Source organism: Modicisalibacter xianhensis (assembly GCF_900113605.1).
Lineage (GTDB): Bacteria > Pseudomonadota > Gammaproteobacteria > Pseudomonadales > Halomonadaceae > Modicisalibacter > Modicisalibacter xianhensis.
On the sequence record NZ_FOPY01000004.1, the window covers coordinates 170,453 to 228,123 of the forward strand.

Sequence of the window (57,671 nt, forward strand, 5' to 3'; positions counted from 1 at the left end):
TCGCCTTGGCTATCGGCGGTGGTCTCATCGTCTGAGTAGTCAGCCGCCAATTCCGCAAAGCTTTCCCCTGCCGCCAACTTGTCCTTTACCTCCTGCAACCGTGCTCGGGCCTCCTCACGGGACCGCTCGTCGCCAAAGGTCACCATGATATGGGATACCCGCCGACTGGCCTCGCGGGCACGCTCCTCGTAAGCGCTTCGTAGCGCGTCGTCATCTACCTGAATGTCATCGGCCAGGTTCGCCTGATCGAGGATCACATAGGCGAGGCGGACCTGCTCAGGCCGGCGGAACTGATCCTGGTTGGCATCGTAATAGGACTGCAACGCGTCCTGAGACACAGCAATGTCCTGCTGCAGGTCAGCTTGCGTCAGCACATGATAACGAAAACTGCGCGTCTGCCGTTGCAACTCGACGAAGCGCTCACGCTCGCTGTCCAGCATGAACTCACTAGTAGCCAGCCCTTGTTGAACTTGTTGCCGAATCAGATCCTCGCGCAACTGCTGACGGAAAGACAGCGGGGTGTAACCGGCACTGGCCAGGCGGTTGCGAAAGATTTCCTTCGAGAAGTCACCGTTTTGATCCTGGAACTCCTCGAGGTTGACGATCAATTGATCGATCTGGGTCTCGGAAGCATACAGGCCGCCTTCCTCGGCATACTGATCGAGCACCTCACGCGACACCAATTGCTCAATTACCTGATTCCGCAACTCCCGCTCCTGCTCGGGGGGCACCTGACCGGAGCGAATGGCGCGCTGAACCTCGATCTCGACCTGCTGGCGAGTGATCGGCTCGCCATTGACCTCGGCAACATTATCACTGCTCGAGGTAAACAGGCCGACCAACGACTCGATACCGAACAGCGCGAGAGCGACGATGACCGCACCAACGATGACCTTGGCGATCATGCTTTGGGAGCGGTCCCGGATTTGTTGCAGCATGCTGGCCTCAAATGCTGTTTGTTGAAATAAAAAAGCGCATCGCTTACGCGATGCGCCTGGCAGCAGGGACATGGTTGGCAGCTAACCGGCAAGGTGGGGTGACCAATCACATGGGTTGATCATCAGCGCCCTGATGTCACTGCCAGGCCCCGCGTCTATACCCGGGACGTCAGGAAATCAGTTGACCGAATCCTTGAGCGCCTTGCCAGCCTTGAAGCTGGGCACCTTGGCTGCGCTGATGTTGATCGGCTCACCAGTCTGGGGGTTGCGGCCAGTGCGTGCAGCGCGCTCCTTGACGGTAAAGGTACCGAAGCCGACCAAGGCAACGGAGTCGCCCTTCTTCAGGCTATCGGTAACGGACTCGATCATCGCATCCAACGCGCGGCTTGCAGCTGCCTTGGGAATGTCGGCAGATGCAGCGATGGCTTCGATCAGCTCGGATTTATTCACACTTCACCCCTTGACTGTTTCGGAAATTACTGAAAATCGGCGCTTCTTTAGGGCGGCTTACGCGATCACAGCAAAGCGCAATTTATAGCAATGCGACAAAACTTCTGTCAAGCAACCTTCGGCGCCAAGCCCCGCCATAACGGGGTTTACACCCCATTATGGCGCATTAAAACCCGTTAGTGCGTGCTGACCATCGTATGCGAAGAAGCCGCTTCATCGGGACGATTATCATCACTGGACACGTCGGAAGGATCAACCAACGCTATATCGAGAACTTCATCAATCCAACGCACGGGACGAATGTCCAAGGCACTGGTGATGTTGTCGGGAACTTCCTTGAGATCGCGGCGGTTCTCTTCAGGAATAAGTACGATCTTTATACCACCCCGCCTTGCCGCCAGCAATTTCTCCTTTAGCCCACCGATCGGCAACACTTCACCGCGCAGGTTGACTTCACCGGTCATGGCGACATCGCAACGCACCGGACGTTCGGTGTAGGCAGAGACCATGGCAGTGACCATGGCAATGCCTGCACTGGGGCCATCCTTGGGGGTGGCGCCCTCGGGGACGTGAATGTGCAGATCCTCCTTTTCGAAGCGTTCGGGATCGATGCCCATGGGAACCGCACGTGCACGCACCACGGTGTGCGCTGCATCAACCGATTCCTTCATCACGTTGCCCAGAGACCCCGTCTTGTTCAGGCGTCCCTTGCCCGGCGTGACTACCGATTCGATATTGAGCAATTCGCCGCCGACCGATGTCCAGGCCAGGCCGGTCACCCGCCCCACTTGATGCTCCTGGTCGGCCAGGCCATAGCTATAGCGTCTGACACCTGCATAGGACTCGATATCGTCGGCCGCCAGCGTCTGCGCGGCCTGGGCGCCTTGCTTGCTCTCCGCCTCGACACGCTCGCGGAGCACCTTGCGGCACACCTTGGCGATCTGTCGCTCGAGCTCGCGTACCCCCGCCTCGCGGGTATAGTAGCGGATGAGCTCAAGTATCGCCTCATCGGACATCGCCAGCTCATCGTCCTTGAGACCATTGGCCTTGAGCTGCTTGGGCAGCAGGTAGCGCTTGGCGATGGCGAGCTTCTCGTCCTCGGTATAGCCGGGCAGGCGGATGATCTCCATGCGATCGAGCAGCGGACCGGGAATGTTCATCGAGTTGGCGGTACAGATGAACATCACATCGGAAAGGTCGTAGTCGAGCTCAAGATAATGATCGCTGAACTTGTCGTTCTGCTCGGGGTCGAGCACTTCGAGCAGCGCCGATGCCGGGTCGCCACGATGATCCATGCCGATCTTGTCGACTTCGTCGAGCAGGAACAATGGGTTTTTCACGCCGGCCTTGCTCATGCGCTGGATCAGCTTGCCCGGTAGTGAACCGATGTAGGTACGACGATGACCGCGGATTTCCGACTCGTCCCTGACACCGCCCAAGGCCAGACGCACATACTTGCGATTGGTCGCGCGCGCGATCGACTGCCCCAGTGACGTCTTGCCGACCCCCGGGGGGCCGACAAGGCAAAGCACCGGCCCCTTGAGCTTCTTGACACGTTTCTGCACGGCCAGGTACTCGAGAATGCGCTCCTTGACCTCTTCAAGGCCATAGTGATCCTCGTCGAGTACCGACACGGCATGCGGCAGGTCGTGCTTGACACGCGTGCGCTTCTTCCATGGCACCGACACCAACCAGTCCAGGTAAGAACGTACGACGGTCGCCTCGGCCGAGGTCGGTGCCATCATCTTGAGCTTGCTCAGCTCCTGATTGGCTTTTTCGGCCGCCTCGGCAGGCATGCCGGATTCCTTGATCAGCTTCTCGTACTTGTCGGCCTCGTTGGGAACATTCTCGAGCTCCCCCATCTCCTTCTGGATGGCCTTCATCTGCTCGTTCAGGTAGTACTCGCGCTGCGACTTTTCCATCTGGTCCTTGACGCGCGAGCGGATCCGCTTTTCCACCTGAAGCAGGTCGATTTCGGATTCGATCAATGCCATCAGATGCTCGATGCGGTCACGCACGCGATCCATCTCGAGCAGTTCCTGCTTGTCGCCGATCTTGAGCGACAGATGGGCACAGATGGTATCGACGAGCCGACTGGGATCCTCGATACCCTGCAAGGAGCTGAGCACCTCGTTGGGGACTTTCTTGGACAGCTTGACGTACTGCTCGAACTGGTTGAGCAATACACGCACCAGCGATTCCTGCTCGCGCTCGGAAAGCGGCTGGCTCTCGCGCATGACGATATCGGCGACGCTATATCCCGACTCGGCAAGGCCCACATGACGCACGTCGGCACGCGACGTCCCTTCGATGAGTACCTTGACAGTACCGTCAGGCAACTTGAGCAGTTGCACGATTTCCGCCACGGTGCCGACCGAGAACAGATCTTCCGTGCCAGGATCGTCCTGCCCGGCCTCACGCTGGGCTACCAGCAGCACACGCTTGTCGGCATCCATGGCCGCTTCGAGGGCCTGGATGGACTTTTCACGCCCTACGAAGAGGGGAATGACCATCTGCGGGTAGACGACAACATCCCGCAATGGGAGAAGGGGCAGACTCAGTGTCTGTTCGGCGTTCTGCTGCATCGCAGACAGTTCCTCACGATTCGAATGTTTGGACACCAGGGCAACCTGGCTTGGCGGTTCGCAGCCGGCGAGAACGAAGGGACAGGACACTGATCGGTCCTGACCGGGTATACCGACCCAGATGCGTATCAGCCGGAACCGAGTAAAACGATCTCCTCAGTCAGCCAGGTCAGGATCTCCTAGCGCAGCAATCAACTATTGAGACAAGATGTGGGGGCGAAAGTGTCACTTTACAACCGCCGAGTGACGATGGCTTCCCGCTGCCTAACATACGAAAAGGGGGCCATGACGGCCCCCTCCCGAACGGGATGAGCTTCAACCATCCTTGTTCGCGACCTTGCTCTCTTCCTGGGTGGAATAGATGAGCAGCGGATCGCTTTCACCGGAGATCACCGACTCGTCGATGACCACCTTGGTGACGCCTTCCAGCGAAGGCACTTCATACATTGTGTCGAGCAGCACGGACTCGAGAATCGAACGCAGGCCACGAGCCCCGGTCTTGCGAGCCATAGCCTTGCGGGCAACGGCACGCAACGCATCCTCGCGGAAGTCGAGTTCGACGTTCTCCATTTCGAAGAGCTTCGCGTACTGCTTGACCAGCGAATTCTTGGGCTCGGTCAGAATCTGAACGAGCGCTTCCTCGCTGAGTTCTGTCAGGGTGGCAATAACCGGCAGGCGACCAACGAACTCTGGAATCAGGCCGAACTTGACCAGATCCTCGGGTTCGACGTCGGCCAACACATCACCCACACCCTTGTTGGAGTCCTTGCTCTTGACGGTGGCATTGAAGCCGATACCGCCCTTCTCGGCGCGATCGCGAATCACCTTGTCCAGCCCGGCGAAAGCCCCGCCGACGATGAACAGGATATTGCCGGTATCGACCTGCAGGAACTCCTGCTGCGGGTGCTTTCGGCCACCTTGCGGCGGTACCGATGCCGTAGTGCCCTCGATCAGTTTGAGCAGCGCCTGCTGTACACCCTCGCCCGAGACGTCTCGAGTGATCGACGGGTTGTCGGACTTGCGCGAAATCTTGTCGATCTCATCGATGTAGACGATGCCGCGCTGCGCCTTCTCGACATCGTAGTCGCACTTCTGCAGCAGCTTCTGAATGATGTTCTCGACATCCTCGCCGACATAACCCGCTTCCGTCAGGGTCGTTGCATCGGCGATGGTGAAGGGCACATTGAGCAGGCGAGCCAAGGTTTCGGCCAGCAACGTCTTGCCGCTGCCGGTCGGCCCGATCAGCAGGATGTTGGACTTGCCCAACTCGACCTCGTCACCCTTCACACCAGCGCGCAGGCGCTTGTAGTGGTTGTACACCGCTACGGACAACACCATCTTGGCGCGATCCTGCCCGATCACGTAGTCGTCGAGTGTGTCGCGAATCTCGCGCGGGGCCGGCAGGCGATCCTCGTCGCCTTCAGCGTCGGCCTCCAGGACTTCCTCGCGAATGATGTCGTTGCACAAGTCGACACACTCGTCGCAGATATAGACGGAAGGACCTGCGATCAGCTTGCGCACCTCGTTCTGGTTCTTGCCGCAGAACGAGCAGTACAGCAGCTTACCCTCGTCTTTGCCTTTGCCGTCGGCCATTCGCGTACCTCTTTCCAAAGGCGACCTTGACGGCCGCCAGGATATGCATGGTTTACAATTACGCTATCAGGATGCCGGGCGCTTATCCAGCACGGCATCGATGAGGCCATATTCCACTGCCTGATTGCCGTCCATGAAGTTGTCACGGTCGGTATCCTTGGCAATCGTCTCGATGTCCTGTCCAGTATGATCGGCCAGAATCCGATTCAGTTTATGGCGGATATTGAGAATCTCTCGAGTATGGATCTCGATATCCGAGGCCTGCCCCTGGTATCCGCCAAGCGGCTGGTGAATCATCATCCGTGAATTGGGCAGACAGAAGCGCTTGTCCTTCGCACCGCCAGCCAATAGCAGCGCACCCATGCTGGCCGCTTGACCGATGCAAACAGTCGAGACATCGGGCTTGACGAACTGCATGGTGTCATAGATGGACATGCCCGCCGTCACGGAGCCACCGGGCGAGTTGATGTACAGGTGGATGTCCTTGTCCGGATTTTCGGACTCGAGGAACAACAGCTGCGCCACGACCAGGTTGGCCATGTAGTCTTCCACCGGACCCACCAGGAAGATCACACGTTCCTTGAGCAGGCGCGAGTAAATATCGTAGGCCCGCTCACCGCGTGCGCTCTGCTCGACCACCATGGGGACCAGACCGCCGGCGTTTTGAATATCGAACTCGTTGCCCATTGCGTGACTACCTTAATCCGGTGATTTGTAACGTGATGCCTTGCTTACCTAGCCAGGCACATGACTATCGACCCGGCCGGAGCCGGGTCGTTCAGTCAACCTGCAGGACGCTGTATCAGGCTTGCTGTGAAGCCGCCTCATCCTCATCGGCGTCTTCCTCGGCACCCTGCTGCTGAGCTGCCTGCAGCGCCTGCTCGTAGGACATCTCGACGTCTTTAACCTGTGCCTGCTCGAGAAGCTTGTCAACCGCCTTCTCTTCGAGAACGGCAGACTTGACCTGATTCTTCATCTGCTCGTCCTTGAGGTAATACTCGATCACCTGCTCGGGCTGCTGGTACTGCTGAGCGAGTTCTTCGACCTTGGCCTTGATCTCATCGTCGCTGGCGTCCAGTTCGTTCACCTTGATGACCTCGGCCAGCAGCAGTCCGACCTGAACACGACTCTTGGCCTGATCCGCAAAAAGCTCGTCGGGCAGTTGCGACACGTCGAAGTCATCCCCCAGGCCAAACTGCTGGGCAGCCTGACGCTTGAGCGCGTCGGTTTCCTGGCTGATCAGGGAAGCCGGCACCGGAATGTCATTGGCCTGCTTCAGGGCGTCCAGGGCCTGTTGCTTGACGCGGTTGTCGACCGCCTGCTTGACCTCACGCTCCATGTTCTTGCGCACTTCGGCACGGAACTTGTCGAGGTCGCCATCCTCGACACCGAATTGCTTGACGAACTCGGCATCGATTTCCGGCAACTGCTGGGCGTTTACCTGATGCACCTTGACCTTGAACGTCGCTTCCTGACCGGCCAAATGCTCGGCCTGGTAGTCTTCCGGGAAAGTGACCTTGATTTCGCTCTCGTCACCGGCCTTGACGCCGACCAGCTGGTCCTCGAAGCCAGGAATGAAGCTATTGGAGCCGAGGACGAGCTCGTGCCCTTCGGCTTCGCCGCCTTCAAACGGCTCATCGCCCAGGAAGCCCTTGAAATCGATCTTGACCTGATCGCCGGATTCCGCAGCGCGGTCAACTACTTCCCACTTAGCATTCTGCTTGCGCAGGGTCTCGATCATCTGATCGATATCCGCATCGTTGACGCTGGCCACCGGACGCTCGATCTCGCTACCCTCAATGGATGCCAGGTCGAACTCCGGATAGACTTCCAGCGTAGCAACGAACTCGAGATCCTTGCCCGTCTCGTTGACGGTCGGCTCGATCGAGGGGTAACCCGCCGGATTCAGGCTCTGCTCGGTGATTGCCCTGACGTAGTGCTGACGCATCAGTTCGCCCACCACTTCATTACGCACGTCGCGACCGTAGCGCTGCTTCACCACTGCCATCGGCACCCGCCCCTGGCGGAAGCCGTTGAGACGAATGTTCTTGGCGGTGTCCTTGAGACGGGCGGCGACGGCCTCATCGACTTCATTGGACGGCACCTGCACGGTGACGCGGCGCTCGATCTGTGAAGTCGTTTCGACGGAAACTTGCATGAAAGGTCCTCTACCGACTGGGGGCGTTTGAAAATGCGTTCAAAGGGGAGGATTTTAAGAATCCCGGCACGCGCTGGCAAGCACGTCATGCGGCTGTATATGGGGACACCCGAAGGATTTACAAGAGCAACGACAAAAACCACACTGCAGCAACGCTGTTAGCGTCGAAAACGGTTGCACTGCAACAGCGGCAGCAAGCCAAGCGAGCGAGGCAAGACGAGAAAACGACCACCAAATGGCAGCGGTAAGCACAAGAGGGAATAATAGAGGAGAAACAAGATCGAAGAAATGGGGTGGATGATGGGGATCGAACCCACGACCACCGGAGCCACAATCCGGGGCTCTACCACTGAGCTACATCCACCACTTCTTCAAAAAAACAAGGCAGGCGACATGGGGTGGATGATGGGGATCGAACCCACGACCACCGGAGCCACAATCCGGGGCTCTACCACTGAGCTACATCCACCATATCGTACTGCTACTGACGGCATTCGCCTTGCCGACCTGACCAGCATGCACTGGCATGCGGCTTGGCGCGCCCAGCAGGACTCGAACCTGCAACCTACGGCTTAGAAGGCCGTTGCTCTATCCGGTTGAGCTATAGGCGCATACTGTCTCTACGGGAGAGTCATGTTACGGCCCCAAGCTTCTCACCACAACCCTACTGTAGACAAAAACACTTGCCAAACAATAGGTTGGTCGGGGTAGAGGGATTTGAACCCCCGACATCCTGCTCCCAAAGCAGGCGCGCTACCAGACTGCGCTATACCCCGCCGTTCGACGCTACGGCCATGACGTCACCGCTCGGGCCCCGTCAAGCGCTGCGTATTCTACGCAACTTCTTCGCGAGGTCAACCCCTTAGCTGATCTCGCTGCACAGTAGCGCTTTGACAGTCGCCTAGGACATGCGAAAATCTCGCCTCTTCTTCTTCCGCAGCGCTTCTGCTCGACAGTACCAAAGGAATCTTTGATGTCAGCCCAACTAATCGACGGCAAGGCCATTGCCGCGCAAGTCCGCCAACAAGTCGCTCGCCAGGTGAAGACGCGTCATGAGACAGGCAAGCGCATTCCCGGACTTGCCGTGGTACTGGTTGGTGAAGACCCCGCGTCCGAAGTCTACGTACGCAACAAGCACCTTGCCTGCGAACAGGCCGGCATCCTCTCCTTTCGCCATCAACTGACCGAAGATACGAGCCAGGAAGCGCTGGAAGACCTCGTCGACGAACTGAATGCTGACCCGACCGTCGATGGAATCCTGGTACAGCTTCCCTTACCGGAGCATCTCGATGCCCGCCCGATTCTCGAGCGTATCCATCCCGACAAGGACGTGGACGGCTTTCACCCCTACAATCTGGGCCGCCTTGCCCAGCGCCTGCCGGTGCTTCGTCCCTGCACACCCAAGGGCATCATGACCCTGCTCCAGGAAACCGGCATCCCGGTGCGCGGTCTCGACGCGACCATCGTCGGCGCTTCCAACATCGTGGGACGCCCCATGGCGCTCGAACTATTGCTGGCCGGCTGCACGACGACGATCTGCCACCGCTTCACCCAGGATCTGGAGACTCATGTCCGCGATGCCGACCTGCTGGTCGTCGCGGTGGGCAAGCCGGGCGTGGTCAAGGGCGAATGGGTCAAGGATGGGGCCATTGTGATCGATGTCGGCATTAACCGCCTGAACAGCGGTCAACTGATTGGCGACCTGGAATTCGAACCTGCCGCCGCCCGTGCCAGCTATATCACGCCAGTGCCTGGTGGCGTAGGTCCGATGACGGTCGCTTCGCTATTGGAAAACACGCTATACGCTGCCGAACTGCACGATGCCATGCACAACTGAGTCCTGGCACGTATAATTCTTGCCCTTTTCATGTCCGCAGCCCCGGGCCAACGATCAACGACGTCGGAGAGTGGGATGAACGACCAGAAGCCAATGAACGTCGAGAGCTTCAACCTGGACCACACCAAGGTCAAGGCACCTTACGTACGCCTGGCCGGCATCAAGACCGGCGATAATGGCGACCAGATCCATAAGTACGACATGCGCATCTGCCAGCCCAACCGGGAACACATGGAGATGCCCGCCCTGCACTCGCTGGAACATTTGATGGCTGAGCTGTCGCGCAATCACAGCGACAAGGTCGTCGACATCAGCCCGATGGGCTGCCAGACCGGCTTCTATGTCGCCATGATCAATCATGACGACTATGACGACGTGCTCGAGCTGTTGGCCAAGACCTTGGAAGACGTTCTCGAAGCCAAGGAAGTGCCAGCCTGCAACGAAATGCAGTGCGGCTGGGCCGCCAGCCACAGCCTGGAAGGCGCTCAGGAACTGGCGCGCAACTTCCTGGCCAAGCGCAACGAGTGGAACCAGGTATTCGCCTGATGCAGAGAATCGGAATCATCGGCGCCATGGCAGAGGAAGTCGCCCTGCTCGCATCGCGCCTGGAAAATTGCAAGACCCGCGAGCATGTGGGTTCCACCTTCCATGTTGGCCGATTGCATGGTGTCGATGTGGTTATCCTTCAGTCAGGCATCGGCAAGGTCAATGCCGCTGTCGGCACCACCCTGCTGCTCGACATGTACCAGCCCGAGGCCGTGATTAACACCGGCTCGGCGGGCGGTTTCGGCAGCGACTTACAGGTCGGCGACGTGGTCGTTTCCACGGAGGTGCGCCACCATGACGTGGATGCCGTCGTCTTCGGCTACGAGCATGGTCAGGTACCTCGCATGCCAGCCGCCTACCTGCCAGATGAGCGCCTGGTGAAAGTCGCTCGAGACTGCATCGAAAGCCTCGGCCACCTGCGTGTATATGAGGGCCTGATCGCCACCGGCGATGCCTTCATGGCTTGCCCCGATGCCGTGCAGCGTACCCGCGAGCGCTTCCCGACCATGCTGGCCGCGGAGATGGAGGCGGCTGCCATAGCCCAGACCTGCCACCTGTACGGCTGCCCTTTCGTGGTCATTCGCGCCCTGTCGGATATCGCCGGTAAGGAGTCCAACCTTTCTTTCCAGCAGTTCATCGACCAGGCCGCCACGCATTCGGCCGAGATGGTCGAAGCCATGGTAAAGCGCCTGGGCACGCCCCGCGAGGCCACCGTCGAGGCCTGAGCTGTCAGCCCGCGGCACCGAAACGAAAAAACCCGCGATAGTTGAAATATCGCGGGTTTTCTTCAAGCCAAGACAAGCTATTTTTCGAATACCCAGTTCGTCCCCTCGCGGGAGTCCTTGAGCACGATCCCCATGGCAGCCAGTTCGTCACGAATACGGTCGGCCTCGGCAAAGTCGCGCTGTGCCTTGGCATCGGCCCGCGCGGCAATACGTGCCTCGATTTCGGATTCGGTGATCGGCAGGCTTGCCGCCCCCGCCTTGAGAAAGACAGACGGCTCCTGACCGAACAGCCCCAGGATACCGCCCAGGCGCTTGAGCTCGTACGCCAGGGCGGGTGCCCGCTCGGGTGCCTCCTTGCGCGCCCGGTTCAGGTCGCGAACCAGCTCGAACAAGACAGCGAGCGCCTCGGCGGTATTGAAGTCATCGTCCATCGCCTCGGTGAAGCGTACCCGGTAACCCTCTTCCACTTCGCCCTTGACCGGCTCCAGGCCATCGAGCGCATTGTAGAAGCGCTCCAGGGAACGCCGCGCCTCATCGAGCGCATCGGGTGCGTAGTTGATAGGGCTGCGGTAGTGGCTGGACAGCAACAGGTAGCGCACCACCTCGGGATCATGCACTTCAAGCACTTCCCGGATGGTAAAGAAGTTGCCCAGCGACTTGGACATCTTCTGCTGGTCGACCCGGACCGCGCCGGCATGCATCCAGGTGTTGACATAGGGCTTGCCGGTCGCCGCTTCGCTCTGGGCAATCTCGTTCTCGTGATGCGGAAAGGTCAAATCCGGCCCGCCGCCATGAATATCGAACGTCTCGCCCAGGCAGCAGGTCGACATGGCGGAACACTCGATGTGCCAGCCGGGACGCCCATTCCCCCAGGGGGACGGCCAACTGGCCTCATCCGGCTTCGCCGCTTTCCAGAGCACGAAGTCGAGCGGATCCTCCTTGTGGGTGTCGACCTCGACACGTGCACCGGCTCGCATCTCGTCGAGGTTGCGGTTATTGAGCTTGCCGTAATCGGTGAACTTGCGCACCCGGTAGTAGACATCACCGTTATCGGCACGATACGCGTACCCCTTGTCGATGAGCTGCTCGATCATCGCGATGATGTCATCGATGTGCGCGGTTGCCCGGGGCTCATGGTCGGGACGAAGCACGCCCAGACGTCCCTCGTCCTCATGCATGGCCGCGATCATGCGCTCGGTGAGGCTGACGATGGTTTCGCCATTCTCGTCGGCCCGCTTGAGGATCTTGTCGTCGATATCGGTGATGTTGCGCACATAGGTCACGTCGTAACCGCGCTCGCGCAGGTAGCGGGTGATCACGTCGAACGCGACCATGACCCGGGCATGACCGATGTGGCAATAGTCATAGACCGTGATGCCGCACACGTACATGCGCACCTTGCCCGGCTCGATGGGATTGAAGGGCTCCTTGCGCCGGGTCAGGGTATTGTAGATCTGCATGCCCGCTCACCCCTTCTTCTGGATCTTGGCCCAGGTATCCTTGAGACCGACGGTACGGTTGAAGACACGCTTGCCCTCGGCTGCAGCATGCCGGTCGGCACAGAAGTACCCCACCCGCTCGAACTGGAAGCGATCCTCGGGCTTGATCTCGGCCAGGCTCGGTTCGCCATAGCCTTGCACCACGCTCAGTGACTGCTCATTGAGGTGCTCGAGGAAATCCACGTCGCGGTCGCGATCGGGAGCCTCGACCTGGAACAGGTTGTCATACAGACGTACCTCGACCGGCACGGCATGCGCCGCACTGACCCAGTGGATCACGCCCTTGACCTTGCGCCCTTCGGGATTCTTGCCGAGCGTGTCGAAATCCACCGAGCAGCGCAACTCCTCAATGTCGCCAGAGGCGTTCTTCACTACCTCATCGCAGCGGATCACGTAGGCATTGCGCAGGCGGACCTCCTTGCCCGGCGCCAGGCGGAAGAACTTCTTGGGTGGCTCTTCCATGAAGTCATCGGCATCGATCCAGATCTCGCGACTCAGCGGCAGCTTGCGCACGCCCATGTCGTCGCGTGCCGGGTGTCCCGGCACTTCGAAGACTTCGTCATGATCCTCGGCGACATTGGTCAGCACCACCTTGAGCGGCTTGAGCACGCACATGGCCCGCGGTGCATTGTCCTCGAGGTCCGAGCGGATGGCATGATAGAGCATGGCGATATCGACCATTCCGCCCTCGGCACGGGTAACCCCGATCATGTCGCAGAACTTGCGGATCGAACTCGCCGTGTAGCCGCGCCGTCGCATCCCCGAGATGGTCGGCATGCGCGGGTCGTCCCAGCCATCGACAATGCCCTTGTCCACCAGCAGCTTGAGCTTGCGCTTGGACGTCACCGTGTAGTTGAGGTTCAGGCGTGCGAACTCGATCTGACGGGGGCGAGACGGCACCGGCAGGTTCTCGAGGAACCAGTCGTACAGCGGGCGGTGATCCTCGAACTCCAACGTGCACAGCGAGTGAGTCACGCCCTCGATGGCATCCGATTGGCCATGGGCGAAATCGTAGGAGGGATAGATCTTCCACTTGTCGCCGGTCTGGTGGTGACTGGCATGGCGGATGCGATACAGCACCGGGTCGCGAAGATTGATGTTGGGTGATGCCATGTCGATCTTGGCGCGCAGTACCTTCCCGCCTTCGGCGAACTCCCCGGTGCGCATGCGCTCGAGCAGGTCAAGGTTCTCCGCGACCGGCCGGTCGCGGTAAGGGCTCGGGCGTCCGGGCTCGGTCAGCGTGCCGCGGTATTCACGAATCTCCTCGGCGGACAAATCGTCGACATATGCCTTGTCCTCGCGAATGAGATGCTGTGCCCAGGCATAGAGCTGGTCGAAATAGTCCGAGGCATAGCGAACGTTACCGGCCCACTGGAATCCCAGCCACTCGACGTCGGCCTTGATCGCGTCGATGTACGCCTGCTCTTCCTTGGCCGGGTTGGTATCGTCGAAACGCAGATTACAACCACCGCCGAACTGCTCGGCAATCCCGAAATTCAGGCATATCGACTTGGCATGGCCGATATGCAGAAATCCATTGGGCTCCGGCGGAAAACGGGTGACGACGGTATCGACGGAGCCCGCTTCGATCTCTTCCCTGACCTGGTTGCGAATGAAATTCGGGGCGCTGGTACTCTCGGTGGTCATATGATGTCCATGAACCTCTGGGATCGCGAATGACGAAGGGGATTCACCCGGCTTCGCGCGTAGAACGAAAGACGCTATTATAGCGCGACGCTCAAGCGCTTCGCCAAGGCGCACCATTTCTGACAGTTGGGAATTCTTCCATGATCGTCCTGCATACCAACCACGGCGAGATCCATATCAAGCTCGATCACGATAACGCCCCCAAGACGGCAGCCAACTTCGAGCAGTACGTGCGCGATGGCCATTACGACAACACGCTGTTCCATCGCGTCATCAATGGCTTCATGATTCAGGGCGGCGGCTTCGACCTCGACTTCGAACAGAAGCCCACCCGCGAGCCGATCGAAAACGAAGCCGACAACGGCCTGAAGAATCGCAAGGGCACGCTTGCCATGGCGCGCACCCAGGATCCCCATTCGGCCACCGCCCAGTTCTTCATCAACGTAGCCGACAATGATTTTCTCGATCACCGCGGCAAGAACCTGCAGGGCTGGGGTTACTGCGTCTTCGGTGAGGTGGTGGAAGGCATGGATGTGGTCGAAAATATCAAGGGCGTACAGACGACACGCCGCGGCATGCATGCCGATGTGCCTGCCCAAGACGTGATCATCAAGCGCGCGGAAATCGTCGACTGACATCCTGATGCCTTGCTGAAACGGCCCGCTACGGCGGGCCGTTTCACGACCGGCTCTCCGCGCTTGGCAGCGCCGTGACAAGCCCCATCACATGACGGTAGGCACGCATGACGATACGACTGATTTCCGACCTGCACCTGCATGCCGGCGCACCCGAGATCGCCGAGAACTTCCTTCGCTATCTCGATGAGCGCGGCCGCCATGCCGAGGCACTCTACATCCTCGGCGATTTCTTCGAAGCCTGGATTGGCGATGATTACCTGGGAGAGTTCGAGACGCGCATCATGGCGGCGCTCCGGAAGGTGAGCGACAGCGGTACGCGGCTCTACTTCATGCATGGCAATCGTGACTTCCTGATCGGAGAGGGCTTCGCCCAGGCAACGGGCGTCACCCTCCTGCCCGATCCCAGCGTCGTGACGCTGGGCGACCAATGCGTTCTGCTGATGCATGGCGATAGCCTGTGTACTCGTGACGAGGCCTACATGCAGTTTCGCGGCATGGCTCGCGATCCCCAGTGGCAGGCACAGATCCTCGCCATGCCGGTCGAGCAGCGGCTCGAGCTGGCCCGCAATCTGCGCAGCCAGTCAGGCGAGGCCAACTCCAACAAGGCGGAAGACATCATGGATGTCACGCCCGACGAAGTGGTGCGAGAGATGACTCAGCATGGCGTATACACGCTGATCCACGGGCACACGCACCGCCCCGCCGTACATGAACTGGACATCGATGGCGAGCCGGCACGGCGCATCGTGCTGGGAGACTGGCAGCCACACCAGGGCTGGGAAATTCTCATCGAAGCGAACGGGACACCGGCGTTGACCCGACTCGACTTCTAGCCCAGGCTCCGCGGAACATCCGCTCCGGAACGACCAGCGCCAGTCCCTCACGAGGCGTCGCCTGCACGGTGACGCCTCGTGTTTCCCCGGGCGCGAATCGCGGCCGGACTCAGTCGGCGTTGATGGCCCGAAACGTGACCGAGCCACTCGACTGGCACTGATCAAGCAAGTTGCGCCAGCGCACCAGCACCGGTGCATCGCTCTGTGACACCTCGCCGAGCAGCCGACGCAAGGCCTCCCGTGCATCCACGTCGCTAGGGTCGACGATATCCAGCCAGAGTTCGAGCGCATAGAGCTGGTGATGGACGTTTTCGTGCTCGCGAGCCTGCTCCAAGGCCTGTTTGGCCAGCTTGCGAATCGCTTCTCGAGGGCGACCCAATTCGTGGTAAACCCTGGCAAGCTGGACTGAAAGCTCCGGAACGTAGAGGGAATTGCGCTCGCGCGCCATCATCAGGCGTTGATCGAGATAATCTTCCGCCCGCAACAGTTCCCCGAGGAACAGACAGGCGTCCACATACCACAGTACGGGGCGCTGATACTGGTCGCGCCCAACCAGTTCGGCGAACTCCTCCAGCCCCGCCTCGATCATGGCCAGTCCCGCCCGGTCGCCGGTCAGGGCCTTGTGCCACCCCAATGCGCACTGGGCCGTCATGTGCCAGAGATGCAGATCCGGCGTCTGAGTCAACTCGAAAACCCGCTCCGCCCTGGCACCGGCCAGGTGTACATGCCCAAGCTGCCGGTACAGCGATGCCGCAAACATCAGGGACATGGCCAATGAGCCGGGATGATTGAAGCGTTCTGCCAGCCGAATCGCAGCCTCGATCTGCACCTCGGCGTTGTGGTAATCGCCACGCAGGCATAATGCCCAGCCCTGATAGCAGGCCGCCGCCACCTGGGGATGATCGGAGAAAGGCAACCACTCCAGCATCATCGATTGGTTGAGGGGATCGATCTCCTGAAGGTGATCGTGAGCCTGGCGGATGCGCCCTGCCCAGTATTCACAATGTGCCTGGGCATATTCTGCCAAACGACGGTAGCGGAGATCGGGCAATTGCTGGGCCAAGGCCGCCATGCGCGATGCCAATGAAAAGGCGTCGGCATTGGCGTCACGCTGGCTGCAGCCCACCCAGAGCCCCCACTTGACCAGGAATCTCTGCTCGAGCTCGGTCTCTTCATCGGCGCAAGGCGAACACTCGATCAACTCGCGTGCCTTGACGAAACTTTCATGGGCGGTCGGCGAACCATGGCCCTCCAGCGCAAAGGCTGCCTGCCCCTTCACGGTCAGCAGGCTGATCTCGCGCTCCACCTGGTTTTCAACCTGGCGCAGGCTGGCCAGGCCGGCGTCGGCCATGCGCAGCGCCGTGCGGTTGGCACTGACCTTGAGCGCCTCTCGGGCTGCCAGCTCGAAGTAACGAGCACCACGCGCGAAGTGGCCACTACGCCGTAGATGCGCGGCAAAATCTCCAGGGTTGCGGCTGATCCACATCGGAAAGCGCTCCTCGATCAGCCCAACGACCTGCTGATGGATGCGCACCCGAACGTCCTTGGGGCAGGAAAGGTATGCCGCTTCCTGCAACAGCGGGTGGGTGAACTGATATTCGAATTCGCTGCCGGCGTCGCAATTCTCGATGATTTCCAGGCGTGACATTTGTTCCAGTGCCTGCCGGAGCCTAACTTCCTCGATGCCGCAGCACTCGCGGAGAAAATCGAGACGGAACTGACGACCGAGCACCGCTGCGGCATGGGCGACATGGCGGTCAGCATCGAGTTGGTCGATGCGGCTGGCCAGCAGCCCCAGCAGACCATGCGGCAACTCGTCGACCTGAACGCTACGGCCTTCCCGGCGGTCCATGTCCAGTCGCCGGCAGATTTCCTGCAGATAGAGCGGAACGCCATCGCAGCGCTCGATCAATTGACTACGCAGGCGTGGGCTAAGGTGCAAGCGGTAACGTCGTGCCAATTGCGACAGCAGTCGCGACGATTGGGTGGCATCGAGGCGACCCAACGCGATCAACTGGTCCCAATGCAGCTTGACCGCTAGCGACTCGCGCCCGTGATAGCTGCTGACCAGCAGGAAGGGGCAATTGATGGGCAGGCGCGCCTGGAGACCGGACAGCACCTTCAGCGAGGGCTCGTCGATCCACTGCAGGTCGTCGACCATGAGCACCAGCGGCCTGTCCTTCGTGATCCGTTCGATCAGGCCGTGCAGCATGCGAACCACCAGGTCCACGGCCTCGCCATTCTGGGTCACTGCAATGTGTTCTTCGGGCGCCTCGAAACCCAGCGCCTGATGCAGCAGGCGGCAACGGACCTCATCTGCAAGCAGCGATGTCTCCCCTTGAGCCGCCAGCATGGCCTCCAACCGATCGCGGCTCAGCTCGCCCTGCCAGTGCCAGCGCAGTAGCGATCGGGCAACGCCATACGGCTCTTGCATCGACATGCGGGTGGTCGAGATCCAGCACAGCGCAGCATCCTGGCTCTGCTCCAGTTGGCGAAAGCCGACCATCAATGCCGACTTGCCCATGCCCGACGCGCCTTGCACCAGAACGCTCTGGCGCAGACCGATACCGGCCCGGGCCAAGGCGTCCCGCATCTTGCGCAGCGCGCTTTCGCGACCGACCAGAGCCGGCGGCAGCGCCCCGCGCGCCCCCTCGCCGCTTCCCAGCACCAGCGCGCGCAAGCGTATCTTGCCGTCGCTGGCCACGAGTCGCGACGCCAGGCGAGGCTGCAAATCCAGTGCAGGCGGCATGTGCTGGCTGGCCTCCTGTGAAATGACCAGCTCACTGCCCTCGGCCGCACTCATCAACTCCAGAGAACGCTGCGTCACCTGCCCAAGCGGATCGATCAGCTGCCGCTCGGGCAGATAGACGACGCGACCGCTATGCAGTCCCGCCGTCAGGGTAAACCGGGGTGCCTCCTTGTCACCGCTCCACAGGCGCGCCGTTTCCTCCGGCAAGGCACGGCGGCAATGCTCGTAGAGCGCTACCAGCTCGGCCAGCTGGTGGGCCGGGCCATGGGTACCGAAGCAGGCCAGGCCCAGCCCCCCGGTTGCCCCGGGCAGCCAGAAGCCGCCCAGATGATGACATTGGCGCTCCAGCCAGCGCAGCAGCTCGATCTGCAGCGACAGGCAGGCCCGCACCTCACTGCGCTCCTCCCAGTCGCCATGCAGGCTCAGTCGGATCGCCATGACCGAGAGCTGGCGATGATCGATCTCCTCGTCGCACAGCGGCTGGCTATCCATGCTGAGCACACGCGAATAGGCGCCCTGCGGCGTGGTCGGCTGGGGCTCGACCGGCGTGTCCGACCAAAAGCGCGCGAGTTGAAGGATACCGGGATCGGGTTGCTGCCCCGACAGGGCGAGGAGTTGCAGATAAGCATTGTATTCTTCGTGGGCGGCGGCCGACTGACCCTGGTCGATCAGTTGCCTGATCAGCCGTTCATGGAACGGCGCATATCCGGAGAAACGACTGACCAATGTACGCAGCAAGCCATCGGGAATGTCCGAGGTCGAGGTCACGACCTGCTCGGCATAGGCAATCACCCGCTGACGCCATTCCCCGCGAATTCTGACCAGCCAGCGCTGATACTCGGCACATTGGGTCAGTTGGAGTTCTTCCACCAGGTCGCCCCGGTAAAGCCCAAGCAGTCGCTCGAGCCGCTCGACATCGGGTGGCTCGGCCAGCAAGGCCTCGACCTGATGCAGGTCGAACTGCCACTGTTCCGGCAACTGGAAAGCGATTGTCTGCCGGGAAACCGCCAACACGCGCTCGGCGTCGTCGCCTAGACTCTGGCGCAGGCAATGCAGGGCATGGCGTAGATTGGTTCGCCCTGAGGACAACCCCTGGTCGGGCCACAGCAGTTCGGCCAGTGTGGCTCGATTCACCGGCTGGCCTTGCAGCAGCAGATGCACCAGCAGTGCCTTGACCTTGTCGTAGCTGAACTGGGTGAGCGTGTCGCCACCCAGGCTCAAGGAAAAATGACCGAACAGCGTTAACTGGGCATTTACGGAATCGGTCCGCATCATTGTTTTCAGTTCCTGCGTTGTTCTGTCGACGACTGCAAGGCGTCTCCGCCCAGCCCCCTGCTTGCCTCAGGCTGCGGCGGGCAAGCCGCTGTGGAAACGGAAGACAGTATCTGGCGCCTCGATCAGATCACGCTCGCGAGCAGCGAAAAAGTCGATGCGCTCATCGATGGGTTCCGCAGCGAAATGTCGAGCCAACATTAAGTAATCTTCGTAATGACGCCCTTCCGACTTAACCAGAGTGCGGTAGAACTTGGCAAGCTCGTCATCGAGTCGCGGAATTAGCCGGGCGAAACGTTCGCAGCTGCGCGCTTCGATGAACGCCCCGACAATCAGGATATCAATGAGCCGGTCGGGATCGTCGCGACGCACATGGCTGCGCAACCCTTCGGCATAGCGCGATGCACTGATGTGGTGATAGGCAACGCCACGTGACTCCATCAACTTGACCACTTGCTCGAAATGTAGGAGCTCCTCACGGGCCAGCTGGGACATTTTTGTCAACAATAACGGGCGATCGACATAGCGATACATCAGACTCATGGCAGTCGACGCCGCCTTCTTCTCGCACTGCGCATGGTCGATCAGCAGCAATTCCTGATTGGCAAGGGCGGCATCACACCAAGCCTCGGGCGTGGCACAAAGCAGGAAATCGAGCAGTTCGGCAGGCAGCAGCGCCTCTACGGTATCGGGCATGGTCGTCATCATGTTGGTTGATCGAGTCGCTGTTCCTGGCTGCGCTGCTGCGCATGCTCCAGCAGGGCCAGGCTGATCGACTCATACAATTCATCGGCAGAAAGCGGCAAACCTTTACCGGCCGGTTGCAGGCCATAGCGAGACAGGTCGACGATTCGGGTCCGTCCGACACGCAACAGCTCGACCGCCCTGGAAAGGGGTGGCTGCCGGTCGCGAAAACGAATGCGATGACGGACGAGTTGCGACGCGAGCATGTCTTCATCGGTGACTCGCAGAAACTCGCCGGCAACCGCCTCGCGCAGGCGGTCCAGCTCGTCCATGCGCTGCCGTCTTTCCTGTTCGTCATAACCGAACCAGTCACGTATCTCAATGTCGCTGCGCTGGCACCCCCGGCAGGCAGTATCCCCCACCGTGGTGGAGCACAGCCCGACACAGGGCGAAGCGATACGTTGCGTCATGGCAGTTCCTCTTTCGAGACGCCATGGTAACGCGACAAATTCACATCAGCGATAGCGAAAACAGCGGATCTTGTCGTGACACTACATCGCGCCGACCAAAGTGCAACGCCGTACGGCCGGGGTCCGCTTAACATTGTCGACATTCTCGCGTAGAATCGCCGCGATCTATCAGCGGTCGGGCCTGCCTGCCCCCGAGGCATTTCCTATCGACTCTTGTCGGTGCCCTTGCCTCCGGCCGCTCATGGAATCCGAAAAAATAGATGAGGATCCCCAACGTGCTTGAAGCCTACCGTCAACATGTCGAGGAGCGCGCTGCCGAGGGCGTGCCGCCGAAGCCGCTTAATGCCGAGCAGACCGCCGCGCTGGTCGATCTCCTCAAGACCCCGCCGACGGGCGAGGAGCAGTTCCTCCTCGAGTTGATCACCGATCGCGTCCCCCCCGGTGTCGATGAAGCCGCTTACGTGAAGGCCGGTTTCCTTACCGCCATCGCCAAGGGCGAGACCGAATCGCCGCTGATCGACAAGGTTCATGCGGTCAAGCTGTTGGGTACCATGCAGGGTGGCTACAACATCGCCACGCTGGTCGAGTTGCTCGACGACGAGAGCCTGGCCAAGGACGCCGGCGAACAGCTCAAGCACACCCTGCTGATGTTCGATGCCTTCCATGACGTCGCCGACCGTGCCAAGGCCGGCAATGCCGTGGCCAAGGATGTCCTGCAGTCCTGGGCAGATGCCGAGTGGTTCCTGGCCAAGCCCAAGCTGGAAGACAAGATCACCCTGAGCGTGTTCAAGGTTCCCGGCGAGACCAACACCGACGACCTGTCCCCGGCGCCTGACGCCTGGTCGCGCCCGGACATTCCGCTGCATGCCAATGCCATGCTCAAGAACGAGCGTGACGGCATCCAGCCTGAGGTGCCCGGCACCAAGGGACCGCTGGCTCAGATCGAGGACGTCAAGGCCAAGGGCTACCCGGTCGCCTATGTCGGCGACGTGGTCGGCACCGGTTCCTCGCGCAAGTCCGCCACCAACTCCGTGCTGTGGTTCTTCGGTGACGACATTCCATTCGTGCCCAACAAGCGCGCCGGTGGCTTCTGCTTCGGCGGCAAGATCGCCCCGATCTTCTTCAACACCATGGAAGATGCCGGCGCCCTGCCCGTCGAGATGGACGTTTCCCAGATGGCCATGGGTGATGTCATCGACGTCTACCCCTACGAAGGCAAGGTGTGTCGCCATGGCACCGATGAAGTGCTGACCACCTTCGAACTCAAGACCCGCGTGATCCTCGACGAAGTGCGTGCCGGCGGCCGCATCCCGCTGATCATCGGCCGCGGCCTGACCGACAAGGCGCGCAGCGAACTCGGCCTGGGTCCGTCCGACGTGTTCAAGACGCCGGAGCAGCCGGCCGACAGCGGCAAGGGTTTCACCCTGGCCCAGAAGATGGTCGGCAAGGCCTGCGGCATGGACGGTGTGCGCCCCGGCATGTACTGCGAGCCGAAGATGACCACTGTCGGTTCCCAGGACACCACCGGCCCGATGACCCGGGACGAACTGAAGGACCTCGCCTGCCTGGGCTTCCAGGCCGACCTGGTCATGCAGTCGTTCTGCCATACCAGCGCCTACCCCAAGCCGGTCGATGTGGAAACCCACCACACCCTGCCCGACTTCATCATGAACCGTGGCGGCGTATCGCTGCGTCCGGGCGACGGTATCATCCACTCGTGGCTGAACCGCATGCTGCTGCCTGACACCGTGGGCACCGGTGGCGACTCGCACACTCGTTTCCCAATGGGCATTTCGTTCCCGGCAGGTTCCGGCCTGGTGGCCTTTGCCGCCGCTACCGGCGTCATGCCGCTGGATATGCCGGAATCGGTCCTGGTGCGCTTCAAGGGCGAGCGCCAGCCCGGCATTACTCTGCGTGACCTGGTGCATGCGATCCCGCTGTACGCCATCAAGCAGGGGCTGCTGACCGTCGAGAAGTCCGGCAAGAAGAACGCCTTCTCCGGTCGCATCCTGGAAATCGAAGGTCTCGAGGAGCTCACCGTCGAGCAAGCCTTCGAGCTGTCCGACGCCTCTGCCGAGCGCAGTGCCGCGGGCTGCACCATCACCCTGTCCGAAGACAGCGTGAGCGAGTACCTGAAGTCGAACATCACACTGCTCAAATGGATGATCGCCAACGGCTACGGCGACGTGCGCACCCTCGAGCGCCGCATCCTGGCCATGGAAGAGTGGCTGGCCAACCCGAGCCTGATGCGCGCCGACCAGGACGCCGAATATGCCGAGGTCATCGAGATCGACCTCAGCGAGATCACCGAGCCCGTACTCTGTGCCCCCAACGACCCCGACGATGCCCGTCTGCTCTCCGATGTCGCCGGCGAGACCATCGACGAGGTGTTCATCGGTTCGTGCATGACCAACATCGGCCACTTCCGTGCCGCCGGCAAGCTGTTGGAAAAACAGCCGGCCGGTAGCCTGAAGACCCGCCTGTGGCTGGCACCGCCGACCAAGATGGACCAGCATCAGTTGACCGAAGAAGGCTATTACGGCATTTATGGGCGTGCCGGGGCACGCATGGAAATGCCGGGCTGTTCGCTGTGCATGGGTAACCAGGCACGTGTCGCCCCCAAGTCCACCGTGGTTTCGACATCGACACGCAACTTCCCCAACCGCCTGGGCGACGGCGCCAACGTCTACCTGGCGTCCGCCGAGCTGGCTGCGGTGGCTGCCGTGGTCGGCCGCCTGCCGACGGTCGAGGAATACATGGGCTACATGGGCGAGTTCAATGCCATGGCCGGTGAAATCTACCGGTACATGAACTTCCACGAAATCGAGGAGTACCAGAAGACCGCCTCGAACGTGATTCCTGTCGCCCAGGAAGCCTGATTTCTTTGGTTCCGATGCTCGCAACATCGCTGGGGTGCTAGTCGCCCTAGAATCGAAGACCGAAGCGCCCCGCCCATGCGGGGCGCTTTTTTATACAAAAAACTACATTATGGTAACTTGGCATTCCTTGATATCGAACACTGTTCGCCTTAGATTTCTAGACGCAATCAAACGGTCGTTACATCGCGTGCAATGCGGCAGGACGTCGCCCCAGAACCTCTGCCGGCATCGCCTTAGCGCCATGCCGGTGATCACAAGGAGAACCACCGTGAAGCTCAAGTCCCTGTTTACCGTCACTCTGGCCTCTTCCGCCCTGTGCGTCGCTGCGTCGTCCGCCATGGCGGCCCCCAAAGGGGAAGGACTCTACCTCGGCGCTGGTACTGGCTTCAGTTCCTTGAAGAATGACAGTGACGAAGTCGATGACTTCATCGAGTCCGGCTCGGAGGACTTTGATATCGACGACGACGACAATTCCTTCAAGGGATTTGTCGGCTATGAGTACAATCCCTATTTTGCCACCGAGTTGTTCTACGCCGACCTGGGCAAGACCCGCCTGGAAGGCAACGATATCGCCAGCACCGACTTGGAGTCGGACGCCTACGGGCTGAGCGTGGTCGGCCAGTTACCGATTACCTCCTGGTTTACTGCCTTTGCCAAGGCAGGGATCGCCAAGTGGGAAACCGATGTCGACGGCAATCTGGGCAATGCCGATCTTGACCTGGAAGATCAGGATGGCATCGACCCGGTCTACGGCGTCGGCGCCCAGCTGAACTTCAGTCCCCTCTTCGTGCGCGCCGAATACGAGCGTTACGATTTTGATAGCGACTACCAGATCGACAGCTTTAGCGCATCTGCCGGGTTCCGCTTCTAAGCGGTAACTTCCAAGCGGTAAATAGTACAGACCTCTCGATAAAGGCTGCCCATCGAATCTGGTGAGCAGTCTTTTTTACTTCTTGGACATGCAACAGAAGTTACCCCCCGTAACTCAGCCGCTCTTGTCGATTGCCGTTGTCCGGCTTACTTTTAAAGCACATCTGTTTTCCGCCTCATTCACAACGGCGTCGGGCATGCATGCTTTAGCGACTGGCGACCGTGATGATAAGGACTTGTCGCCTCACAGGGAGATTTCCCGTGCAGACTTGGACATTGCTCAGCCTCATCCTGAGCTCCGCCTTCCTTGGCCTGACCACCATGGCAGTGCCAGTCTCGGCAGACTCGAAGGACAACCTTTTCGTAGGTACCGGGGTCGGCACCCAAGGCAACAGTGGCCAAACCTCAATGGACGAAGCGCTTGCCTCTCGACCTGACCGGCCTGCCTTCAAGGACGACCAGAATGTTTTCAAGGGATTCGTAGGATACGATTTCACACCTTACTTTGCTGCCGAGATGTTTTACACTTATCTGGGCCGGATCCGCTTCGAGGATAGCGCTGGCGCCAGCAGCGATTTCGAATCCAGTGCCTACGGCATGAGCGCTGTCGGCCAGATGGCACTTTCTCCTTGGCTAACGGCCTTCGCCAAGGCAGGACTCGCCCGCTGGGATAGCCGCCTCGAAGGCAATCTCGACGATGGCACTCGCTTCGAGCTCGAGGGCCATGAAGGTACCAACCCCGTCTATGGCATCGGGGCGCAACTCGATTTCTCCCCGTTTCTGCTACGCACCGAATACGAGTATTACGATGTCGACAGCGATTACCGTGTCGATACCTTCACGGCCTCGGCCGGCTTCCGTTTCTGAAGCCGCCGGCGCTTTCTCGAACGTTCTCGCGTAACTCTCTTTGTCGTTCTCCTACACGCCCTGCTGCCAACGCAGGGTTTTCTTGTCGCAGTTGTATGGCACCATCGCCATGTTCACTCAGGAGACTCGACATGAACCATATCGTGACACCGGACATCTGCGACGCCCATCCCGACGTGCAGATCCTCGACCCCGTATTTGCCAACTTTGGTGGCGTGGAAGCCTTCTGCGGTCCTGTACGTACCGTCAAATGCTTCGAGGACAATTCCCGCGTAAAGGAGGCGGTCGCCGAACCCGGCGAGGGTGCCGTTCTGGTGGTCGATGGTGGTGGCTCGCTGCGCTGCGCCCTGCTGGGCGACATGCTGGCGGAAAAGGCCGCCGACAATGGCTGGGCTGGTGTCATCGTCTATGGGTGCGTACGCGATGTCGATGTCCTGGCCGACACGGAGCTGGGCGTCCAGGCGTTGGGGGCCCACCCACGCCGTAGCGAGAAACACGGCGAGGGCCAGCGTGACATTACGGTCACTTTCGCAGGAGTGACGCTGCGTCCCGGACAGTGGCTCTATGCCGACAATAACGGCATCCTGGTCGCCGAAACTCGCTTGACCCTGGACGTCTAGCATACAGGCCCGCTTGCCTTGGTAGCGACAAGCGGGCCTGTTGGCACTTTTGCTAATTAAGTGCAACGCTGGGAGCATGTCTGAAAAAAGCTCCTCTTCATTGACGTTGCACCGCCTGTTCGCCGATGTGATGGCGACACTGCATGACCATTGGCGCCCTCTGGTCGCCTATCACCTGTTCTTCACACTGCTCGCTGCCACGTTGTTACTGCCGGCCTCGGCCAGTACTTTGGCAGCCTTGCTCAGACGTATCGGGCGACCGGTACTGACCAACGACCAGCTACTGGACATCGTTCTCTCTCCGGCGGGACTGGTCTGGGCACTTGCCGTGGTTGCCTTTACCTTCCTGATCCTGTTTCTCCAGCAGGCCGGCATGCTGCTTATCACGGCTCACCCTGGCGGCAATCGTTACCGGATGGCACTCGACGTCTCCTGGGGCGTGGTCCAGCGTTTTCTGGCGCTATGCGTACTCACCTTGGTGAAGGTAGGTACGCAACTGTTGCTCGCCCTACCTTTCTTGCTGGTGCTGGTCTGGCTTCACGGGACCCTGCTGGGCCACTATGAAAGCTACTATGTTGTCCAGGCCAAGCCGCAGGAACTGTGGTGGTTTCTCACCCTTGCCGGCCTGCTGGTCATGCTCTGGCTGTGGTTGGCTTCACGGTTCTACCTGCGCTGGGCGCTGGCATTGCCGGTACTGATGCTCGAGAGCGTACCGGTCCGCCAGGCATTGGCTCGCAGCCATCAATTGACAAACGGTATCAAGGCCCGGCTGAGCGTCCCGGTTGCCATCCCCCTCGTTGCGATCCTGCTGCTGCCAACGCTGATCACGGCACTGTTCGATACGCTCGTCACTCCACTACTGCAGTGGCTGCCAGAGCGCGTCGGCGTGCTGATTCCAGCCATGCTGCTCTACCTGACACTCTATGGCTTGCTCGCACTGGCGGGCACCTTCGTAGGACTGGCGTTCAACAGCATGCTGGTAGGCTGCCTCTACCTGCGCCTGGCCCACCGTCAGCCCAAGCCCCCATCCCCTCGCAAGGGCAGCCATCCCGGCTGGGTCGCCTGGGGCGCCGAAGCGCTGGTGCTGATCTTCGCGCTCTATCAGGCATCATCGATACTCAACAGTTTCGAGATTCACGATCGTGTGCTTGTCACGGCCCATCGCGGCAGCTCGATGAAAGCCCCCGAAAATACCTTGGCAGCCATCGAGGAAGCCATCGCCGATGGAGCGGATTACGTAGAAATCGATGTGCGACTGACAGCCGACGGGACGGTCGTGCTTTCCCACGATAACAGCTTGCGACGGCTGACCGGCCTGGACCGGGATATCGACGAAATGACCTTGGAAGAAGTCAAGGAGGTGGACGTCGGTAGCTGGTTCGGCGAGGTATTTGCCGGCCAGCCCATCCCGACGCTCGACGAGGTGCTACGCCTGACCCGTGACCGTATCAAGCTCTATATCGAACTCAAGCCGGCCCCAGGCGACATGCAGTCGCTGGTGGCTGCAGTCATCGAGCGCTTGCCGGAAGCACGTCATGACGACGTGATCGTCGCCTCGCTTTCCCCACAGGTGATCCGCGAAGTCAAACGGCAGGCCCCCCAACTGAGGACGACCCTGTTTGCACAGTTCGTGGTCCGGGGCGGCCTGGATACCAGCATCATCGATGCCCTGGGCTTGCGACACAACCGGGTGACACCGGAAAGCGCTGCAGTCGCGCATCGGTTGGGCTATCAGTTGCACGCCTGGACAGTGAACAGCCGTAGCGAAATGTCGCGAATGATCGACTTGGGTGTCGACAATATCATCACCGACCGCCCGGATGTCCTGGCCGAGGTACTGGCCGAACGAGACACGTTGAATGACGGGGAACTATTGCTAGTGAAGCTGCGCAACTGGCTCCATTCTTGAGCCAGAGGTTGTGTTGACGGTTGGTGGTATTAACCCGCCCAAAAAACACGGCGCCCGGCTCGAGCCGGGCGCCGTTGGCTGGGCCTACATGCTGTACGTTAGCCCAGCGTTTCCCCGGCCAGCATGAACCAGGTTTCAAGAACGGCATCGGGATTGAGCGAGACCGAATCGATCCCCTGCTCCATCAGCCATTTGGCGAGTTCGGGATGATCCGACGGCCCCTGGCCACAAATGCCGACGTACTTGCCCTGTGCCTTGCAGGCCTGGATAGCCATGGACAGCAGCTTTTTGACGGCGGGATCACGCTCATCGAAGAGGTGAGCGATGATGCCGGAATCGCGATCCAGGCCCAGGGTCAGCTGGGTCAGGTCGTTGGACCCGATCGAGAAGCCATCGAAGTGTTCGAGGAACTCATCGGCCAGCAGCGCGTTGGACGGCAGCTCGCACATCATGATGATCTTGAGCCCATTGTCGCCGCTCTTGAGGCCGTTGGCATTGAGCAGCTTGACGACCTCCTTCCCTTCGGCCGGTGTCCGCACGAACGGCACCATGATCTCGATATTATCGAGCCCCATCTCGTCGCGAACGCGCTTGAGCGCCTTGCACTCCAATTCGAAGCAGGGACGGAAGGTGTCCGAGATGTAGCGAGACGCACCGCGGAAGCCAAGCATGGGATTTTCTTCGCCAGGCTCGTAGTTTTTGCCACCGATCAGGTTTTCATACTCGTTGGACTTGAAGTCCGACATGCGCACGATGACGCGCTTGGGATAAAACGCCGCCGCCAGGGTCGAGATGCCTTCGACCAGCTTGTCGACATAGAACGTGACCGGATCGGCATAGCCCGCCGTGCGCACGTCGATGATCTGCTGCAGGTCGGCAGGCAACTTGTCATATTCCATCAGTGCCTTGGGGTGCACACCGATCATGCGATTGATGATGAACTCCAGGCGTGCCAGCCCCACCCCGGCATTGGGCAACGAGGCGAAGTTGAAGGCGCGGTCCGGGTTACCAACGTTCATCATGATCTTGAACGGCAGATCCGGCATGCTGTCGACGCTGGTGGTGTTGCAGTCGTAATCGAGCAGGCCGTCGTAGACATGGCCGGTGTCGCCTTCGGAACATGACACGGTGACCTCGCGACCGTCCTCGAGCAGGTCAGTGGCGTCACCGCAGCCGACGACGGCCGGAATCCCCAGCTCGCGGGCAATGATGGCTGCGTGGCAGGTACGTCCACCACGGTTGGTAACGATAGCCGAAGCACGCTTCATCACCGGCTCCCAGTCGGGGTCGGTCATGTCAGTGACCAGCACGTCGCCGTTCTGGATCTTGCTCATCTGCTCGGGCGTCTCGACCACCTTGACGGCTCCGCGCCCGATCCGCTGGCCGATGGCGCGGCCCGAAACCAGCAGGCGCCCCTTCTCCTTGAGCTGAAAACGCTCGAGCTTGCCGCCTTCCTGATTGGACACCACGGTCTCGGGGCGCGCCTGAACGATATACAGCTTGCCGTCATCGCCGTCGCGGGCCCACTCGATGTCCATCGGGCGACCATAATGCTGCTCGATGATCACCGCCTGGCGCGCCAGTGCCATGACGTCATCGTCGCTGATACAGAAGCGGGCGCGGTCAGCGATCGGGACATCGACAGTCTGGACCGACTTGCCGGCCGAGGCATCTTCGGTATAAGTCATCTTGATCAGCTTGGAACCGAGCGTACGGCGCAACACGGCCGGCCGGCCGGCGGCCAGGGTCGGCTTGTGCACGTAGAACTCGTCGGGGTTGACCGCCCCCTGCACGACAGTCTCGCCCAGCCCCCAGGAGCCGGTGATGAACACGGCATCACGGTAGCCGGATTCGGTATCGAGGGTGAACATGACCCCGGACGCGCCGGTTTCCGAGCGCACCATCTTCTGGACGCCGGCCGACAGCGCTACCTGATCGTGGGCGAAGCCGCGATGCACACGATAGGAAATCGCGCGGTCATTGAAGAGCGAGGCGAATACCTCATGGACGGCGCGCTTGACGTTATCGAAGCCTTCGATGTTGAGGAAGGTCTCCTGCTGGCCGGCAAACGAGGCATCGGGCAGGTCTTCTGCAGTTGCCGAGGAGCGCACCGCCACCTTCAGGTTGGCGTGTCGGGACTCGAGTTCGCGATAGGCATCGCTCAGCGCAGCCTCGAACTGCGGCGGCAAGGGGGTATCGATGACCCACTGGCGAACCTGGGCGCCGACCCGGGCCAGTTCGTCCGTGTCGTCCACATCAAGGCGCGACAGCGCTTCGTCGATGCGCTCCTTGAGCCCTTCATGGGCCAGGAATTCCCGGTAGGCAAATGCCGTGGTGGCAAAGCCGCCCGGGACGGTGACCCCGGCATCCGCCAGGTTGGAAATCATTTCACCCAGCGATGCATTCTTGCCGCCAACCCGCTCGACGTCATCCATGCCCAGGCGGTCGAACCATTCGATATAGTTTTCCAAGAGACCTCCCAATCCTTATGCGGTGCGCGCAGCGCGGCGCCAGTCTCGACTGGCTTCGAAAGATGTTACTCACCCTAACAATCGTTGCGCTTATTAGCCATTAGTCTAATAGCGAAGTCACTGGAGTATTTTTACAACACTGGGCACTTTTCCCGAAGTTATGTAGTCGGCATGCGGTTGCCGCTCACGAAGCGACGCGGGACAATGTCGAGACGCATACGCCTCATCCACCAGGAGACACGGCATGGCCCGCACCGCCTTTTTCATTTCCGACGGCACCGGCATCACCGCCGAGACCCTGGGACGCAGCCTGTTGGCGCAGTTCGAGAACAGCAATATCCAGATGATCACCAAGCCCTACATCGATTCCCGCGAGAAGGCGCAGAATCTGGCGGCCGTCATCGAAGCCACGGCGGTTCGCGACGGTGAGCGCCCTATCATCATCGATACCATCGTCGACCAGACGATTCGGGAAATCATCACGCGTGCGCCGGGCTTCAAGGTTGATATCTTCACCACCTTCCTCGCCCCGCTGGAGGAAGAACTGAATACCCACTCCAGCTATTCGGTAGGCCGCACCCACGCCATCGGCCAGGACGATGTCTACATGCAGCGCATCGACTCGGTCCAGTTTGCGCTCGACAACGATGATGGAGCCCGGGTGCACCAGTACGACAAGGCGGACATCATCTTGGTTGGCGTATCACGTTGCGGCAAGACGCCCACCTCGCTCTATCTGGCGCTGCAGTTCGGCATCCGTGCCGCCAATTACCCCTTCACCGAGGACGATCTCGACGAGGACGGCATTCTCAAGATGCCCAAGGCGCTGGTGCCTTATCGTCACAAGTTGTTCGGACTGACCATCGATCCACGACGCCTGGCGGCAATCCGCACCGAGCGCCGTCCCAATAGTCGCTACTGTTCGATCGACCAGTGCCTGCAGGAGATCCACCAGGCCGAATCGCTGTTCAAGCGCTTCCATATCCCTTACATCGACACCACACGCTTCTCCATCGAGGAAATCTCCACCCGCATGATCGCCGAGACCGGTCTGCAGCGGCGTATTCGCCCCCGATAAGCGGCGGTTGTCATACACCCAGCCGCTGGCGCAGCGCCGACCGTATCTGTCGCCATGCAATCACGGCCATGATCAGGTTGGCAGCGAGCATGCCCGCGAAGATGCCCATCGGCCCTGCCAGGTGACCACCCAGCCAGGCCAGCGGCACATACAGCACGAACAGGCGAATCACCGACAGCACCAGGGCCCGACGCGGCCGATGCAGGGCGTTGAACGAGGAGTTGGTCAGGATCACAATGCCCTGCGCCCCCAGACCCAGCGGCACCAACCAGAGGAACGTACGCAGCACCTCGCCGACGTCAGGGGTCTGGGCATAGCTTTGCGTCAACCACGGTGCCAGCCCCTGAAGTACACCCCAGATCAGCAACTGCCAGACCAGCACGAAGACGAAACATCCCAGGATTGCCCGCTTGACGCGCTCCGGCTGGTCGGCGCCCTGATTCTGGCTGATGAAAGGCGACAGCGTCATCGACAAGGCCAGCACGACGATCTGAGCAATGGCATCGATGCGCGTGCCCACCCCGAACGCCGCTACCGCGGCATGGCCATAATCGGCAACGATACGTGTCACCAGTGCCATGGCGACCGGCGTGAACACGCTAGTGATGGCCGCCGGCAGGGCAATCTTTCCCAATTCTCCCCAGGATGCCATCAGCGCCGGCAGGCTCAGTCCTTGCCAGTCGATCAACGCCCTGAGGTCACGCTGGGCGAAAAGGCCCAAGGTCATGACGCCCCAGCTGATTACCGTGGCCAGCGCGGCCCCACTGACCCCCAGCCCGGATATGGGCCCCAGGCCAAAGATCAGCAACGGATCGAGCAGCGCATTGAGCAAGGCGGCCCCACCCATCATCAACCCGGGCACCAGCGTGTTGCCCTGGGCACGCAATACACTGTTGAGCACGCGCGGCGCAATCACGAACGCTGCACCGAAGTACCACACGCCCATGTAGTCATGGATGTGTGGCATCAACGTCGGATCGGCGCCCAGCGCCGTGAACAGGGGCGTCAGGGTCGCCAGACCCACCACGGTAACCGCGACACCCACCAGCAGCGATAGCAGAAAGGCATCCGTGGCCCGGCGGCGAACGGTATCCACCTCACCTCGGCCCAGCCGGCGCCCGACGACCGCCGAAGTACCGATGCCCAGGCCAATGGCCAGGCTGATCGCTGCAAAGGATACCGGGAACGTGAACGAGACGGCGGCCAGTTGCGTGGTTCCCAGGCGAGACACGAACCAGGCATCGACGAGATTGAACAGCATCATCGCGACCATGCCGCCGATGACGGGTAATGATTTGCGAAACAGGGTAAGGGCAATCGGCCCCGTCAGCAGATCATTGACGGGGGCGTGGCGATCCATATGCGTGTCAGAGGCAAGGTGCGGGGCCGCGCGTTCGCTGGATGGCATGCTTGGGCTCCTGGCTCGGGGAGGCCCATTGTGCCCAAGCCGAGCCGGGAGCCCAAGCGAATCAGCAGTGACGCTCCGACGAGGCGACATCCACCAGCAGCCCTTCGGCGATACGCGCCTCGGTCTCCTCGTCGACCAGCAACCCCACCAGGTGCAAGGCAAATGCCATGGCAGTCGCCGGCCCCTGGCTGGTCACCATGCGACGGTCCTCGACCACGCAGCGCTGGCTGAGATGGCCACCGGCATCGGCGAGCGGTGCCTGGAAAGCGGGATAACCGGTCACGTCATGCCCACGCACCAGATCGTGCGCAGCCAGTACGACCCCGGGGGCAGCACAGATCGCAGCAATCCAGCGCTGGGCCTCGCGCTGCTGGATCAGACGCTGCTTGAGCGTTTCGCTATCGCGCAGTCGGGACGCCCCGGGCATGCCACCAGGCAAGACGATGGCATCGAATTCCCGGGACTCTTCAATGGCGTCCAGCGTGACATCCGCCGTCAACAACGTGCCGCGCGCCAAGGTGACGTCCACCTCGCGCATGACCGAGGCCACCAGGACGTCGACCTCGGCACGACGCAACACATCAATCACGGTGACCGTTTCGATATCCTCGCTGCCGTCGGCGACGGGCAAAAGTACCTTGGCCATATCACCCCCAAGTATGCAATGGCTAACCCCTCAAAGCGTAGTCAAGAGTGTCACTGGCGTATGCATGGCGGCACGCTCATTCCGGCATATCGCTACGATACAGCCGCTGGATGCTGGAGAAATCCAGCCGACCGTTGCCTTGGGCCGCATGCAGCGCAAACAGGTTGCGTGCCTCCGACCCCATAGGGACTGCAGCCTTTGAATCCAGCGCCAGGTCCCAGGCCAGGCCGAGGTCCTTCATCATCAGATCGACCAGGAAACCGCCCTGGTAATCCTTGGAGGCCGGCGCGTTCTCCATTACTCCCGGCCACGGATTGTAAACATTTAATGCCCAGTTACCGCCGGAGCTCTGTTTCATGATCTCTGACAGCGTGGCCGGGTCGAGCCCGTTCCTGACGCCCAGCGCCAGGGCTTCCGCCGTACCGCTCATCAGGATGCCCAGCAGCATGTTGTTGCATATCTTGGCGACCTGTCCGGCCCCGGCCTCTCCGGCAAGAAAGATGTTCTTGCCCATGGCCTCGAGCACCGGACGCGCTTGCTGAAAGGCAGCCTCAGGCCCACCGACAATGAAGGTCAATGTGCCGGCCTTGGCGCCGCCGACGCCACCGGAAACCGGCGCATCGAGAAACTCAATGCCGCGCTGCCGTGCCGCCTCGGCAACAATCCGGGCGTCCTCGGGCGCGATGGTGGATGCATCGATAATCAAGGGCTGGCCGTCGATCTGGTCAAGCAGCCCTGCCTGCCCTTCCCGACCAAGATAGAGCCCACGAACGTGAACTCCGGCCGGTAGCATCGATACGATGACCTCGGCGCCATGGACAGCCTCCATGGCCGAACTCGCCGACCGCGCGCCCTCGGACTCGAGTTGACGCATGGAGGATTCGACGAGATCGAACACGGTCACATCATGCCCGGCCTTGACCAGGTTGATCGCCATGGGGGAGCCCATGTTCCCCAGGCCGATGAAAGCGATATGCATGTGAGCAGCTCCTTGTTGTTGTTGAATGACTGCGTTCAAAGGTCACGCAGCGGATGCGACTGTGCAGGCCACAACGGGGTAAAGAATGCGTCGATGTCCTCGTCGGGCACACTGGCCACGTCGGCATGACGCCAGCGCGGCGACTTGTCCTTGTCGATCAGCAAAGCGCGCACGCCTTCGGCGAGATCCCCTTGCCGACAACATTGGACCGACAGGTTGAGTTCTTCACGAAACGCCTGCGCCAGGCTGCCATGCCGGTGCCGTTCCAGCATGCGCCAGGCAAGGTGCGCAGTGAGCGGGCATCCCGCCGCCAGGCGTTGACGATTGGCTGCCAGCCACTCGTCGGCCCGGTTGTCGCCGACGATGCGTTTGACGGCCTCGGTGGCGCTGGCAGCGTCGACCAGTGACTGAATGGCATCGAGGTGCAGCATCACCTGCCCCTGCGGGGCCCGCGCACGCTCCTCGTAGTCGTGCAGCACCATTCGCACGGTGGCCTCGGGTGCGTCGAACGAGGCCCTGGCCAACGCCTTCATGACCTCATTGCGGTATTCATGGGGAATCAACCGATCGGCCAGACCCAGGTCGATGGCGTCGCGGGCGTTGAGCTGAGCCCCGGTCAAGGCCAGATAGGGACCGACTCCGGTAGGCATGCGATTGAGAAACCAACTGGCACCGATATCCGGATACAAGCCAATAGTGATCTCGGGCATGGCGATGCGCGTGGTTTCGGTCGCGACCCGGTGGCCGCCACCAGCCATCAGGCCCAGGCCGCCACCCATGACGATACCGTTGCCCCAGATGATCAGCGGCTTGGGATAAGTGTGCAGGGTATAATCCAGGCGATACTCGGCAGTGAAATAACGCGCGGGGAAGTCGTCATCGCCCGACGCACCGGTGATCGCACGGTAGAGCCCGACGACATCCCCACCGGCACAGAATGCCTTGTCACCGGCACCCTCTAGCCACACGACAACGATCTCGGGATCCGCGGCCCAGTCGGCCAGCTTGTCGCTCAGCAGGTCGATCATTTCCAACGACAAGGCATTGAGTGACCTGGGAGCATTCAACGTGGCCACGCCGATGCGCCGTTCATCATTGGTGGCAAGCGTCTCAAACTTGATGGGCAATTCGGCCATGCTCAGCGCCCCCTGTCGACCGGCGTCCATTGCGGTTCGCGCTTCTCAAGGAAGGCATTGACGCCCTCGCGCTGGTTGGGATCATCGAACAGATCGACGAACAGCTCGCGCTCGAGACGGAAACCGTCCGACATGCCCCGCTCCCGGCCGCTCATGATCAGTGTCTTGCAGTGCTCGAGGGCCGCCGGACTCTGGCGGGCAACCCCCTCGGCCAAGGCCATGGCACGCTCCAGCGCCTTGCCGGTATCGACGACCTCCTCGACAAGCCCGATGCGCTCGGCCGTGTCGGCATCAACCTGCTCTCCGCACAGGATCATGCGCTTGGCCCAGCCCTCGCCCACCAGGCGAGTAAGATGCTGGGTACCGCAACCGCACGGCAACAGGCCGACTCGCGCCTCGGGTAAGGCCAGCCTGGCCTGACGTTCGACAATACGCACATCGCAGGCCAGCGCGCATTCCAGGCCACCACCCATGGCATAGCCATTGATCGCCGCAATACTAACGCCCCGATAGTTGGCCAGGCGCTCGAAGGCATGGCCAAAACGCACCGCCATGGTAGCTGCCATGCCCTTGTCGCCATCGGCAAACGTCTTGAGGTCTGCGCCTGCCGAGAAGAACTTGTCCCCGTCGCCGGTAATCACGAGGGCCGTGATGTCGGCATCCGCTTCCAACGCTTCGACCAGGGCTTCCAGTTCAATCAGCGAATCGTGTGTCCAGGTATTGGCAGGCGGATTGCTGATCGTCACGAGGGCGATATGCCTGTCCTTCTCCAGCTTCAGGGTGCGGCTCATCGTTTGACTCCTTGCCTTCGGGTACCATTGACTCGTTATTGTTGCAGGGCTTCGACCACGCCATCGTCGAACAGGCGACGCGAGGCGATCAGGCGCATGATCTCGTTGGTGCCCTCCAGAATCTGGTGAACGCGTGTGTCGCGAACCAGACGCTCAAGGGGGTACTCCTTGATGTAGCCATATCCCCCGTACAGTTGCAGCGCCTCGTTGCAGACATGGAAACCGATATCGGTCGCCAGCCGCTTGGCCATGGCGCAATGCGCCGGCGCCTGGGGATCGTTCCGGTCGAGACGCCACGCAGCATGACGCACCATCAACCGTGCACTGACCAACTCCGTGGCCATATCGGCAAACTTGAACTGCAATGCCTGGAACGAGGCCAGCGTCTTGCCGAATTGCTTACGTTCGTGAAGATAGTCGCGCGCCAGTTCCAGCGCATGTTGCGCTGCACCCAGCGAGCAACTGGCAATATTGAGGCGGCCACCGTCGAGCCCCTTCATGGCGAGCTTGAACCCTTCGCCCTCTTCACCCAGGCGATGTCCGGCCGGAACACGGACATCATCGAAGCTGACCAGCCGCGTAGGCTGGCTTTTCCAGCCCATCTTGTCCTCGTTCTTGCCATACTCGATACCGGCGCTGTCGGCCGGCACGAGGAAAGTCGATATGCCACCGGCCCCGGAGTCCGGTGCACCGGTACGCGCCATCACCACCAGCACATCGGTGGACCCGGCACCGGAAATGAACATCTTGCTACCGGTAATGACGTAGTCGTCACCATCACGAACGGCACGGGTACGCAGGCTGGCGGCATCCGAACCGGCACCCGGCTCGGTCAGGCAATAGGAGGCCAGGCGCTCACCACTGATCAGCGAGGGCAGCCAGGCATCGCGCAGCGCTTCGCTTCCCCAACGGGCGATCATCCAACTGGCCATGTTATGGATGGTGAGATAGGCCGTGGTCGACACGCAGCCCTGTGCGAGCTGTTCGAAGATCAGCGAAGCATCCAGGCGCGACAAGCCCAGGCCGCCGTGCGCTTCATCGAGGTAGATTGCCAGGAATCCCGCCTCCCCGGCCCGCTTGATGACGTCGACGGGAAAATGCGACGTCGCATCCCATCCAGCCGCATGAGGGGCCAGCTCGGCCCGGGCGAAATCGGCTGCGGCCTGCTGTAGTGCGCGCTGATCGTCACTGAGAGCGAAATCCATCACTGCGTCCTCACGATATGCCTGACGTGACGGTCGGCATCCATCGTGCCAACCCATCGTTCAACCTAGCATTTGCTCGGCTGCAAGGAAGCTATCGCTTGGTCTACTTTACGTTAACGTAAACCTGATCTAGCCTAGGCACACGGGACGCTGAACGCCTGGTTCCATGCGTCCAGGACAGTGAGGAAAGCACCATGCCAGACGCCCCCCAGCCCGTCGCCGAAGCTCCCCAGGAGGGCGCACGCTCGCGACGGACCTACACGATCGGCGAGCTCGCCAAGCTCTTCGAAGTCACTCCGCGAACGATCCGATTCTATGAACAGGAAGGACTGCTGGAACCAGAGCGTCGTGGCCAGACACGCATCTACCATGACAAGGACCGCGTGCGGCTCAAGCTGACGCTACGCGGCAAGCGCCTGGGGTTTTCGCTGGCGGAAATACGTGAAGTCATCCAGCTTTACGACCATGCGCCCGATGGGGACGAACGCCAGTTGCGCCGCATGCTCGATATCCTGGCCGACAAGCGCGCCGCCATGCAGCAGCAACTGGAAGATATCCGCATTCTTCAGCACGAACTGGATGACGTCGAGTCCCGCTGCCAAGCCTCCCTGCAGGCCCTGACCCGCCAACGCGCCAAGGGCTGATGGCAATACCAACGGCAACGCTTTCACAACAACAAGCAGGATGTTCCATGATACGCCACGCCACAACGACAACGGCTCCGCTGCACCGTCTCGACAGCTATGTCAGCGGCATCAGTGAATTGCCTCTCAAGGGGCAGACCATTGGTGACTGCTTCGACGCCACGGTCGCCAACCATGCCGACCGCGACGCTCTGATCAGCCGGCACCAGAATCAGCGCTACACCTGGCGCCAATTGCAGGAAGTGGTCGACCGCACCGCGCGCGCCCTGCTCGCCATTGGCGTGACCAAGGGGGAGCGCGTCGGCATCTGGTCACCCAACTGTGCGGAATGGACCATTACCCAGTTTGCCACCGCCAAGATCGGCGCCGTGCTGGTCAATATCAATCCAAGTTACCGCACGCATGAACTCGAATACGCCCTTCGTCAATCGGGCACCTCAACATTAGTGCTTCAGGGCGCCTTCAAGAGTTCCAATTACGTCGACATGCTTGCCGAACTGGTGCCGGAAATCGACTCTGCCACACCGGAAAGCCTGGCCAGCGCACGGTTGCCGGCGCTCCAGCGCGTCATCTGCCTGGATGCCGAACGCGCCCGTCCGGCCATGCTGACCTGGAGGAGCCTGCAAGCCCATGCCGAGGCTATCGATGCCGCCCAGCTGGCCGAGTTGCAAGCCACCCTGCAGTTCGATGAGCCCATCAACATCCAGTACACCTCGGGCACGACTGGCGCCCCCAAAGGGGCGACGCTGTCCCATCACAACATTCTCAATAATGGTTTCTTCGTCGCCGAACGCATCGGCCTGACCTGCGAGGATCGCATGGTGATCCCGGTGCCGCTCTACCACTGCTTCGGCATGGTGATGGGCAACCTGGGTTGCATGACCCATGGCGCCGCGATGATCTATCCGGGCGACGGTTTCGATGCCTTGGCGACGTTACGTGCCGTCAGCGAGGAACGTGCCACGGCGCTGTACGGCGTTCCCACCATGTTTATCGCCGAACTGGAACATCCCGATTTCGAGCAGTTCGACCTTGGCTCGCTGCGTACCGGGATCATGGCGGGCTCGATCTGCCCCATCGAAGTGATGCGCCAGGTCATCGACAAGATGCACATGCGCGAGGTCAGTATCTGCTACGGCATGACAGAGACCAGCCCGGTCAGCCTGCAGACGCAGACCGACGCGCCCCTGGACAAGCGGGTAACGACGGTAGGCACCATCCATCCGCATACCGAGGTCAAGCTGGTCGACCCGAGCTCCGGCGCGGTCGTGCCGCGTGGCGAGAAAGGCGAGCTGTGTACTCGCGGCTACAGCGTGATGCTCGGTTACTGGAACAATCCCGAAGCCACCGACAAGGCCATCGACAGTGGCGGCTGGATGCATACCGGCGACCTGGCCACCATGGATGAGGAAGGCTATGTAGCCATTGTCGGACGCATCAAGGATATGATCATCCGCGGCGGCGAGAACATCTACCCGCGCGAGATCGAGGACTTTCTCTACACCCATCCCGCCATTTCCGACGTGCAGGTCATTGGCGTGCCCGACGAGAAGTACGGCGAGGAGGTCATGGCCTGGGTCAAGCTGGTCGAGGGCGAAAGCCTGGATGAGGAAGGCCTGCGTGCGTTCTGCCAGGGCCAGATCGCTCATTACAAGGTGCCGCGTTACGTGAAGTTCGTCGACGCCTTTCCGATGACCGTGACCGGCAAGATCCAGAAATACAAGATGCGCGAGGAAGCGACCCACGAGTTGGGCCTGTAAACTCGCGATGAGGCGCAGCTGTGTCAGGCATGACAGTCTGGCACAGCCACGTGACAATCAATCCAGCATCGCCTCGATTACTCGCTGGATGCGTCCAATGCCCGCCGCAATCACCGCCTCGATATCGGCCAGGTTGACTTCACCCTCGGCCACACCGGCGGCAGGATTGACCACCAGCGCCAGGCAGGCGTAATCGATCGCCAACTCGCGAGCCAGTGAGGCTTCGGGCATGCCGGTCATCCCCACCATGCGGCAACCATCCATGGCCATACGGGCAATCTCCGCCGCCGTTTCCAGGCGAGGCCCTTGGGTACAACCATAGACACCACCATCTTCCAGCGCTTCACTGGCTTTCTTACCCGCATTGAGCAGTTCGGCCCGCAACGACGCCGTGTAAGGCCAGGAAAAATCGATATGCTTGAGCGGCTTGAAACGCCCATCGAAATAGGTGCATTCGCGCCCGACCGTGTAATCGATCACTTGATCGGGCACCACCAGTCGCCCCGGGGCGAGCGACGGATCAATGCCACCCACGACATTGACCCCGACGGCGCGCGTCGCGCCGGCCTGTTTCAATGCCCACAGGTTGGCGCGGTAATTGATGCGGTGTGGCGGCAGCTTGTGCGGATGGCCATGGCGAGCCAGGAACAGGATGTCACGGCCATGAAGCGTGCCATGCACCACACCGGCCGATGCCGCGCCTAGCGGCGTTTCCGCCGAGTGCCGCTTGATCACGTCCAGCCCAGCCATGGTCGTCAGCCCAGTCCCGCCGATGATTGCCAGCATGCCCTCTCACTTCCATCGCGACAAAGAAAGACTCAGCCCGCGATCACATGCCCTTGGGGGCAAAAATCCCGGGCGCATTGCGCCAGTAACCCTTGTAGTCCATGCCGAAGCCAAACACGTAGCGATCCTCGACTTCGAGACTGCAGTAATCCGCCTTGAGATCGGGGCTGGCCTTGCGATCGTGACGCTTGTCGACCAGCACTGCAGTCGAGATGCTGGCAGCCCCCGCTTCCTTACAATAGTCGAGGATGGCTGACAGCGTCGCGCCTTCATCGAGGATATCGTCGACGATGACCACGTGGCGCCCTGCCATGGGGACTTCCGGCGAGACACGCCAGAACAGCTCACCGCCTCGGGTGGCCCCGCGATAACGGGTGGCATGCAGGTAATCGACTTCCAGGGGAAAGCCAAGGCGTGTCAGCAGGTGACCGGTGGTAATCAGGCCACCGTTCATTACGCAATAGAATACCGGCAGCTTGTCACCGAGGTTTTCGGTGATCTGTTCGGCCATGCGATCCAGGGCGCGCTCGACCTCGGCCTGGGAGATCAGGCAGTCGGCGTTTTCCATGATCTCACGCATGGTGGCTAGCGATTCGTGATAGGCAGGGTCAAGCTTGGGCATTGGAATCCTGATACTTTCAATGTCTGTCGGATCACATGCCGCCACGCCGGGCTGTTGGCGCGACGACCGATACGTTGAGTTGTGCGGTGATGAGTGAAGTGCAGCCCGGCTGCCGTTATACAGTACCCGCCAGCGCCTCCAGCCGGGCATGGATACGCCGCCAGCGACTGAGCGCCGGCAAGGTGTCGAGTCCCGGCCTTGCCCGACCGTAACGCAGCTTGGCCTGGCGTTTCGACGCCCGTCCCTGGCAGGACTCGACAACAGCCAGCGCAGCCTCGCGATCGTTGCATACCAGCACCATGTCGCACCCGGCATTCAGCGCCGCCTGGGCTCGGGCGTCAGGCCCGCCGGCGACATGCGCGCCCGCCATGGACAGGTCGTCCGAGAAGATGGCGCCCTTGAAGCCCAGCTCTTCACGCAGCATGCCGAGCCAACTGGGCGAAAAGCCTGCCGGGCGTTCATCGAACGCCTTGTAAATGACATGTGCCGGCATGATGCCATCAAGACGGCTGGCCAACTGGGCGAACGGTACCAGATCGTGCGCACGCAACGTCTGCAGAGGACGCTCGTCGACGGGTAGTTCATGGTGCGAATCGGCCATGACCCCGCCATGGCCCGGGAAATGCTTGCCGACGGCGACCATGCCTGCCTCGTGCAAGCCATCGATGAAGGCCCCCGCCAGGGCGGTGACGGCCTGGGGGTCACTGGCAAAGCTGCGATCGCCGATCACCTTGGACTGACCGACGTCGACATCCAGTACCGGCGCGAAGGTCAGATCCAGCCCACAGGCGGCCATTTCCATTCCCAACAGCCATCCCGCATCGTGACATAGCTGCAGGCAGTCCTGAGGCGCTTCGCCATAGGCACTGCCCAGCTTGCCCATCGACGGCAGACGGGTTACCCCATCCTTCAAGCGCTGGACACGCCCCCCTTCCTGATCGATCCCCAGCAACAGGTCCGGCCGGATTCGGCGAATCGAAGCACACAGCTCACTTACCTGACCGGCATCGACGATATTGCGGGCAAACAGAATCACCCCACCGACTTCCGGACGCGCCAGTAACTTGCGCTCCGCACGGGTCAGTGCAGTACCTTCGAGATCCAGCATTACCGGTCCGAGCGGTTGGGTCATGATCGGGTTCCTTGGCCTTGAAGGGGGCCGATTCTAGACCAATGGACGAGGGGACGACAGACGGAATTCATGAATTCGTCTCCCGCGAGCCCTCATGCAACTCTCGGGAGCGCCGCTCCAGCATTGCAATCAACTATAGTTCATCACCCGTCAGCGCTCTGCCCCGCGAGGTCAGGAAACCGTTTTTGCCGGTTCCGGCAAGGGCGCGTTCATGCCGGCAACGACCACGGGCCTCAAGCGACGGATGAGATCACGCACACTGACATGCTCGCCGTAATCCTTCTCGGCAATGTCACGCAACGCATCGAGTCCCGACAGGGTAAAGATGACAGTGCCGAGCATGAAATGCAGACGCCAGAAACGCTCGGCATCCGGCAGGTCCGGTGTGGCCCGGCGTACAAGCTCGGCAAAGCGAGTGAACACACTGCCATAATGCGCCTGGATGAAACGGCGCAAATGCCCCTGCGCCTGGGTATAGGCCAGCCCCAAAAGGCGCATGAAGACCTTGAGGCTGTTACGCTCGGCCGGCACCTCGAGTACCGTGCGTGCCATGCTCTCGAGCAGCACTTCCAGGGGAATGGGACGATCGACGTACTCGCTCTCGAGCTCGTCCAGTGCCGTGTGGAAACGCTCGGTAAAGGGATCGAGATAACGTGCAAAGACAGCCTGGATCAACGCCTTCTTTGAACCGAAGTGATAGTTGACCGCAGCCAGGTTGACCTTGGCCTTGCTGGTAATATTGCGGAGGGACGTTTCCGCGAACCCGCGTTCAGCAAACAGCACCTCCGCAGTATCGAGAATACGCGTCACGGTATCGGTCTGGGCCATGCAGTGCCTCTGATTATAAACGGCTGTTTAAAACATAGCTGAAATATTACGCAAGTTGCGCGGACACGACAAACAGTTCGATTCAAACGCAAGCGAGCCTGCGGCTGCGTTTGCATGAAACCGATTACTGGATACAATGCCAGGCTGTATACTTGAACAACGCCACGACTGTTTTTCCTATCGAGCGCAACCGCGGAGGCACCATGACTCGTCCCCTCACCCCGCGCCAGCAGAATGTCTATGACTTCATCGTCAAGACCATGAACGAGCTGGGCTACCCTCCGACCCGCGCCGAGATTGCCCGCGCCCTGGGCTTCCGCTCCCCCAATGCCGCCGAGGAGCATCTTCGTGCGTTGAGCAAGAAAGGCGTGATTCGCATGATTCCCGGTACCTCGCGCGGAATTCGCCTGCCCTCGCAGGAACTCGAAGAGACCACTGGCACAAGCGCTGGCGAACCCCACAATGGGCTGCCCATCATCGGCGAGGTCGCTGCCGGTAGCCCTATCCTGGCCGCAGCGCATATCGACCGATACTGCCCCCTGGCGCCGGACTATTTCACACCTCGTGCCGACTATCTGCTGCGGGTTCGCGGGTTGTCGATGCGCGACATCGGGATTCTGGAAGGCGACTTGCTCGCGGTACATCGCACCAATCGAGTCCGTGACGGCCAGATCGTGGTGGCACGACTTGACGATGAAGTCACGGTGAAGCGTTTCCGGCGCGATGGGCATACTGTCTGGCTACTCCCCGAAAACGAGGAGTTCACACCCATCGAGATTGACCTTCGCCAGCAGGAACTCGAGATCGAAGGCGTCGGGGTCGGCGTCATTCGAGGCGGCAACGGGCAATCCCTGCACTAAGTCAGCGAGCCGCATGCGCAAGATCCTGCATGCCGATTGCGACTGCTTCTACGCAGCCGTGGAAATGCGTGACGATCCACGGCTGCGCGACGTTCCACTCGCCATCGGTGGCAGCGCCGAGCGGCGGGGCGTGGTTGCCACCTGCAATTACCCGGCGCGCCGTTATGGCATACGCTCCGCCATGCCCACGGCCCATGCACTACGTCTCTGCCCCGGACTCACGGTTCTCCCCCCCGACTTTCCCCGTTATCGCGCCGTCTCGGAGCAGATCCAGGCGATATTCCATGAATTGACGCCGCTGGTCGAGCCGCTATCTCTCGACGAGGCCTTTCTCGATGTCAGCGGCGTGACACGTTTCAAGGGTAGCGCGACATGGATGGCCCGCTGGATCAAGCAGGAAGCCATCAGACGTACGGGAATCACCGTCTCGGTGGGCGTGGCACCCAGCAAGTTTCTCGCCAAGATCGCCAGCGACTGGGACAAGCCGGATGGGCTGCATGTCATTACGCCCGAGGAGGTCGACACCTTCGTTGCCTCGCTGCCAGTCAACAGGCTGCATGGCGTCGGGCCGGCCAATGCCGCCAAGCTCGAGGCCATGAATATCAGGACCTGCACGGACCTGCGGCAATGGCCACTCGACAAGCTGCTGGAGCGGTTCGGCAAGTTCGGCCATCGCCTCTACGGCTTGGCCCGAGGTATCGACGAACGCCCGGTCAAGGTCGAACGCGAGCGCAAGTCGGTCAGCGCCGAGAACACTTTCCATCAGGACCTACCCGACCTGGACGCCTGTCGCGCCGCCCTTCCGGCACTCATCGCAAGGCTCGACGAGCGCCTCGACCGTCATGGTCGCCCTCGTGTCAGAGGGCTGTTCGTCAAGGTCCGTTTCAACGACTTCACGTTGACGACACTCGAATATGCCGGTTGGCAACCGGACCCTGCACGGTTTCTGCTGCTGCTCGAAGAGGCCTGGGCCCGGGGCGCACGCCCGGTGCGCCTGCTCGGAGTCGGAGTGCGCCTGGCCACGCCAGACAGTACGCGACAACTGGAGCTGTTCGGCGAGTCGAACTGACCCGCTCGCCGAGGTTACTTGGTGTCGATATAACGGTGGCTATCGAAGGTCAGCACCCAATGCGGATGATAGACCAGCAAGAGACTCAGCAGCATGCCGGTAATGAAGGCTTCCGACGGCATGAGTAGTGGCAGGAAGAGCGCGTAGTCATGAACCAGGCGTAGCACCTCGGGGTTCGTCGCGCCGAGCAGGACCAGGCCCACGGCGCACAGGCCGCTGGCCAGCGTGGCCAGTGCGGCTCCGAAGAAGCCGCAGACGAAAAGATACACGAACAGATTGTCAGGTAGGCGTCGATCCACCAGCCGCCAGATCCCCACCGTGACCAGGGCCGGCACCACACCGGTAACCAGAAGATTGACCCCGAGGAGTGGCCAGGCCACCTTGCCCAGCACGATCATCGCCACGTTCACCAGGCCATTGGCCAGCAGGGCCAATGGCGCGGTAAAGACCAGCGTCAACAAGACGGTCAGCATCAGGTGCAAGCTCAGCCAGTCGACGGCTTGGGCGCGAAGCTGCCAGAGCAAGGCGACGCACAGCGTGGCGCCGAGCAAGCGATGCTGCAGGGGATGGTCCGTTTCCAGCCGTCGCCAGGGGAACAACCACCAGGCTCGCCCCACGATACCCAGACTAAGCGCAGCGCAGGCGATCAACACCCATGACTCGAGCACCACGGAAGCAAAGGACATAGCGATACTCGCTTGGCATCCGGTACGGCACAGCTTGGCATAGGTCCGGTCAGGCGAACACTACCGTCTTGTTGCCATGGATCAGGACCCGATCCTGGAGATGCCAACGCAGTCCTCGCGCCAGCACGGCCTTTTCAACGTCGCGGCCGAAACGCACCAGATCGTCCGGGGTATGGCAATGGGAGACGCGATGGATATCCTGCTCGATGATCGGCCCGGCATCGAGTTCCTCGGTCACATAGTGACAAGTGGCCCCGATCAGCTTGACGCCCCGCTCGTAGGCCTGGTGATAAGGCCTCGCCCCAGCGAACGATGGCAAGAAACTGTGATGAATGTTGATGATCCGCCCAGCATAACGCTCGCATAGTCGCGGCGGCAGGATCTGCATGTAGCGTGCCAACACCACGCAATCTGCTTCAGCCTCGTCGACGAGACGCTCCACCTCGGCAAAGTCCGTTTCCTTGTCGTCCACCCTGACCGGCACGTGCTGAAAGGGAATACCATGCCAATCCGCAAGTGGCTTGAGATCCTCGTGGTTGGAAACGATCAGGGGAATCTCGCAATCCAACTCCCCTGCCTTCCAGCGATACAAAAGATCCACCAGGCAATGCGACGCCTTGGAAACCATCAGCACGACACGCTTGCGACGCGATGCATCATGCAGCGCCCAATCCATCTCGAAGCGCTGGGCAATGGGCCGGAATGCCTGCCTCAGTACCTCTGCACGCGACGCATCGGTATCCATTTGAATTTCATAACGCATGAAGAAACGTCCGGTGGCCAGGTCCGAGTGTTGGTTGGCCTCAGTGATGGACCCGCCCTGACTGGCAATGAAGCCGGACACCTGGGCCACGATACCTAGGCGATCGGGACAGGAAACGACCAGACGAAAAAGATGCGACATGTTGATCCGCTCGGACTTTGTAGAGGATGAAAACACAAGCGTGCTGCACCAGCACAGGCCGGCTATTGTAGCGAATTCAGAGACTTTCGGTAACGCGCATTGTGACGATTGCCTACGATCACGTATATTGAGCGATTACATGTCCATACCCTGCCGATGATGTCACAACCACGCGTACAGCTTCGTCCACGCCGCCGCCCGCCGTTGCACTTCCTGCCACTGGGAGGGTGTGGCGAGATTGGCATGAATCTGACTCTATACGGCTACGACAGGGACTGGCTCGTCGTGGACTGCGGCATGATGATTCGCCAGGACCTGCCTGACAGCCCTCTGCAGGTCCCCAACATCGAAGAACTGCCACGGTTGGGCATCACGCCGCGGGCAGTGGTGATCACGCACGGTCACGAAGACCACATTGGCGCCCTGGCCTGGCTGTGGCCCCAGTGGCAATGCGATATCTACGCCACGCCTCTCGCTGCCGGGCTGTTACGCGCCAAGTTCGACGAGCGCGGCCTGGCCACGGATAGTATCCGCATCGTCGAGCCTGGCGAGGCCATGGAGTGTGGCGCCTTCTTGATACGCTACCTGCCGTTGACTCACTCGATTCCGGAAAGCTGTGCCTTGCTGTTGAACACCCCTGCGCATCGCGTGCTGCACACCGGGGACTGGAAGCTCGATCCCGAGCCACTGATCGGCGCGCCAGTCGATGAAGAGCTGTTCCGATCGCTTGCGCCGATCGACCTGGTGGTGGGTGATTCGACCAATGCTCCCCTGCCGGGCAAGTCGCGCAGCGAAGGCGAAGTGGCCCGCGCACTGCTGCGCACCCTGAGCGACTGTCGCGGGCGAGTCGTCGTCACCTGCTTCGCCAGTAACCTGGCCCGCGTGCTTGCCCTGGGCAAGGCGGCCATGCAGTGCGGCCGTCGCGTCAGCCTGATGGGGCGCTCCATGGAGCGCATGGTGCGGATTGCCAGAGGCCTTGGCTACCTGGATGACTTTCCTCCCCTGGTACCCGTCAGCGATCTTGGCTACCTTCCGGCCGATGAGGTACTGGTGATCGCGACCGGCAGCCAGGGCGAACCGAGAGCGGCACTTTCCCGACTCGCTCAGGGGCGCCATGCCGATTTCGAATTACAGGCTGGCGATACGGTGATATTTTCCGCCAAGGCCATCCCGGGCAACGAGCGGCATATCGAACGGCTTCACCATGCACTACGTCAGCGGGACGTGCGCATCCTGGAAGAAACGCACCACCCGGAACTGCACGCGTCGGGTCATCCTGCACAGGACGAACTGAACCGCTTCTACGACTGGATCAGGCCGCGCTATCTGCTACCCGTTCATGGTGAACAACGCCACCAGCTTGCCCACCGGGAACTGGCAGAGGCACGTGGAATAACCGCCCCGCTGTCACCGTCCAATGGCGAGCTTATCCGCTTCGATGAAACGGGGCTTTGTGTCGAAGCCCGGTATGTCCAGAGACCTCGCATCGTCAGTCAAGATAGTGTCCGTGCATTGGAGGGCCTGGCTGCACCCAAGGGGGAACACCGCGAACGTCATGGCGATCTGTTCCTGTGGCTCGCCGTCACGCCAGCAGAAACGGGATGGGCACGCATCGGACGCCTTATCGTTGATTCCAGGGCCAGTTCAGCGCTGGACGAAACCAGTCTTTCCGATTGGCTGGACGATACGCTTTCCCAGGTAACCGCGGAGACCCTGGCGCAATTGCGTGTCCAGTTACAGCCTAGATTGATGCAGTGGCTTTCTGACCATCTTCGCCATTTACCGGCAGTGCACCTGCAATTGTCTGCCGCCGAAGTCGACTCCCTTCCCTGACTTGTAGTCCGGGGAATGCCACAAAGAAAAACGGCGCCTGGCGCCGTTTCCCTGCGGGACGATAACTGTCGCTTCATGTCTCCCGAATCACGCTTGCTTTAACCCAGCCGGGACGCACATCGCGAAGCTAGGCTTCCTTTTTCTTGGGTGGGCGACCACGACGGCGTTTGGGCTGCTCGCCGACAAGATCGTCAAGGGACAGGCCGGCATCGTTGATCGCTTCTCGAATTTCTGCCAGCTTGCGTGCCTTGTCGCTTTCCTCAGCCTGGCGCCGACTCTCCTCTTCCTGCTTCTGCTCGATAACTTCGCTAATGACCTCGGACAATTTATGCAGCTGTTCCATACTCAGCTGGCGGGCAGCCGCACGAGCGACATTCTTGTTTCGGGCAATTCTTTCCAAAGACTCGGTAGACATGATCTCCTCCGTACTGAAGGTCTAGTTATCTTTTTATCGCCTGTTTATCGTAAAAGTATATGCTCGAAGGGTTAGTTGGCAAGTCGCGACAAAAAATAACCCGCTACGGGTAGCGGGCTGGAAAGACTAAGTTTTTATAGCTCGAGAGAGCGATAACTCTCGCCTGATAATTTACCGCTCATCCGCCCGTCATATTCATGAATCTTACGACTTGGACATCGCCGTCCGTCGTAAAATGGTGTTTTTCCGGCTTGAGTCCCATGGCCCCGATGATGCGCGACTTGAGCGCCTCGATATCTCCGGGGTAGCGGCGCAGAACCTCCCTGAGATCCACGGAATGCTCGTTGCCCAGACACAGCAATAGCCGACCTTCAACCGTGACCCTCACACGATTGCAGGTCGAGCAGAAATTGTGACTGTGCGGAGAGATGAACCCAACGCGGGTTTCACTGTCCGGCATGCGGAAATAGCGTGACGGCCCCAGCGTGGTTTCAGTGGTGGGCAGCAGTTGGTACCGGGACTCGATGACCGATTGCACGTCATCACTCGAGCAATAGGTCTCGTCGCGAGAGTGGTCGGAAACGTCACCCAGCGGCATTTCCTCAATGAAACTGATATCCACCCCCTCGTGGCGGGCAAAGTCCACCAGCGGCAGAATTTCGTCGTCATTCCTGCCCTTGAGAATGACTGCATTCAGCTTGATACGCTCGAAGCCCGCCTCCTTTGCAGCGTGAATACCCTCGATGACCTTGTGCAGCTTTCCCGTGCGGGTCAGTTTCCTGAAACGCGCCTCATCGAGGGAGTCGATGCTGATATTGAGGCGCTGCAATCCTCCCTGACGGAGCCGACGGGCATGCTTGCCGAGTCCGGCACCGTTGGTGGTCATCGCGAAGTCCCTGAGCCCTTCCAGGCGACCGATATCATCCACCAGATCCTCGATGCCACGCCTGACCAGAGGCTCGCCGCCGGTCAGGCGAATCTTCTCGACCCCAAGTTCGGTAAAGGCCCTCGCGACCAGCGCCAGTTCTTCCAACGTCAGCACCTGCTCACGGGGCAGGAATGTCATGTCTTCGCTCATGCAGTAGACACAGCGAAAATCACAACGATCGGTGACCGAAATCCTCACATAGCGCACGACACGCTGAAAATTGTCGACCAGTTGCGTCATGTCGCCTCCCAGCGTTTTGCATCCTCGATATCCGTATCGCGTTCAGCCACCCAGTATTGGCCACTGACGGTATGTTCCTTTTTCCAGAACGGAGCGCGTGTCTTGAGATAGTCCATGATGAAATCGCAGGCCTCGAAGGCATGCCGTCGGTGGGCACTGGCCACGGCGACCATGACAATCGGATCGCCGGGTTCGAGCCGCCCAACGCGGTGGATCAGCCGCACGCCCTGCAGGCTCCAGCGCCCTTCGGCCTCGCTCACGATATCCTGCAATGCACGCTCGGTCATGCCCGGGTAATGCTCCAGCGTCAGGGCATGGACATCGGGCTTTTCGTTGAAGTCGCGTACCAGTCCCGTGAAACACACCACGGCACCGATATCGGTGCGCTCCTGTGTCAGCGCCTGCTGCTCGGTACCGACATCGAATGGCGCTGTCTGGACACTGATCATGCTTATCCTCCGGTTACCGGCGGAAAGAAGGCCACTTCGTCGCCGTCGGTCAGCGACATGTCATCGGCACTCATTACCTGATTCACTGCACATAGCACGCGTCGTTCGCCCAGCAGTGAAAAGCGTTCGTCATATGCCTCAAGCGCCTGCTTGAGCCCGGCGACAGTAGGCGATGTCAGGGACTCGAAAGGAATATCGACATCGCTGATGCCCAGGCGTTCACGCAGTTCCGCCAGAAACTTGACCTGAATGCATGGCTGTTCGTTGCGAGGCGCAATGCTGATATGCCCTTCTGGTGATTCTCCGGTGATCATGGGCATCTCATGATGCGTAGCGGCGCCAACGGGGGGCTCCATGGGCGAGGCTGCCGCTTGCGTCGACTCGAGATCAGTGACCCTACCACGCCGGTAGTCACCCGACTTGCCCCCCGTCTTGGCGAGCAGGCAGATCCCATCGATACGCATGTCCTTGTCGACGGCCTTGCACATGTCGTACAGCGTCAGACAGGCAACCGATACGGCGGTGAGCGCTTCCATCTCCACACCGGTTCGCCCCGTCAGACGGCAGGTCGCCGTAACATCGACACAGGCATTGGGCGTGTCGAGTTCGAAGCCGACTTCCACCTTGCTGAGGGCCAGGGCGTGACACAGCGGAATCAGCTCGTGGGTTCTCTTGGCAGCCTGGATGGCGGCGATGCGTGCCGTCGCCAATACGTCGCCCTTGGGCAGGCCACCTTCGGCAAGCAATGCCAAGGTGTCAGGGCGCATATGGATCCGACCGCAAGCAGTTGCCTCGCGGCGAGTTTCGGCCTTGTCGCCGACATCGACCATGTGGGCTTCGCCACGCGAATTGAGATGGGTCAGGCTCATGTCAGCTCTCGAATGGTTGAATCGTTACGGTCTCGCCCGGCGCAACCGCGCTCCTGGACGGGTCAATTTCGATCAGGCAATTGGCAGCCACCATGGATGTCAGCATGCCCGAGCCCTGCTGTCCGGTGCTGCGTACATGCAAGCGGCCCCGGTCGTCGCCGACGTAGATACCGCGCAGATAATCCGTGCGTCCCTCTCGGCTGGACAATGCCTCATCGGCGATGGCCTTGAGGCGCAGTTGTCGCCAGTTCGTCTCTCCCTGCAAGGCACGCAGCCATGGCTGGACAAATTGAAGAAAGGCCACCATGGCGGCAACCGGGTTGCCTGGCAGTCCAAAGAAAGGCACGGTGCGCTCGCCCAGCAAGCCGAACGCCAGGGGCTTGCCGGGCCGCATGGCAATACGCCAGAAGCATAACCGCCCACTGCTACGGAGCGCATGCCGAACCCAGTCCGCCTGCCCCACCGACACACCACCACTGGTCAGCACCATATCGGCTTCGCCAGCAGCCAAGGCCAGCGCCTGCTCGACACTCCCCGGCTCGTCGGCCAGTATTCCCAGATCCTGCACCTCGCAACCCAGTGTGGCCAGAAGCCCCAGCAATGAGAAACGGTTGGCGTCGTAAATGCCATCCCGGGGCAAGGGCTGGCCTGGCGCCGTGACTTCGTTACCAGTGGAGAAGAGCGCGACTTTCGGCCGTCGATGCACCTCAGCGTCTGTATGTCCCAGTGAGGCCAGCAAGCCGAGGTGTTGCGACTTGAGACGCGTCCCGGCCTGTATCGCCGTTGCGCCCTGGGCGATGTCTTCCCCCGCATGGCGGACGTTCTGCCCTCGCCTTACCGCCTGGGGACGTGGGATCGCGACCCAGGGGCTCCCGCCATCACCGCCAAACTCGAGCTGTTCCTGCATGATGACCGTGTCCGTCCCGGCAGGCAGTGGCGCCCCAGTCGTGATACGCACGGCGTGACCGTCGGCGACCAGGCCATCGTGACGGCAGCCGGCCAGGGACTCACCAACGATGTCGAAGCGCGACCGCTCAGGCCCAGACCAGGCCAGGGCAACGCCATCCAGCGCGGCATTAGTGTTCTGCGGCACGTCGATCGGCGATCGAATATCGGTTGCCAACACACGCCCCAGCAACGAGGCCAAGGGCAGGCGTTCGCTAGCCATGGGAGAAGGAAACAGCTTGCGCAGTGCCGCGGCCGCTTCATCGACACCGAGCAGACGCTCATCATGATCGAAGCAGGAAGCATCCATTAACCGACCTCCCCGCGAGGCTGCCGGGATTGTTGCCAGCGTGCCGGCCAGGCAGCCACATGATCGACCAGCGAGGCAATGTCATTGAGTTCCAGCGCTACCACACCGCTCGGCAATGCCACCGGCTGGTCGCTGGCGACAGCATGTATCCAAGGATCGTCATGGGCCAATAATGGCTTGCCCAGCACCGGTCGATGCAGTTCGAGCTTGGGTAGAGGCCACTGCTTGAAGCCTTCGATAAGCACCAGTTCGGGGCGTTGCGGGCGAACCTGATCGATGAGCATGGGCAACTGCGGCTCCTGCTCGCCAGGGGTTTCCATCATCAGTGCAAAACGTTCCCTGGATGCCACCAGAATCGGACTGGCGCCGGCTTCGCGCAGCCGGTAGCTGTCCTTGCCCGGCTGATCGATGTCAAAGCTGTGGTGTGCATGCTTGATCACCGCGACGCGCAGGCCTCGCTGTGCCAGCTCAGGCAACAGTCTTGCGAGCAGGGTCGTCTTCCCCGTTCCGCTCCAGGCGGCAATGCCCAGTAGCGGTAACGATTCGTTGGCAAGGTCGAGTGTCATGGGGGCCTGGTGCTGGTTCGCGGAAACGTCGTTATATGTCATGTAGCGTAACGTGATCATGGCATGACTGCGAAGGAACAGGAGCGACAGACTGTCCTCAAAGGTGCTCCTCATTGTACCGGCGCGCCAGAACCGCACTGTCATCGGGTGTATTGAGATTAGCAAACGCCTCGGGGCAGTCACTGAAGTCGACCGTGCATAGCGCGTGACGCGCATACCAGCGCTGGACCTTGCGCTCGCCGTCAGATAGAGCCTCTCCGAGATCGCCAGCCAGGCAGCGCCGCATGAGCGCGACCACCGGATGTGCACGTTCGCCGTCATGGGCCATGGCAATATCATTCCCGGCGATGCCGGACAACATGCGCGGAATCAGGTCGGCAGGCAGCGCCGGGCTATCGCATGGCACGACCAGCACCCAAGGTGTCGATGCGGCACACAGCCCACTCCATATTCCCATGAGCGGGCCCTGATACCCCTCTTCGCGATCGGTCACCACTTCGGCCCCCAGTTCACGATACGCTGCCAGGGATCGATTGGCGCTGATCAGGACCTGACTCACCTGTTGCTGGTAACGTCTCAGGACATGCTCGATCAAGGGCCGTCCGGCCAACGACAGCCATCCCTTGTCTACGCCGCCCATGCGTCGACCTTGTCCTCCCGCCAGAATCAACAGCGAGACGTGTTCGCGATCCATGAATTCCCTTGATTGTTGACTACTCAGACAAAATAACGAAAACGTGTCGTGGCATCACCCACCGCAACGCATCGGCAATGTGCCTGTCGATAAAGACTGCATCTCGATCAGACCAATGGTATATAGCCTAACGCAGTCAATCAGCGGGCTCATTGATTGGACGCAAGCCGTGGAGGCGGCATTTTTCGCCTGGGGAGGAACGCGTTATCATGCCGTCAAGTATGTTCAACAAGGGAAAGAAATGAGTGGATTCGATGTCGGGGCACGGCTAAAGCAACTGCGTCAGAAACGAGGGCTGTCCCAGCGTGAACTGGCCAAGCGTGCTGGTGTCACCAACAGTACGATATCACTGATCGAACAGAACAGTGTCAGCCCATCCGTCAGCTCGTTGAAGAAGATACTGGACGCCCTGCCCGTCTCGATCAGTGAATTCTTTGCCGGCGAGGAATTCACCCAGGAAAAGGTCTTCTATCGCGCCAGCGAATTGACCGAGATCGGCGATGGCAAGCTGTCCTGGCGCCTGGTCGGTGCTCGCCGACCCAATCGCAGCATGTCGATCATCCACGAGTATTATCCCCCGGGCGCCGATACCGGCGAAGACATGCTCGAGCACGAAGGCGAAGAAGGCGGCGTGGTTGTGTCGGGCACCATCGAACTATCCGTCAATGGCGAGGCGCAATTGCTGACTGCCGGGGACGCCTACTATTTCGACTCACGGCTTCCGCATCGCTTTCGCAACGTCAGCGACAGTGACTGCGTCATCGTCAGCGCCAATAACCCTCCCAGTTTCTCCGAAGGAGGAACGGAAAAGCATCACCACTAGAGCGCGGGGGAAAGCGAACGTTCGCGCTTTCCCCCGATGAGCTCAGTGCTCGGTGTCCTTGGCCGGCGGCAACACCAGGTTCAGTACGATACCTACCAACGCCGCCAGGCTGACGCCCTGCAGCACGAACTGGCCGCCGCCAACCTGCATGCCTCCGATACCGAAGACCAGGATCAGCGAAACGACCACCAGGTTGCGCGGCACGGTGAGTGCCTGCCCCGCCCTGACCAGGGTATTCATGCCCACTACGGCAATCGAGCCGAACAACAAGGTCATGATGCCCCCCATGACCGGAGCGGGAATCGTCTGTAGCAATGCGCCAAGCTTGGCCACGAACGCCAGGATGATCGCGACGAAGGCAGCAACGATCATGATCCGCGGATTGAAATTGCGCGTCAGCGTCACCGCCCCGGTCACCTCGGAGTATGTGGTGTTGGGTGGGCCTCCGAACAGCGCAGCCACCGACGTCGCCAAGCCGTCGCCCAACAGGGTGCGGTGCAGCCCCGGCTTTTCAAGATAGTTCTTGCGGGTCACCGAGCCGATGGCAATCATGTCGCCGATGTGCTCCACCGCCGGTGCAATCGCCACCGGAATCATGAACAGGATGGCCGACAGATGGAACGTCGGTGCCACGAAGTTCGGCAACTCGAGCCAGCCGGCGTCCCTCACCGGCGTCATATCGACCACGCCCATGGCCAGGCCGAGTGAATATCCGACCAGAATGCCTCCCATGATCGGCACGAGACGCAGCAGGCCTCGTCCGAATACGGCCAGGATCAACGTGACAAGCAAACTGAGCATCGACAGCGTGATCGCCTGACCGTAGCTGATGGTGTCGCTGGTCGCCCCGGTCGCCATGTTCACGGCCACCGGCGCCAGTGCCAGGCCGATCACCATGATCACCGGGCCGACCACGACCGGCGGTAACAGGCGATGCAACCAGGCAGTCCCCTTTAGCCGCACGACTTGGGAAATCGCCACGTAGACCAGGCCCGCAGCGAACAGCCCCCCCAATGTGGCCGGGATGCCGAAATTGGCGACCGAGCCCTGGATCGGCGCAATGAAGGCAAACGACGAAGCCAGGAACACCGGCACGCTCTGCCGCGTGACGGCATGAAACACCAGTGTCCCCGCTCCGGCGGTAAACAGCGCCACACTGGGATCGAGCCCGGTGAGCAGGGGTACCAGCACCAGCGCACCAAAGGCGACGAAGAGCATCTGCGCCCCGGTCAGCAAGGTACGTGGCAGGGACTCGGCCGGCATGGGGGCGGCCGATGAATTATCGGTCATGAGAGAGACTCCAGAGATTTCATCGGGCAATTCGCAACGCGCGGCATTCTACCAGCCCCGGGACGGGTTGGGTTCCACGTCGTACCATGATCATCCAACGTTGCCGGTCGCCTCCGCCTCTCGGAGAGTCAACGCATCAGGCCTTCTCGTCCAGGCTGTCCGGAATCAGCGAGCCGGTCGAGGCCAGGTACTCGTCCAGCCGCGCCTGGGCCTGGTCGCCAAACAAGAGTTGGCAGGCTTCGCGCAATCCCGGCGAGGCCCGGATGACCTCCTCGCGTACCACCAGGGATATTTTCGAGCGCCGACGGAGAAAGTCCTCCAGTCGGGTGACCATCTCGTGTCGCCGAGCCAGTTTCAGTTCACCACGTAAGTATTCCGTTCCCTCGATTAATACCTCCCCCTGGCGCGGATCCTGTCGAATGTCCTCGAGAACTTCCATGGCCTGGGCGCCATAGCGCCGCCACAGACGCTGGCTCAGGGGCTCCGAGGCCGACTCGGCGGTCATATCGTCGAGATGCATCAGGCGCGCCTGGTGCAGGAAAGCATCGCGTACGGCGCGGTCAGGCTCGCCATACCAGCGATACGAGGGATAGGCGAGTTCCACGCCAAGCCGGCGCACCTCGGCGGCGACCTCCTCGCCCACGTTCAGGCAGTCCGTCAGCTTGCCGCCAAAGATGCTGAGGTGCCGGGCCTGCCTGTCGACATCGATGGCATGCTTGCGCGACAACTTGAGGAAGTCCCGCTTCTCTCCGCCACTGGGCTTGACGGCCAGCGGCCTGACGCCGCAGCGGATCGAGATGATGTCGGACACCGTGAGCGGCCTGTCCAGCGCCAGCCGCGAGTTGATGTTCTCCAGTACGAAACGGATGTCATCATCGGTCGCCACGACCTCTGGTCGCTCCACTCGGGTGTCGGTGGTGCCGATGCAGGTTCGCGCGCCCATGGGGATGACAAAGAATAGCCGTCCATCATCCGCAAAGAAGGCCAGCACCCGGCGACTGCCGGTCAGGCGTGGCACGATCAGGTGAATGCCCTTGGAAAAGACATGGCGATGGGCAGTCCGTTGTCCCGATAGCGTATTGTGCTCGTCGACCCAGGGCCCGCTGGCATTGATCAGCACGCGGGCGCGAATGTCGAACCTCGTATCGGCCTCACGATCATGCGCCGTGACGACCCAGCCTCCCTGCTCGTGCCGCGCTCCCACCGACTCGACGTAGTTGGCGGCTACCGTGCCGAAATCCAGCGCATTGCGCACGAAATTGAAGACGAAACGCGCATCGTTGTCATGCAGATAAGCATCGGAATACTCGAATCCGCCAGTGGCACGACGAATGTCGATGATCGATTCGCGGGCCTTGATGGCACGCGTGCTCAGGAAGTGGGGACGTTGGGTGAAACCGTTCCCCATCAACCAGTAAAGCCAGGCCCCCGCCCAAGGATAAAGTGGGTGATACCGAAAACCCTCATGAATGGTGGTCAGAAAGCGGATTTCCTGCACCGTGGAGGGGTAGCTCCTGATCAAGTGATTGCGGCTC

50 protein-coding genes and 4 tRNA genes (2 of these 54 running past the window's edge) are annotated in these 57,671 nt (G+C 60.8%); 17 read left to right on the plus strand and 37 right to left on the minus strand.

The window, feature by feature from the left end:
* From BM194_RS05785 to BM194_RS05830, 10 genes are all read right to left on the minus strand, one after another.
* Positions 1-938 carry the 5' portion of a SurA N-terminal domain-containing protein gene (locus BM194_RS05785; RefSeq protein ID WP_092844667.1) on the minus strand. The gene continues 889 nt to the left of window position 1, outside the view, so the window shows 938 of its 1,827 coding nt (coding positions 1-938); its start codon is at positions 936-938; the stop codon falls past the left edge of the window.
* Between the two features lie 177 nt (positions 939-1,115).
* Positions 1,116-1,388, minus strand: coding sequence for a nucleoid-associated protein HU-beta (gene hupB / locus BM194_RS05790; RefSeq protein ID WP_092844669.1), 273 nt, complete (start codon positions 1,386-1,388; stop codon positions 1,116-1,118).
* Between the two features lie 176 nt (positions 1,389-1,564).
* The gene (lon, locus tag BM194_RS05795) at positions 1,565-3,973 is read right to left on the minus strand and encodes an endopeptidase La (protein ID WP_092844671.1); all 2,409 of its coding nucleotides are present in this window, start codon (positions 3,971-3,973) and stop codon (positions 1,565-1,567) included.
* A 315-nt stretch (positions 3,974-4,288) separates the two neighbouring features.
* Positions 4,289-5,566: an ATP-dependent Clp protease ATP-binding subunit ClpX gene (gene clpX / locus BM194_RS05800; protein WP_092844673.1), complete on the minus strand. Its 1,278-nt coding sequence runs from the start codon at positions 5,564-5,566 to the stop codon at positions 4,289-4,291.
* A 66-nt stretch (positions 5,567-5,632) separates the two neighbouring features.
* Entirely contained in the window at positions 5,633-6,253 is a 621-nt protein-coding gene (gene clpP / locus BM194_RS05805) for an ATP-dependent Clp endopeptidase proteolytic subunit ClpP (RefSeq protein ID WP_092844675.1), read from the minus strand.
* Positions 6,254-6,368: 115 nt separating this feature from the next.
* Positions 6,369-7,724, minus strand: a complete 1,356-nt coding sequence (gene tig / locus BM194_RS05810) for a trigger factor (RefSeq protein ID WP_092844677.1) — start codon at positions 7,722-7,724, stop codon at positions 6,369-6,371.
* A gap of 289 nt (positions 7,725-8,013) precedes the next feature.
* Positions 8,014-8,088: transfer RNA gene (locus tag BM194_RS05815), tRNA-His, on the minus strand.
* A gap of 30 nt (positions 8,089-8,118) precedes the next feature.
* Positions 8,119-8,193, minus strand: a tRNA-His gene (locus BM194_RS05820).
* Positions 8,194-8,258: 65 nt separating this feature from the next.
* Positions 8,259-8,335, minus strand: a tRNA-Arg gene (locus tag BM194_RS05825).
* A gap of 88 nt (positions 8,336-8,423) precedes the next feature.
* Positions 8,424-8,500, minus strand: a tRNA-Pro gene (locus BM194_RS05830).
* Positions 8,501-8,697: 197 nt separating this feature from the next.
* Here BM194_RS05830 and folD point away from each other — a divergent pair.
* The 3 genes from folD (at position 8,698) to mtnN (ending at position 10,832) form a co-directional block, all read left to right on the plus strand.
* Positions 8,698-9,561, plus strand: a complete 864-nt coding sequence (folD, locus tag BM194_RS05835; RefSeq protein WP_092844679.1) for a bifunctional methylenetetrahydrofolate dehydrogenase/methenyltetrahydrofolate cyclohydrolase FolD — start codon at positions 8,698-8,700, stop codon at positions 9,559-9,561.
* Positions 9,562-9,636: 75 nt separating this feature from the next.
* The gene (locus tag BM194_RS05840; protein ID WP_092844681.1) at positions 9,637-10,107 is read left to right on the plus strand and encodes an S-ribosylhomocysteine lyase; all 471 of its coding nucleotides are present in this window, start codon (positions 9,637-9,639) and stop codon (positions 10,105-10,107) included.
* Positions 10,107-10,832: a 5'-methylthioadenosine/S-adenosylhomocysteine nucleosidase gene (gene mtnN, locus BM194_RS05845; protein ID WP_092844683.1), complete on the plus strand. Its 726-nt coding sequence runs from the start codon at positions 10,107-10,109 to the stop codon at positions 10,830-10,832. The genes BM194_RS05840 and mtnN overlap by 1 nt, the downstream gene beginning before the upstream one ends.
* A gap of 77 nt (positions 10,833-10,909) precedes the next feature.
* Here mtnN and cysS read toward each other — a convergent pair whose 3' ends face one another.
* Positions 10,910-12,292, minus strand: coding sequence for a cysteine--tRNA ligase (gene cysS / locus BM194_RS05850; protein ID WP_092844685.1), 1,383 nt, complete (start codon positions 12,290-12,292; stop codon positions 10,910-10,912).
* 6 nt (positions 12,293-12,298) lie between these two features.
* Entirely contained in the window at positions 12,299-13,978 is a 1,680-nt protein-coding gene (locus BM194_RS05855; RefSeq protein WP_092844687.1) for a glutamine--tRNA ligase/YqeY domain fusion protein, read from the minus strand.
* A gap of 140 nt (positions 13,979-14,118) precedes the next feature.
* Here BM194_RS05855 and BM194_RS05860 point away from each other — a divergent pair, with 140 nt between their 5' ends.
* Complete coding sequence (locus tag BM194_RS05860) at positions 14,119-14,613, plus strand: peptidylprolyl isomerase (protein ID WP_092844689.1); 495 nt, start codon at positions 14,119-14,121, stop codon at positions 14,611-14,613.
* A 107-nt stretch (positions 14,614-14,720) separates the two neighbouring features.
* Positions 14,721-15,449, plus strand: coding sequence for a UDP-2,3-diacylglucosamine diphosphatase (gene lpxH, locus BM194_RS05865; protein ID WP_092844691.1), 729 nt, complete (start codon positions 14,721-14,723; stop codon positions 15,447-15,449).
* Positions 15,450-15,558: 109 nt separating this feature from the next.
* Here lpxH and BM194_RS05870 read toward each other — a convergent pair whose 3' ends face one another.
* The 3 genes from BM194_RS05870 to BM194_RS05880 all read right to left on the minus strand — a co-directional run bounded on the left by BM194_RS05870 (position 15,559) and on the right by BM194_RS05880 (position 20,624).
* A complete protein-coding gene (locus BM194_RS05870) occupies positions 15,559-19,473 on the minus strand; it encodes an ATP-binding protein (protein WP_092844693.1) in 3,915 nt (1,304 codons plus the stop codon).
* A gap of 66 nt (positions 19,474-19,539) precedes the next feature.
* Positions 19,540-20,166, minus strand: a complete 627-nt coding sequence (locus tag BM194_RS05875; protein WP_244890889.1) for a MiaE family protein — start codon at positions 20,164-20,166, stop codon at positions 19,540-19,542.
* 8 nt (positions 20,167-20,174) lie between these two features.
* Positions 20,175-20,624 carry a DUF1289 domain-containing protein gene (locus BM194_RS05880; protein WP_092844697.1) on the minus strand — a complete coding sequence of 150 codons (450 nt, stop codon included), beginning with the start codon at positions 20,622-20,624 and terminating at the stop codon, positions 20,175-20,177.
* 275 nt (positions 20,625-20,899) lie between these two features.
* Here BM194_RS05880 and acnB point away from each other — a divergent pair, with 275 nt between their 5' ends.
* From acnB to BM194_RS05905, 5 genes are all read left to right on the plus strand, one after another.
* On the plus strand, positions 20,900-23,503 hold the full coding sequence (gene acnB, locus BM194_RS05885; protein ID WP_092844976.1) for a bifunctional aconitate hydratase 2/2-methylisocitrate dehydratase: 2,604 nt from the start codon (positions 20,900-20,902) through the stop codon (positions 23,501-23,503).
* Between the two features lie 268 nt (positions 23,504-23,771).
* Positions 23,772-24,374, plus strand: a complete 603-nt coding sequence (locus tag BM194_RS05890) for a porin family protein (RefSeq protein ID WP_218155370.1) — start codon at positions 23,772-23,774, stop codon at positions 24,372-24,374.
* Positions 24,375-24,634: 260 nt separating this feature from the next.
* On the plus strand, positions 24,635-25,240 hold the full coding sequence (locus tag BM194_RS05895; protein ID WP_092844701.1) for a porin family protein: 606 nt from the start codon (positions 24,635-24,637) through the stop codon (positions 25,238-25,240).
* A 131-nt stretch (positions 25,241-25,371) separates the two neighbouring features.
* Positions 25,372-25,860 carry a ribonuclease E activity regulator RraA gene (gene rraA / locus BM194_RS05900; protein WP_092844703.1) on the plus strand — a complete coding sequence of 163 codons (489 nt, stop codon included), beginning with the start codon at positions 25,372-25,374 and terminating at the stop codon, positions 25,858-25,860.
* Positions 25,861-25,936: 76 nt separating this feature from the next.
* On the plus strand, positions 25,937-27,769 hold the full coding sequence (locus BM194_RS05905) for a glycerophosphodiester phosphodiesterase family protein (protein ID WP_092844705.1): 1,833 nt from the start codon (positions 25,937-25,939) through the stop codon (positions 27,767-27,769).
* Between the two features lie 98 nt (positions 27,770-27,867).
* On the opposite strand, the gene ppsA is transcribed toward BM194_RS05905, so the two are convergent.
* Entirely contained in the window at positions 27,868-30,240 is a 2,373-nt protein-coding gene (gene ppsA, locus BM194_RS05910) for a phosphoenolpyruvate synthase (protein WP_092844707.1), read from the minus strand.
* A 244-nt stretch (positions 30,241-30,484) separates the two neighbouring features.
* Here ppsA and ppsR point away from each other — a divergent pair, with 244 nt between their 5' ends.
* A complete protein-coding gene (gene ppsR / locus BM194_RS05915; RefSeq protein ID WP_092844709.1) occupies positions 30,485-31,318 on the plus strand; it encodes a posphoenolpyruvate synthetase regulatory kinase/phosphorylase PpsR in 834 nt (277 codons plus the stop codon).
* Between the two features lie 10 nt (positions 31,319-31,328).
* On the opposite strand, the gene BM194_RS05920 is transcribed toward ppsR, so the two are convergent.
* The 6 genes from BM194_RS05920 to BM194_RS05945 all read right to left on the minus strand — a co-directional run bounded on the left by BM194_RS05920 (position 31,329) and on the right by BM194_RS05945 (position 37,483).
* Complete coding sequence (locus BM194_RS05920) at positions 31,329-32,726, minus strand: MATE family efflux transporter (protein WP_092844711.1); 1,398 nt, start codon at positions 32,724-32,726, stop codon at positions 31,329-31,331.
* A 61-nt stretch (positions 32,727-32,787) separates the two neighbouring features.
* A complete protein-coding gene (locus BM194_RS05925; RefSeq protein ID WP_092844713.1) occupies positions 32,788-33,372 on the minus strand; it encodes a DJ-1 family glyoxalase III in 585 nt (194 codons plus the stop codon).
* A 76-nt stretch (positions 33,373-33,448) separates the two neighbouring features.
* On the minus strand, positions 33,449-34,351 hold the full coding sequence (mmsB, locus tag BM194_RS05930) for a 3-hydroxyisobutyrate dehydrogenase (protein WP_092844715.1): 903 nt from the start codon (positions 34,349-34,351) through the stop codon (positions 33,449-33,451).
* A gap of 35 nt (positions 34,352-34,386) precedes the next feature.
* Positions 34,387-35,487 carry an enoyl-CoA hydratase/isomerase family protein gene (locus BM194_RS05935; protein WP_092844978.1) on the minus strand — a complete coding sequence of 367 codons (1,101 nt, stop codon included), beginning with the start codon at positions 35,485-35,487 and terminating at the stop codon, positions 34,387-34,389.
* Between the two features lie 2 nt (positions 35,488-35,489).
* Entirely contained in the window at positions 35,490-36,278 is a 789-nt protein-coding gene (locus tag BM194_RS05940; protein ID WP_092844717.1) for an enoyl-CoA hydratase, read from the minus strand.
* 35 nt (positions 36,279-36,313) lie between these two features.
* On the minus strand, positions 36,314-37,483 hold the full coding sequence (locus tag BM194_RS05945; RefSeq protein ID WP_092844719.1) for an acyl-CoA dehydrogenase family protein: 1,170 nt from the start codon (positions 37,481-37,483) through the stop codon (positions 36,314-36,316).
* Positions 37,484-37,677: 194 nt separating this feature from the next.
* Between BM194_RS05945 and BM194_RS05950 the strand changes: the two genes are divergently transcribed.
* Positions 37,678-38,127 carry a MerR family transcriptional regulator gene (locus tag BM194_RS05950; protein ID WP_092844721.1) on the plus strand — a complete coding sequence of 150 codons (450 nt, stop codon included), beginning with the start codon at positions 37,678-37,680 and terminating at the stop codon, positions 38,125-38,127.
* A gap of 47 nt (positions 38,128-38,174) precedes the next feature.
* A complete protein-coding gene (locus BM194_RS05955; protein ID WP_092844723.1) occupies positions 38,175-39,887 on the plus strand; it encodes an AMP-binding protein in 1,713 nt (570 codons plus the stop codon).
* A gap of 57 nt (positions 39,888-39,944) precedes the next feature.
* On the opposite strand, the gene BM194_RS05960 is transcribed toward BM194_RS05955, so the two are convergent.
* The 4 genes from BM194_RS05960 to BM194_RS05975 form a co-directional block, all read right to left on the minus strand.
* Positions 39,945-40,673: an S-methyl-5'-thioinosine phosphorylase gene (locus BM194_RS05960; RefSeq protein ID WP_092844725.1), complete on the minus strand. Its 729-nt coding sequence runs from the start codon at positions 40,671-40,673 to the stop codon at positions 39,945-39,947.
* A gap of 43 nt (positions 40,674-40,716) precedes the next feature.
* Positions 40,717-41,295 (minus strand): hypoxanthine-guanine phosphoribosyltransferase, encoded by a 579-nt coding sequence (locus BM194_RS05965; RefSeq protein WP_092844727.1) that lies wholly within the window; start codon positions 41,293-41,295, stop codon positions 40,717-40,719.
* A gap of 115 nt (positions 41,296-41,410) precedes the next feature.
* Positions 41,411-42,427: a beta-N-acetylhexosaminidase gene (gene nagZ, locus BM194_RS05970; protein ID WP_092844729.1), complete on the minus strand. Its 1,017-nt coding sequence runs from the start codon at positions 42,425-42,427 to the stop codon at positions 41,411-41,413.
* Between the two features lie 171 nt (positions 42,428-42,598).
* A complete protein-coding gene (locus BM194_RS05975; protein ID WP_092844731.1) occupies positions 42,599-43,255 on the minus strand; it encodes a TetR/AcrR family transcriptional regulator in 657 nt (218 codons plus the stop codon).
* A 203-nt stretch (positions 43,256-43,458) separates the two neighbouring features.
* Here BM194_RS05975 and lexA point away from each other — a divergent pair, with 203 nt between their 5' ends.
* The gene (gene lexA / locus BM194_RS05980; RefSeq protein ID WP_092844733.1) at positions 43,459-44,115 is read left to right on the plus strand and encodes a transcriptional repressor LexA; all 657 of its coding nucleotides are present in this window, start codon (positions 43,459-43,461) and stop codon (positions 44,113-44,115) included.
* A 13-nt stretch (positions 44,116-44,128) separates the two neighbouring features.
* A complete protein-coding gene (gene dinB, locus BM194_RS05985; RefSeq protein WP_092844735.1) occupies positions 44,129-45,184 on the plus strand; it encodes a DNA polymerase IV in 1,056 nt (351 codons plus the stop codon).
* A gap of 14 nt (positions 45,185-45,198) precedes the next feature.
* Here the strand turns inward: dinB and BM194_RS05990 are convergent, their stop codons facing one another.
* Both BM194_RS05990 and purU read right to left on the minus strand, forming a co-directional pair.
* Positions 45,199-45,870: an energy-coupling factor ABC transporter permease gene (locus BM194_RS05990; protein WP_092844737.1), complete on the minus strand. Its 672-nt coding sequence runs from the start codon at positions 45,868-45,870 to the stop codon at positions 45,199-45,201.
* Positions 45,871-45,919: 49 nt separating this feature from the next.
* On the minus strand, positions 45,920-46,774 hold the full coding sequence (gene purU / locus BM194_RS05995; RefSeq protein WP_092844739.1) for a formyltetrahydrofolate deformylase: 855 nt from the start codon (positions 46,772-46,774) through the stop codon (positions 45,920-45,922).
* A 243-nt stretch (positions 46,775-47,017) separates the two neighbouring features.
* On the opposite strand from purU, the gene BM194_RS06000 reads away from it, so the two are divergent.
* Positions 47,018-48,607, plus strand: a complete 1,590-nt coding sequence (locus BM194_RS06000; RefSeq protein ID WP_092844742.1) for a ribonuclease J — start codon at positions 47,018-47,020, stop codon at positions 48,605-48,607.
* Positions 48,608-48,734: 127 nt separating this feature from the next.
* On the opposite strand, the gene BM194_RS06005 is transcribed toward BM194_RS06000, so the two are convergent.
* From BM194_RS06005 to mobA, 7 genes are all read right to left on the minus strand, one after another.
* Positions 48,735-49,022, minus strand: a complete 288-nt coding sequence (locus BM194_RS06005; protein WP_092844744.1) for an H-NS family histone-like protein — start codon at positions 49,020-49,022, stop codon at positions 48,735-48,737.
* Positions 49,023-49,200: 178 nt separating this feature from the next.
* On the minus strand, positions 49,201-50,190 hold the full coding sequence (moaA, locus tag BM194_RS06010; RefSeq protein ID WP_092844746.1) for a GTP 3',8-cyclase MoaA: 990 nt from the start codon (positions 50,188-50,190) through the stop codon (positions 49,201-49,203).
* Positions 50,187-50,639 carry a molybdopterin synthase catalytic subunit MoaE gene (moaE, locus tag BM194_RS06015; protein ID WP_092844748.1) on the minus strand — a complete coding sequence of 151 codons (453 nt, stop codon included), beginning with the start codon at positions 50,637-50,639 and terminating at the stop codon, positions 50,187-50,189. The genes moaA and moaE overlap by 4 nt, the downstream gene beginning before the upstream one ends.
* A 2-nt stretch (positions 50,640-50,641) precedes the next feature.
* Positions 50,642-51,508: a cyclic pyranopterin monophosphate synthase MoaC gene (moaC, locus tag BM194_RS06020; RefSeq protein ID WP_092844750.1), complete on the minus strand. Its 867-nt coding sequence runs from the start codon at positions 51,506-51,508 to the stop codon at positions 50,642-50,644.
* A 1-nt stretch (position 51,509) separates the two neighbouring features.
* The gene (gene moeA, locus BM194_RS06025) at positions 51,510-52,763 is read right to left on the minus strand and encodes a molybdopterin molybdotransferase MoeA (protein WP_092844752.1); all 1,254 of its coding nucleotides are present in this window, start codon (positions 52,761-52,763) and stop codon (positions 51,510-51,512) included.
* Positions 52,763-53,329, minus strand: coding sequence for a molybdopterin-guanine dinucleotide biosynthesis protein B (gene mobB, locus BM194_RS06030; protein ID WP_092844980.1), 567 nt, complete (start codon positions 53,327-53,329; stop codon positions 52,763-52,765). Before mobB ends, moeA begins: the two co-directional genes overlap by 1 nt.
* Positions 53,330-53,426: 97 nt before the next feature.
* Positions 53,427-54,023 (minus strand): molybdenum cofactor guanylyltransferase MobA, encoded by a 597-nt coding sequence (gene mobA / locus BM194_RS06035; protein ID WP_092844754.1) that lies wholly within the window; start codon positions 54,021-54,023, stop codon positions 53,427-53,429.
* 241 nt (positions 54,024-54,264) lie between these two features.
* Here mobA and BM194_RS06040 point away from each other — a divergent pair, with 241 nt between their 5' ends.
* A complete protein-coding gene (locus tag BM194_RS06040) occupies positions 54,265-54,846 on the plus strand; it encodes a cupin domain-containing protein (protein WP_092844756.1) in 582 nt (193 codons plus the stop codon).
* Positions 54,847-54,888: 42 nt separating this feature from the next.
* Here BM194_RS06040 and BM194_RS06045 read toward each other — a convergent pair whose 3' ends face one another.
* Positions 54,889-56,136, minus strand: a complete 1,248-nt coding sequence (locus BM194_RS06045; protein WP_092844758.1) for a uracil-xanthine permease family protein — start codon at positions 56,134-56,136, stop codon at positions 54,889-54,891.
* A gap of 136 nt (positions 56,137-56,272) precedes the next feature.
* Positions 56,273-57,671, minus strand: partial view of a glycerol-3-phosphate dehydrogenase/oxidase gene (locus tag BM194_RS06050; protein ID WP_092844760.1) — the 3' portion only. Its footprint extends 242 nt past the window's final position; the window shows 1,399 of its 1,641 coding nt (coding positions 243-1,641); its start codon lies beyond the right edge, outside the window — the gene reads right to left on this strand; it ends in the stop codon at positions 56,273-56,275.

Excerpts from the sequence above, each read along its gene's own strand:
- lon (WP_092844671.1), bottom strand. The coding sequence starts at position 3,973 with ATGCAGCAGAACGCCGAACAGACACTGAGTCTGCCCCTTCTCCCATTG.
- clpX (WP_092844673.1), bottom strand. The coding sequence starts at position 5,566 with ATGGCCGACGGCAAAGGCAAAGACGAGGGTAAGCTGCTGTACTGCTCG.
- clpP (WP_092844675.1), bottom strand. The coding sequence starts at position 6,253 with ATGGGCAACGAGTTCGATATTCAAAACGCCGGCGGTCTGGTCCCCATG.
- tig (WP_092844677.1), bottom strand. The coding sequence starts at position 7,724 with ATGCAAGTTTCCGTCGAAACGACTTCACAGATCGAGCGCCGCGTCACC.
- folD (WP_092844679.1), top strand. The coding sequence starts at position 8,698 with ATGTCAGCCCAACTAATCGACGGCAAGGCCATTGCCGCGCAAGTCCGC.
- BM194_RS05840 (WP_092844681.1), top strand. The coding sequence starts at position 9,637 with ATGAACGACCAGAAGCCAATGAACGTCGAGAGCTTCAACCTGGACCAC.
- mtnN (WP_092844683.1), top strand. The coding sequence starts at position 10,107 with ATGCAGAGAATCGGAATCATCGGCGCCATGGCAGAGGAAGTCGCCCTG.
- cysS (WP_092844685.1), bottom strand. The coding sequence starts at position 12,292 with ATGCAGATCTACAATACCCTGACCCGGCGCAAGGAGCCCTTCAATCCC.
- BM194_RS05855 (WP_092844687.1), bottom strand. The coding sequence starts at position 13,978 with ATGACCACCGAGAGTACCAGCGCCCCGAATTTCATTCGCAACCAGGTC.
- BM194_RS05860 (WP_092844689.1), top strand. The coding sequence starts at position 14,119 with ATGATCGTCCTGCATACCAACCACGGCGAGATCCATATCAAGCTCGAT.
- lpxH (WP_092844691.1), top strand. The coding sequence starts at position 14,721 with ATGACGATACGACTGATTTCCGACCTGCACCTGCATGCCGGCGCACCC.
- BM194_RS05870 (WP_092844693.1), bottom strand. The coding sequence starts at position 19,473 with ATGATGCGGACCGATTCCGTAAATGCCCAGTTAACGCTGTTCGGTCAT.
- BM194_RS05875 (WP_244890889.1), bottom strand. The coding sequence starts at position 20,166 with ATGCCCGATACCGTAGAGGCGCTGCTGCCTGCCGAACTGCTCGATTTC.
- BM194_RS05880 (WP_092844697.1), bottom strand. The coding sequence starts at position 20,624 with ATGACGCAACGTATCGCTTCGCCCTGTGTCGGGCTGTGCTCCACCACG.
- rraA (WP_092844703.1), top strand. The coding sequence starts at position 25,372 with ATGAACCATATCGTGACACCGGACATCTGCGACGCCCATCCCGACGTG.
- BM194_RS05905 (WP_092844705.1), top strand. The coding sequence starts at position 25,937 with ATGTCTGAAAAAAGCTCCTCTTCATTGACGTTGCACCGCCTGTTCGCC.
- ppsR (WP_092844709.1), top strand. The coding sequence starts at position 30,485 with ATGGCCCGCACCGCCTTTTTCATTTCCGACGGCACCGGCATCACCGCC.
- BM194_RS05920 (WP_092844711.1), bottom strand. The coding sequence starts at position 32,726 with ATGCCATCCAGCGAACGCGCGGCCCCGCACCTTGCCTCTGACACGCAT.
- BM194_RS05925 (WP_092844713.1), bottom strand. The coding sequence starts at position 33,372 with ATGGCCAAGGTACTTTTGCCCGTCGCCGACGGCAGCGAGGATATCGAA.
- mmsB (WP_092844715.1), bottom strand. The coding sequence starts at position 34,351 with ATGCATATCGCTTTCATCGGCCTGGGGAACATGGGCTCCCCCATGGCG.
- BM194_RS05935 (WP_092844978.1), bottom strand. The coding sequence starts at position 35,487 with ATGGCCGAATTGCCCATCAAGTTTGAGACGCTTGCCACCAATGATGAA.
- BM194_RS05940 (WP_092844717.1), bottom strand. The coding sequence starts at position 36,278 with ATGAGCCGCACCCTGAAGCTGGAGAAGGACAGGCATATCGCCCTCGTG.
- BM194_RS05945 (WP_092844719.1), bottom strand. The coding sequence starts at position 37,483 with ATGGATTTCGCTCTCAGTGACGATCAGCGCGCACTACAGCAGGCCGCA.
- BM194_RS05950 (WP_092844721.1), top strand. The coding sequence starts at position 37,678 with ATGCCAGACGCCCCCCAGCCCGTCGCCGAAGCTCCCCAGGAGGGCGCA.
- BM194_RS05955 (WP_092844723.1), top strand. The coding sequence starts at position 38,175 with ATGATACGCCACGCCACAACGACAACGGCTCCGCTGCACCGTCTCGAC.
- BM194_RS05960 (WP_092844725.1), bottom strand. The coding sequence starts at position 40,673 with ATGCTGGCAATCATCGGCGGGACTGGGCTGACGACCATGGCTGGGCTG.
- BM194_RS05965 (WP_092844727.1), bottom strand. The coding sequence starts at position 41,295 with ATGCCCAAGCTTGACCCTGCCTATCACGAATCGCTAGCCACCATGCGT.
- nagZ (WP_092844729.1), bottom strand. The coding sequence starts at position 42,427 with ATGACCCAACCGCTCGGACCGGTAATGCTGGATCTCGAAGGTACTGCA.
- BM194_RS05975 (WP_092844731.1), bottom strand. The coding sequence starts at position 43,255 with ATGGCCCAGACCGATACCGTGACGCGTATTCTCGATACTGCGGAGGTG.
- lexA (WP_092844733.1), top strand. The coding sequence starts at position 43,459 with ATGACTCGTCCCCTCACCCCGCGCCAGCAGAATGTCTATGACTTCATC.
- dinB (WP_092844735.1), top strand. The coding sequence starts at position 44,129 with ATGCGCAAGATCCTGCATGCCGATTGCGACTGCTTCTACGCAGCCGTG.
- BM194_RS05990 (WP_092844737.1), bottom strand. The coding sequence starts at position 45,870 with ATGTCCTTTGCTTCCGTGGTGCTCGAGTCATGGGTGTTGATCGCCTGC.
- purU (WP_092844739.1), bottom strand. The coding sequence starts at position 46,774 with ATGTCGCATCTTTTTCGTCTGGTCGTTTCCTGTCCCGATCGCCTAGGT.
- BM194_RS06000 (WP_092844742.1), top strand. The coding sequence starts at position 47,018 with ATGAATCTGACTCTATACGGCTACGACAGGGACTGGCTCGTCGTGGAC.
- BM194_RS06005 (WP_092844744.1), bottom strand. The coding sequence starts at position 49,022 with ATGTCTACCGAGTCTTTGGAAAGAATTGCCCGAAACAAGAATGTCGCT.
- moaA (WP_092844746.1), bottom strand. The coding sequence starts at position 50,190 with ATGACGCAACTGGTCGACAATTTTCAGCGTGTCGTGCGCTATGTGAGG.
- moaE (WP_092844748.1), bottom strand. The coding sequence starts at position 50,639 with ATGATCAGTGTCCAGACAGCGCCATTCGATGTCGGTACCGAGCAGCAG.
- moaC (WP_092844750.1), bottom strand. The coding sequence starts at position 51,508 with ATGAGCCTGACCCATCTCAATTCGCGTGGCGAAGCCCACATGGTCGAT.
- moeA (WP_092844752.1), bottom strand. The coding sequence starts at position 52,763 with ATGGATGCTTCCTGCTTCGATCATGATGAGCGTCTGCTCGGTGTCGAT.
- mobB (WP_092844980.1), bottom strand. The coding sequence starts at position 53,329 with ATGACACTCGACCTTGCCAACGAATCGTTACCGCTACTGGGCATTGCC.
- mobA (WP_092844754.1), bottom strand. The coding sequence starts at position 54,023 with ATGGATCGCGAACACGTCTCGCTGTTGATTCTGGCGGGAGGACAAGGT.
- BM194_RS06040 (WP_092844756.1), top strand. The coding sequence starts at position 54,265 with ATGAGTGGATTCGATGTCGGGGCACGGCTAAAGCAACTGCGTCAGAAA.
- BM194_RS06045 (WP_092844758.1), bottom strand. The coding sequence starts at position 56,136 with ATGACCGATAATTCATCGGCCGCCCCCATGCCGGCCGAGTCCCTGCCA.